Origin of the sequence: Chryseobacterium sp. HMWF035 (assembly GCF_003094695.1) — a bacterium.
Lineage (GTDB): Bacteria > Bacteroidota > Bacteroidia > Flavobacteriales > Weeksellaceae > Chryseobacterium > Chryseobacterium gambrini.
Window position 1 is genome coordinate 1 of record NZ_QEHP01000123.1, and the last position, 57671, is coordinate 57671.

Sequence of the window (57671 nt, forward strand, 5' to 3'; positions counted from 1 at the left end):
TTTTGATTATTTCATATTTTAACACCAAAGAGTGAATAATCAGGACATAATATACCTTTTAATCACTTCTTAATGAAGAAAAATATAGAATTTATTCTATAGAAAATCAGCTTTAAACAGCAGTAAAACAATGATTTTAATTTTTTCTGAATTTTTATAAAATTCGTCTTTTAATAAAAAACATCACAAAAAAATGAATAAAACACAATTTATCACACTGTGTTGAAGAAAAATGCGCGCAAATACTGATGGTTTCAGGCGCTTATAACGCTGTAAAATACAATAATTATAACATAATAGAAAATATAAATATTAATTATTTATGAACTTAATAACAACAATTATTTACTATTAAATTATAAATTCATTACAATAAAAATTTATGGGGACATTATATATAAATAGCTTTTTCTTTTTTAAACTCCTCATTTCTGACAATTAAATGATCATCATAGAAAGATCTTCAACATCGTATAAAGTAAAGTGCCAAACAGAATCTGAAACCAGTTTATTCTTAAAATAAAAGTTTATGAAAATTTTAACAATCAGAAAAAAAATTAGGAATAGTTCTTGTTTAATCATAATCACACAAACAAAATATCACATTATGAACAATTCAGAATACAACAAAGCAGAAAACGCAGTAGATAACACAAAAAACTCGTTAAAAGATGCGGCAGACAATGCAAAATGGAAGGTAGAAGAATTGGCAGACAGAGCCAAAGATTATATCAATGAAAAAAGAAACAGTGATGAAGAAGCAAAACAGGAAGACTGGCTGGACAGAGTAAAAAACAATTTTGCTGATGCATGGGATGATGTGAAAGATAAAGCCAATGATGCGTGGGAAAAAACGAAGGATGCTGCTGAAGATGTAAAAGCAGAATGGAACAAGAAAACGAATTAAAATTTCAGTCATATAAATATTTTCAAGAAAAACGGAGTCTTTTTACAGAAGGCTCCGTTTTTTATTATGTACTAAACACAAATATTGCTACATTTGTATAATAATAAACATTAAAAAATTATGTCATACGGTTTACTTAAAGGCAAAAAGGGAATTATTTTTGGAGCCCTTAATGAACAATCGATCGCATGGAAAGTTGCAGAAAGATGTCATGAAGAAGGTGCTGAATTTATTTTGTCTAATGCTCCTATTGCTTTGAGAATGGGAGAACTTAACGGTTTAGCAGAGAAAACAGGATCTGAAGTAATTGGTGCAGATGCTACTTCTATTGAGGATCTTGAAAAACTTTTTGATGCTGCTGTTGCCAAATTCGGTAAAATCGATTTCATCCTTCACTCTATCGGAATGTCCATCAACGTGAGAAAAGGAAAACATTATACAGAAATGAACTACGACTGGTTGGAAAAAGGCTGGGATATCTCTGCGGTTTCTTTCCACAAAGTAATGAGAGTGGCTTGGGAAAAAGACTGTATGAACGAATGGGGAAGTATTTTGGCGCTTACTTATATTGCGGCTCAGAGAACATTCCCGGATTATAATGATATGTCTGATAACAAAGCCTATCTTGAAAGTATCGCAAGAACATTCGGAAATTACTGGGGTGAAAGAAAAGTACGTGTAAACACAGTTTCTCAGTCTCCTACAATGACGACAGCGGGAAGCGGCGTGAAAGGTTTTGGAGGTTTCCTTGGATATGCAGAAGATATGTCTCCACTAGGAAATGCTACGGCTCTTGAATGTGCAGACTACTGTGTAACGTTATTCTCTGATCTTACGAAAAAAGTAACGATGCAGAATCTTTTCCATGACGGAGGTTTCAGCAGTTCGGGGGTTACTCAGAGAGTGATCAGTAAATATGATACTGAATAAAGATTGAACTTATTATAAATATAAACCAAAGTATTACTTACTTTGGTTTTTTTGTATTGTAAATTATAATGAAAAATATTGCACAAACATTTATTGTATTATCTATTATTCTTTTTAGCTGTACAAAAGAAAAGGAAATAAAAAAAGAACTTCCCGTTCAGAAAAAGGTAATTGATATTAAAATGCTAAAACATATCGAAGTCGGTCTCACTGAGAATTTTGAAAAGCTACCATTGTTGGATTTTACAGAAATAACTAAAGAGGAATACAAAAACCTGAAAAGCACAGCAAATACAATCACAAATTCTCCATTGCATGAAAAAGATGATAATTATGTTTTGGAAATAAATAATAGAATCTTGCAACTAAGGTCATTAGCCAATACATTAAAAGAAGGAGAAACACAGTATAAATATTTAGGATTTTATCCGTCTTTAAATATATATGCTTTTTCAGCAAATAGCATAGGTGATGGTTTAGGCTTTAGTGAACTTAATCTGATTAATGCAACGAATTCCTATGTATACAGCATTGTATCACCTGGCGATGATACAGTGGAAAATCCTGTTATTTCTCCTAATACAAAATATTTAGCATATTGTTACAATTATATTTATAATAAAAATAAAAGTTTTTTGGGTATTCTGAAAATTAACAATAATCAAACATTTATTGAATATCGGAGCTTTTCTTCAGATTATTTTGATATTAAAGAAATAGTATGGTTGGGTGACGATTATATTGGAATAAAAGTAACCGATGATGACTCAAAAACGTTCAAATATTATAAAGCAAATTTATCATTTACTAATAATAAAAGTTCCAATCTATCAAACATTGATGGGAATTATAATATCTATATTGAAACAGAAGCCACCTCTACAGGTATGGCCTCAATAAGTTATTCATTTACAATAAAAGACAAAGAAGCTATATTGAAAACAAATACGTATCATGAATCTATACGATGTAACGGAAAATATGTTATAAAAGAAAACAACAATATTTTAGAGTTATATTATAATGATACTGAAGAAGAGTGTAAGTCTGATTCTCCTGTTTTTTATATTAAGAAAGAAGGAGCAAAATATTATATAAAAGGAGTTGGAGGTGAAGCGACTTTCAACGAATGGATTTTATTAGAAAAAGAATAGGCTCATATCGGAATAAATTATTAGAATTTTGGAAAAACAAAATCGGCGGCATCTTCGATGCCGCCGATTCTAAATAATAAAATGTTAATATGAAGTCTATAAAATTACAGTCTGTATAGAATGTGCAGGAGCAGATAATTTTGCAGCCATTCCTTCAATCCAGAGATTCGTCTCGATGGTATTGTCTGTATCGTTCATGATTACGGTTACCAACTGTCCGTTTTCATTCATAAAAGTGGTTGAGGTTAAAGCAGCTCTGTTTGAAGAGGTTCCTATTCTTCTTGCATTGGGCTTTACAAATTTCGAAACGTGTCCTACATAATAATATTCATAGGTATAATGAAGCTCTCCGGTTTTGGTATCTGCAATGATCGGTGCAAAACAGAAATTTCCAACATGGTTTGGACCGCCTGTTTCATCCAGAAGAACATTCCAGTCTGTCCATAAAGCCGTTCCTTTATTGAAATCGTTGATCATATTCCTTCCGTATAATTCGCCTAAACTCACTTCATAAATTTTAGACATATCAAACTGCTCTTTGCAGCCTTCTGTGAAAGCTAAAAACTTATCCGGAAATGCTCTTTGGGTTTCCGTCAGATTATCGAAAAGCTGGGTTTTGTTGTTCCATGTTTCGTACCAGTGATAACCGATTCCTGAAGCATATTTAGAAGTTTCAGGGTCGCTGAGTGTGGTGGTTGCTCTCTGGTAAATCAAATCACGGTTATGATCCCAGATCATTACTTTTTTATCCTTGAAACCATTTTTCCAAAGAGTCGGACCTAAATTATTTTTAAGGAACTCCCCTTCTTCTTCCGCCGAATAAATACACGATTCCCAGCTTTGCGTTGCCATCGGTTCGTTCTGAACGGTAAGTCCCCAAACATTGATTCCTCTTTTTTCATATTCTTTAATGAACTTTACGTAATAATCTGCCCATGTTTGGTAAAAAGCGTTTTCCAGCCTTCCTCCTTTCAGCATATTTTTATTTGATTTCATCCATGCGGGCGGACTCCAAGGTGAGAAATAGAAGGTAAAATCTTTTCCAATTAATTTTTGTGCTTCTTTGATCATCGGAATTTTATACTTTTCATCATGTGCAACATTAAATGATTTTAAAGTATTGTCATTTTCCTGAACGTAGGTATAGGAATCACTCGAAAAATCACAGGAGTTCATATTGGTACGGACAACCGTGTATCCCAAACCGTTTTTTCCGTAGTAGGCTTCAATAATTTCTTTCTGCTTATCTTTCGGAAGTTTATAAAAAGTTTCTGCGGAAGCATCTGTAATAGCGCCTCCAATTCCTATTAATTTCTGATATTTAAAATCCGGATCTACAAAAATACAGGCATCCGTTTCTTTGGGCTGACCAAATTTTTCGAATTTTACCGTGCCTTTGTCAACCATCTTTTCGTTGGCTGCCGAGTTGGTAAGAAAAACTTTTGCCGTTTTTCCTGTATTTTTCTTCCAGTAATTTTGTGCATTTGCATTGAAAGCCAAACCGACAACCAAGCAACTTACAATTAATCTCTTCATTATTATCTTTCTTATTTTTTATATTAAACCACCCCGTCTCAATTTTCTTTGAAAATTTATCCATCCTTCCAAAGAAGGAAAATTTTAAATGATTCTATTTATTTTCGTAAACCCTTACATAATCGATCTCATATTTCTGAGGAAAAATGGTATCATCAATTCCTTCTTTTCCACCCCAGAAGCCGCCGACTGCAAGATTCAGAATGATGAAATACGGCTGATCAAAAGGCCATGCTTCATACGTTTTCTCTTTGTTTTCATAGGTGAAAAATTTCTGATCATCAATATAAACATCAATTTTTTCCGGAGTCCAGTCTGCTTTGTAAATATGAAACTTTTCACTTGCATCTTTTACAATCAAAGTATCTGTTTTCTGTGTTCCGATGATGTGGTTATACTTCTTTGTATGAACCGAAGCATGAATGTACCCCTGATTAAATCCGACGTGCTCCATGATATCCAGTTCTCCGTCATCGGGCCATTTTTTCATGTTTTCGCTCATCATCCAGATGGCAGGCCATGTTCCGCGACCTTTAGGAAGTTTGGCACGAACTTCAACAGTTCCGTACTGAAAGGAAAATTTACCCCTTGTCAGTAATCTTGCGGAAGTATATTTATTCTTTTCCCAGTTTTCTTTTCTGGCTTCAATGATAAGATTTCCGTTTTCAACTCTTGCATTTTCCGGACGGTTTTTTGTGTAAAACTGAGCTTCATTATTGCCATAACCGTCGCCGCCGACATCATAGTTCCATTTTGAAGAATCGGGTAAGCCTTTGTAATTAAACTCATCGCTCCAGATCAATTTCCTGCGGGAATCAGGTTTGTTAGAAGCACAATGTACTGTTGAAAAAACCAAAGTTCCTCCGATGATGAAATGGAAAATATGTTGAAGTTTTATTTTCAAAGTTTAATGTTTTAGGTTTATATTTTAACGCAAAGATTTATTTTATTAAACAAAATGCTAATGAGCAAAGATTGCGACCAGTCGCTAATAAAACATTATGATAAACGTTAGCTTCATCAAATCAACTTTGTTGATATTCTTTGCCTACTTAAAATCAATAATTCGTTTTCTTAATCTTTGCGTTAAAAAATTCTAGATTAAGATTTAATTATTATTTAATTTATTCTCAACACTTGTCATTCTGAGGAACGAGAAATCTATTTTTAAATGTTGGTCATTTAGATTCTTCACTCCGCTTTGCTTCATTCTGAATGACAACAATATGTTTAAAAGTTAATTTAATTATTTTCAAAGTCTGTCATGCTGGAAGCATCTCTGCAAAAATTATTTAGATTCTTTCAGAATGACAAATTTAACGCTCATTACACTCAGTTTATTTTCAAAGTTGTCATTCTGACGAAGGAAGAATCTCAAATACTGTTTGCAGAGATTCTTCACTCCGCTTCTGAACTGCGTTCGTAGACTTTCTGTCTATGTTCTGAATGACAGCAATATGTCTAAAAGTTAATTTAATTATTTTCAAAGTCTGTCATGCTGGAAGCATCTCTCTAAGTATTATTTAGATTCTTTCAGAATGACAAATGTTGTGTTTAATTAATATCCTTCTAAAAATTTTTCAGCTTTCTACCGCCAAAAGCGGGTTTTATCACGCTCTTAGTAAGTAAAAAATAATATTTATTTTGTCCAATTAATTCTTTTTGTCTGAACATTTTTAGAATCGGTTCCGACCATAATATCGAATTCTCCGCCTTCCCAGTCGTAATTCAACTGATCGTCATAGAACTTCAGATTTTCGGGAGTTAACGTAAAACTGATGGTTTTTGTTTCTCCTTTTTTAATGAATACTTTCTGGAAACCTTTCAGTTCCTTCACAGGTCTTACCACTTTTCCGAATAAATCTCTGATGTACAGTTGTACCACTTCTTCCCCATCGTAATTTCCGCTGTTGGTAACATTTACGCTGATGTTTAATGTCTGATTTCCTTTAAGATTATTTGAACTTAAATTCATATCAGAATATTTAAACTGAGTATAACTTAAACCGTAACCAAAAGGGAATTTCGGATCATTATCCAAATCGATATACGCTGAAACGTAGTTTCTGTCGGTATTGTTTTTTGCAGGTCTTCCTGTATTGTAATGATTGTAGTAAACAGGAATTTGTCCTTCAGTTCTCGGAAAAGTCATCGGAAGTTTTCCGCCCGGATTTACCGCTCCGAAAAGAACATCTGCAATAGAGTTTCCGGCTTCCGTTCCAAGCCACCAAGTATACATGATTGCCGGAATATTGTCTGCTGCCCAATCAAAGACAAGAGGTCTTCCCGCGTTGATCATCAAAACAATCGGCTTTCCTGTTTTGGCAATTTCTTTCAAAAGATCTTCCTGAACTCCGGAAAAATGGATGTTGCTTCTGCTTTTTGCTTCACCGCTCATCGCATGACCTTCTCCTAAAGTCATGATCACAACGTCTGCTTTTTTCGCTGTTTCCACTGCTTCCGCAAACATCGATCTGTCCTGATCATCTACATTTGCGCCTTTTGCATACAGTAAAGTGGAATTTTTATCCAATTGATTTTTAATTCCATCGAACTGCGTTACAATTCTCTGGTTGTCATCTTTAAAAGCCACCGACCAAAATCCGTGGTTGGCAGAAGTTTCTTTTCCGAAAGGACCAATTAAAGCAACCGTTTTTACAGATCTTGAAAGAGGTAAAATGCTTTTCTCATTTTTAAGCAAAACAATGCTTTTTGAGCCAAATTCTCTTCCGAATTTTCTGTTTTCCTGATTGTTGGTCTGTTCCTGCTGTCTTTTTTCACTGCTGAACCGGTAAGGATCGTCAAACAATCCCATCTCGAATTTTTTAACCAAAATTCTTTTTGCGGCATCATCAATCAGCTTCGGATCTACTTTTCCTTCTTTAACTAAATTGGGAAGTTCTGCCATATAAGCGCGGCTTTCCATATCCATATCGCTTCCTGCATTGATGGCTTTTTCCGCCGCTTCTTTATTGTCTTTTGCGTAACCGTGAGGAACCATTTCGCCAATACTTCCCCAGTCTGAAACCACAAAACCTTTATAATTCCATTTCCCTTTTAATAAATCTCTTAAAATATATTTGTTTGCCGTTGCCGGAATGCCGTTGATGTCATTAAAAGAGTTCATGAAAGTCGCCACTCCGGCTTCAGCCGCTGCTTTGAAAGGAGGAAGATAGGTTTCGTTCAATTGTCTTAAACTCATATCAACAGAGTTGTAATCTCTTCCGCCCACTGCTGCTCCGTACGCTGCAAAATGTTTTGCACAAGCCATAATTGCATCCAGATTTCCAAGACCTTTTCCCTGAAAACCACGAATTCTGGCAAGACCGATCTTGGTTCCCAAGTATGTATCTTCTCCAGAACCTTCCATTACTCTTCCCCATCTCGGATCTCTTGCAATGTCGACCATCGGTGCAAACGTCCAGTGAATTCCATAAGCCGAAGCTTCGGTTGCTGCAATTCTTTCGGACTTTTCGATTAATTTTAAATCCCAGCTTGCTGCCTGACCTAAATTCACAGGAAATGTTGTTCGGTATCCGTGAATGACATCCTGCCCGAATAATAAAGGAATTCTCAATCTGGATTTTAAAGCTAATTCCTGAAATTTTCTGGTTTCTTCGGCTCCTGCCACATTAAGCATTGAGCCTACTTTTCCCTGTTTTATTTCATTTAGAACACTTGCAGAATTGGAATTTTGCGGACCTGTTGCGTATTCAAATCCTGAATACTGAACGAGCTGTCCTACTTTTTCTTCTAACGTCATTTTCGACAAAAGTTCTGAAACTTTCTGATCAATTGTCTTTTGTGCGAATGTATTGATTCCAAATGCTGTAACTGCCAATAAGAAATAAACTCTCTTCATTTTAATCTAATTTTAATTATCTGTCCTTTTGTACTACTTCTTCTTAACCTGAAGTTCAGGATGAATTTATTTAACAAAGAACAAAAAGTTTTCAATCATTACAAATTTTAACAGATATATTTGTCTTAAAAAATATAAGTCGCTGTAGAAATTCCCGGCATACTTACCGAAGCTGTCTTCTGATTATATTTTATGTTGAATGCTTTATCTGTAGAGTTGCTGTTCTGAACAATTAATACTGTTTTTCCTGCCGGAGTTTTAAAAGCTACCGTGGAAAGGTTATCTGCCTGTGTAGAAGCAATTCTCTGGGAGTTTGCCGGAACAAATTTTGAAGCGTGAGCAATAATATAATAGGCAACATTTTTGTCGTAACCCGTACTTCCGTTTACGGTAATTGCCCCTTTGCATTGGGTACATCCTCCCGGTGTGTGAGGACCGAATGAAGCATCATTGGCTACATTCCACTCCAAAGCATTTCTGCTCCAGTTTCTCATGGATCCGATAATAACATTTTTCATGTGCCAATCCAAATCTCCTGAAAAAGCACCGGTAGAACTGGTCCACTGTTCAGTAAAATAAACATTTTTATTCGGGAATAGATTATGTACTGTTCCCAAAGCCGAAATATCTCCTGCATACAAATGGAAAGCCGATCCGTCTACGTAAGGATTTGCTGCTGTATCATTTAATACCGCCAAAGGATACGCCGGATTGTCGCAATTGTGATCATAAGCAATGATCTTGGTAGAAATATTTGCCGTCTGAAAAGCGGGACCTAAATTATTCTTGATAAAAGTTGCCTGATCTCCTGCCGACATATACATACTTGGGTTGTTTCCCGGATGTAAAGGTTCGTTTTGCGGGGTGATGGCATCAATTCTGATTCCCTGAGCCTGCATTGCCTGAATGTATTTTACGAAATACTGTGCATAAACCTCATAATATTCTGGTTTCAGACTTCCTCCCATCGTATTTCCGTTGTCTTTCATCCAAACGGGTGGCGACCATGGCGTTGCTAAAATTTTAATATTCGGATTAATCATCAGAATATCTTTCAGCATCTGGATCAAAGCCTGATCTTTGGTTAAGCTGAATTGAGCCAATGTAGGATCAGTCTGTCCTGTCGGCATATCGTCATACGAAAAAACTTCGCTGTTGAGATCCGAAGCCCCAATGCTGATTCTCAAATAACTTACTCCAATTCCGGAAGCACTGAACAGATCATTCAAAAGTTCCTGTTTTTTTGTCGCGCTCAGTTGATTGATTACCTGTACACTTCCTCCTGTAAGCGTATATCCGAATCCATCTATCGTCTGGAATATTTGCGAGCCGTCTACTTCAATGGTGGTTCCGGCTGCTGAACTTCCTGAAAAATAAGAGGTTCCCTGCTGTTGTAGTTTCACTGTCTGATCTCCTTTCGTTAACCACACCTGTACCGGATCTCCGGAAGTGTTTCCGCTTCCGTTTCCGTTGTTTCCTGAATTATCACCATTATTGGCTAAATCCGAAGAGGTACTGCTGCAGTTTAAAAAAGAAAGAAGCGCTACACCGCAAAGTGCAGCACTTCTAAGTACGAAACTATATGAATATTGTAATTTCATATCAATTTAATTGTGTGAAGATTATTGAGTTCTACGGAATTCAACTTTGTCGACACTAGGTCTTTTAATATCCAGGATTTTGTTTAAGAACAGTTCCCGTTAACTCAGTAAAAGGAATTGGCAGAATTTCGTTTTTACCTGCTGTAAATCCTTTAAATGCCAATTTGGAAGATGCTTCTCCCCATCTTACCAGATCAAAGAATCTGTGTCCTTCCCCAATAAGCTCTCTCCTTCTCTCATCTTTCACTGCCTGTAAAGTAACCGGAATTGAGGATAAACCCGCTCTTACTCTTACTGCATCAAGCAATAGTTGTGCTCTCGCTCCTGTTCCATTTAATGCTTCCGCTTCCATAAGATAGGTATCTGCCAATCTGATAAGAATATAATTCTGACGATAGTTCAGTTCTGCCGGTCCAGGCAATGTTGTTTTTTCATCCTGTGTAGGCATATACTTATTTAAGAAATATCCGGAATCCATGTATGCAGGAGAGTAATTTGCTTTCCCTTGTTGTTTCAACAATTTTACATTTAAAATAGAAGCGTCCATTCTTGGGTCTCCCTGCATAAAAGTGAAAAGATTTTCTGTTACGGTATTAAAAGCCCAACCTGCAACAACATCAGGAGCCGTAGGAGATAATCTGCTGTAACCTCGCGGAGCAGTCATCACACAGATTGAGTTTCCTTCATCTCTCCCCTGTCCCCAAAAGCCCCAGTCTGAACTCCCCTGATTGGTGTGCATTACTTCAAGAATAGATTCTGTGGTAAATTTATTATCTGTAACCCAAAGGTCAGCAAAATTAGAGACAAGTTTATAACCATAGGTATTTGACCCTCCCGGAGTTCCGTTTACATCAGCAAATTGTGCAGCAGCTTCCGTTTTCTTGTTTTCATATAAATAAACTTTCCCTAACAATGCTTTTGCGGCTCCCTGAGTAAGTCTGCCTCTTTCGGTTCCGCTTACTGTAGCAGGTAAATTAGGAATAGCAGCTAACAAATCTGATTCTATCTGTGTGTATACTTCGGATGGAGCAGCCTGTGGAATATTATAGTAATCATCTGAAGCTTTAATTTCTTTTAAAATTAGTGGAACATTTTTAAATGTTCTTACAAGATCAAAATAATATAATGCTCGTAATGCTTTTGCTTCTGCTGTAAATCTGCTTTTTACCGCATCACTCATATTAGCCTGAGGAATTTTTTCAATAAGTACATTAGCTCTGGAAATTCCCTGATAATAATCTCTCCAGTAACTTACAGGCATGATATTCGGATTGATCTGGAAGTTTGAGAACCCCTGAATTCCGGCACCATCTGTAGAGCTTCCACCTCCAGCGTAGAAATCATCGGAACCTGCATTGAAAAAAGTGACCATATTTTCAAATCCACCCGCATATTTTCTCAGTACATCGTAAGTGCCTATAAGGGCAAAGAAACACTCCTGCTCATTTCTGAAAAAGTTGTTTGTATCGAAAGCACCTTTGTATTCTACATCTTCAAGATTAGAATTGTTACAAGCCACATTTACCAAGCCTGTTCCTAAAAGTAATGATACTGCTACGGATATTTTATATATTTTGTTTTTCATTTTTAAAATTTTTAGAATGTAATATTAGCTCCAAAGATAAAAGTTCTGGCTTGTGGATAATAGGCTCTGTCTATTCCGAAACTATCTCCTGCTGCAATTTCAGGATCATATCCTGTATACTTCGTAAATGTAAACAAGTTTTCTCCGGTTACATAAAGTCTAAGTTTATTAACTCCGAAATTTTGCGTAGCAGATTGTGGCAATGTATATCCTAATTGTACAAGCTTAATTCTTACATAATCTCCTTTCTGCAAATAGTAATTTGACATCCAGGTGTAGTTATGGTTAGTATCATTAACAGTAACTCTAGGTGTAGTATTGGAAGTGCCTTCTCCTGTCCATCTGTCTAAAATAGCGGTCTGGTAATTAGCATTTAATAAATCCAATCTTCTAAGTCCCTGAAAAATTTTGTTTCCAGCCTGTCCCTGAGCAAAAACCATTAAATCCCAGTTTTTGTAGTTAAGGTTTACGGTCATCCCGAAAGTAAATTTAGGAACAGAATTACCAAGATTTACTTTATCTGCATCTGTAATAACACCGTCTCCGTTGGTATCTGCCCAAATAAAATCTCCGGGTTTTGCATTTGGAAGAATCATTTGTCCGTTTGCATTTACATAAGAATTAATTTGTGCCTGATTCTGGAAGATTCCCAGAGTATTATATCCGTAAAAAGATCCGTATGACTCTCCGACCTGAAGTCTGGAAACTGGTCCCATAGACTGGAATCCTGGACCATCGATATAATCTCTTCCGCGTTCAAGTCTTGTAACCGTATTTTTAAGATAAGCAAAATTCCCATTTACAGAAACTCCCCAATCTGACCAGTTTTTTTTGTATCCAAGCTCCACTTCTACCCCTTCATTTTCCATATCTCCAATATTAGCAGTAGGAGCGTTCGTTACTCCTACGTATCCGGGAATAAATATTTTTCTTAAGATATCTGAAGTTTTTTTCTTGTAGTAATCTACAGTTAAATTAAAATTATTTAAAAACTTAATATCCGCAGCGAAGTTCATCTGTGATGTTGTTTCCCATTTAAGATCAGGGTTTGCTAATGTATTTGGATAGTATCCAGGTAATATCACTTCCTCTCCGGTACTGTTATATCCTGTATAGTTTGCACCAGAAACATAGAAGCTGGCAAACTGGAAATCATCTATTCCGTCATTTCCTAAAATACCGTATCCTCCACGCAGTTTCAATGTATTAATGATCTTATTTTCCGGCCAGAAGTTTTCGTTATTCACATTCCATCCTAATGAGAATGCAGGGAACGTTCCCCAGTGCTGATTGGCTCCGAATTTAGATGAACCATCTCTTCTTACCGTTCCTGTCAATAAATATTTATTATCATAATCATAAACAACTCTTCCGAAGTAAGATACTTTATGTGTATTGATGTAATCCCACGCACTTACAGTTTGATTGGCTCTTCCCACATCAAAATTGAATGAAGCATCTTCCCAATTCGAAATGGGTAATTTACTGTGAGTAACACTTTGTCCCAATCCTATATTATATTCATAGTATCCGTTACCTGCCAATAAATTCAAATTATGCTTACCAAATCTTTTCTGATAGTTAAGCGTGTTTTCTAAACTCCATTCAAACTTTTCCTGAGTTGTTCTGCTGAGACTGTTTACACCCAGATTACTGTAATTTGCATTCAAATAATAAAGAGGTGTAAAATTCCAGCTTCCCCAATAAGCTTTTTTACCGTTGATAGAAGATTTAAAGGTTAAATCTTTTGTGATCTTTACTTCCGCAAAGATATTGGCAATGAAATCATCCGACCATCCATGATTTCCCAACTGGGTATATTTAAAAGCTAAAGGATTTGACATCTCATTCTGAACAAGACTTGAAATGCCGTAAGGAATACCATCTTGATTTCTTACCACAAAAGGTCTCGCTGCAGCAGGAACTGCTGACAAATCAGGATTTAAAATTGGAGTCGTTGGATCCAAGTTTACTGCAGAACTCAAAGGACCTCCAAATTCTCCATTTGAGTTGATTCCCTGAGATTTTGTATGGGTATAAGCAAACGTCTGTCCTAAAGTAAGCCAGTCTGTAACTTTATGAGTGGAGTTTAATCTAGCGGTTAATCTTTTATAATACGAAATATCACTCATTACGATACCGGTCTGATCATAATATCCGAATGAACCATAAAAAGTAGATTTTTCGTTTCCTCCACTAATACTTACTTCATGGTTGGATCTTTCACCTGTATTGAATATAACATCCTGCCAGTTTGTTCCCTCACCAAGAGATTGTGGATTTGCAAATTTCGGAGTCTGTCCTGCATTTACATACGCTTCATTAAGAATTGTTGCATACTGAGTTGCATTTAACAGATCCAGCTTTCTTGATGCATGACCGAAGCCATAAAACCCGTTATAGCTAAGATTTAATCTTCCTTTTTTACCTTTTTTTGTAGTTACTAAAATAACTCCTCTTGCAGCAGAAACTCCATAGATTGCAGATGAAGCTCCATCTTTCAGAACTTCGATATTTTCAATATCAGATTGGTTTAGCCAACCAATTCCATCTACCACAATTCCATCTACAACCCACAACGGATCATTACTTGCTCCAAAACTGGTAATTCCTCTTACACGAATTGTTGCACTGGATCCCGGTTGACCGGAGTTAGAAATTACGTTAACACCTGCTGCTCTACCCTGAAGAACCTGCTCCGGTTTTCCGGCAGGGATCGCTTCGATGTCACTTGCTTTGATACTTGAGATGGCTCCCGTCACATTACTCTTTTTCTGAGTACCATAACCAATCATGACTACTTCCTCAATTTTCTGTTCTTTTGGAAGGGTGTCGGTCTTTGTGTTTTGGGCATTAAAATTTGCAGTGAAATAAAGCACTGCAACCATGCCTAAACTTCTAGATATTCTTACATTCATATACAGTTAGTTTTTTAATTCTCAAATTGAGACAATAAAAATATATTTTTTTTTAATTATTTAACATTTTATTAATAACTATTTTAATATTTCCAGTATTTTTGGGCATTTGAAGGCATAAATTTTTCTTCGAAAACCATAAATATTTCCAAAAAACAGATAAAATTAATCCCCAAAATGACGACCAAGCACTCCAAAATTTCACTTCCGCTCAAGCTTACATTTCTAATTTTCTCCATGGTGCTAAACTGCATGGGCATTGTAATTCTTCAACTTTCGGAAGCCAAAATCACCTATGATAAGCTTGGTTTTTTAGAGTCTTTTAAAGATCTTCCCATTGCTTTTATTTCACTTTTTGCTGTTAATTTTATCAGCAAAACCGGAACAAAAAAATCCCTGATTCTGGCTTTAACAATTGTTGGGATATGCTCTCTTATTTTACCTTTCGTAGAAGTATTCTGGTTTTATAAAATATGGTTTGCCATCATCGGAGCGTGTTTCGCGATCGGAAAAATCTGCGTTTTCGGAATCATCAGAAACAATATTTCGGATGAAAAATCTTTAGCCAAAACCATGAATAGTGTAGAAGCCTCCTTCATGATTGGAATCTTCGTGGTTAATATCGGGTTTGGGTGGGTCATTTCCAGTCAGTTTTCAGAATTCTGGAAATTCGGATTTTTATCCATCTCTGTATTATCAGCAATTACCATTTTTTTATTTTCAAAACTTCCTGTTTCGGAGCCTGAAAAGATGAAGAATGAAAATATTTTTAAAGAAGTTGCCGGAATTGCCAATCCTTTAATTATTATATTTTTAGGGGTAGTCTTTTCGATTGTTTTTATAGAGCAAAGCTTCAATTCGTGGCTGCCGTCTTTTTACAAGAATCATTTAAAGGTAAATTCTTTTTTTGCGCTTCAGGCATCTTCGTTTTTAGCTCTGTTTTCTTATATTGGAAGAACAGTTACGGCTAATGTTATCCAAAGATTTTCTTTGCCGAAATATTATATTCTGTGCTTATCATCCATTATTATAGTGCTTTTAATCATTATCGGAATACAATTTTCAGGAATGGACGATTCTAAGATCCTGCTGTTTCTCTTCCCTGTTATCGGATTGTTTTTATCTCCGCTTTATCCGGTCATCAATTCTAAGATGATTGCCACAATCGATAAGTCGAAAGCCAATGTTTTCACCTCGCTGATCGTTATTTTTTCATCATTGGGAAGCTCTGTAAGTTCGATCATCATGTCAGTTTTATTCGGAAATCAGCTTCTGAATTACTATTCTGTGTATATTTTATCTGCTGTTATTCTGTTGTTTACAATTAGTTTAATTTATTTTAGATTTGCAGATAAAAAAATTTAGAAAATAATTTTATTTTTACTCCCATGAAAATCAAGAACGAAAAAAGCAAGGAAACACTTCAGGAACTTATTGATACAAAAGATTTTGTAGCACATGTATCTGTAGACTGCACGATATTTGGTTTTCATAACAATATCCTGAAGGTTTTACTCTTAAAATACCACGACCTCGATTTATGGTCTCTTCCCGGCGGTTTTGTCTTTAATGATGAAGATCTTCGCGAAGCGGCGGAACGTGTTTTATACGAAAGAACACATCTTCAGAATATTTTCCTGAAACAGTTTCATACTTTTGGAAGAATCGACAGGACAGAAAATAATGTTCACCAGATTTTGCTTAAAAACAAAGGCGTTGAAGTGCCTAAAGATCACTGGATCTTCCAGCGTTTCATTACGGTAGGATACTGCAGCCTGATTGATTTTTCGATGGCAAATACTTTTCCGGATGCTTTTAATGAAAGCTGCGAATGGTTTGAGGTGGATAAACTGCCCAAAATGGCATTTGACCACGACAGAATTATCGAAACCGGACTGGAATATCTCAGAATGAATATCAATACCGAAGTAGCGGCGAGTAATCTTCTTCCTGAAAAATTCACCATGAAAGATCTGCAATGTCTGTATGAAACAATTTTAGGCGAAAAATTCAGAAGGAACAATTTTCAGCGTAAAATTTTAAGTCTTAATATTTTAGACCGCCTCGAAAAACTGTACGACGGTTCTGCCAATAAAGCTCCGTATTTGTACAAGTTTAAAACCAGAATCTACAATCCGACAAACCAGTACCCTATTTCAAACGAAGCGGAAAATTAATTTTTGATGTTTTGTATTTAAAATTCAGTTTAAATATCTAAAAATCAACAGATAAAAGTCATTTAAAAAAAATTTCTCTGAAATAGTGAAAAGTCTTATTTTTAGGAAAATTAAAATATAATGTCATATTATTCCCTTACGAGCATTCCCGATTATTATGGGATCGATGCTTTACTTACTGAAGAACATAAACTTATCCGACAGTCTGTAAGAGACTGGGTGGAAAGTTTTGTAATGCCACAGATTGATCATGCTGCCCAAAACCACACCGACATCCCGAATTTAATGAAAGAATTGGGACAAATCGGGGCTTTAGGACCTTATATTCCGGTTGAATACGGCGGTTCCGGACTGGATCAGATTTCTTACGGTCTGATTATGCAGGAGCTTGAAAGAGGTGATTCTGCAGTACGTTCTGCTGCCTCTGTGCAAAGTTCTCTGGTGATGTTTCCTATTAATGAATTCGGTTCGGAAGAACAGAAAAGAAAATATTTACCCAAACTAGCTGCCGGAGAAATGATTGGTTCTTTCGGTTTAACAGAGCCAAATCATGGTTCCGATCCGGGTTCTATGGAAACACATTTTAAAGACATGGGAGATCATTATCTTCTGAATGGGGCTAAAATGTGGATCACCAACTCTCCTCTTTGCGATATTGCCGTAGTCTGGGCAAAAAATGAAGAAGGAAAAGTTCAGGGACTGATTGTTGAAAGAGGAATGGAAGGTTTTACAACACCCGAAACTCACAATAAATGGAGCTTAAGAGCTTCAAAAACTGGAGAACTGGTTTTTAATGATGTAAAAGTTCCGAAAGAAAATCTTCTTCCGGGAGTTATAGGACTAAAAGGACCTTTATCTTGTTTAAATTCAGCAAGATATGGCATTTCATGGGGGGTAATCGGAGCAGCGATTGATTGCTACTGTACTGCGGTTCAGTATTCTAAAGAAAGAAAACAGTTCGGAAAACCTATCGGATCTTACCAGTTGCAACAGAAAAAATTAGCTGAATTTTTAACGGAAATCACTAAAGCTCAATTGCTTTGCTTACAGTTAGGAAATCTTAAAAACGATCATAAAGCAACACCTGCGCAGATTTCCATGGCAAAAAGAAACAACGTGAAAATGGCGATTGATATTGCAAGAGAATCCCGTCAAATTCTTGGAGGTATGGGAATTATGGGTGAATTCCCGATGATGCGCCACGCCGCAAACCTAGAATCTGTAATTACTTATGAAGGAACGCACGACGTTCATTTATTGATTACAGGTCTTGATATTACAGGAATTAACGCCTTCTAAGAGAGCAAATTTTGTAATAAAATAATACAGAGTCTGACCAGTTTTTGGTCAGACTTTTTCTTTTAAAAAAAAATTGATATTCACTGAATAATTATTGATATGATAAAATTACCGCTGTTTTATTTTAAAATTCTAACTTAAACATCAATAAAAATTGACAATAATGAAAAAATCAATTACTCTTTTTCTGGGACTTACTGCTTCCTTTTATTTTGCACAACAAGCCGGAGACATTTTCAGTGTTGAACCAAAACTTGATCTTACTCCGCAAGCGGTGGCGGGTTTTATCTCAAACAATCTTGGCGAACAGAATTCTCCTGATTTTATAAATTATCTCAACAGTTTTAATGTAGGATTAAAGGCCTATAAAATAACATATTATACAAAAAACGAGAAAAATAATCTCGTAAAGGCAACCGGACTTCTGATGTATCCAAAAGCGAATTACAAGCTTTCTACGGTAGTTTCGGATCACGGAACCACCGACAGCCGGCAAAATGTACCTTCTAATCTTAAAGGAGTTCTGTATGCAGGATTTGTAGTGGAGCTTTCCTATGTTCTGAACGGTTATATTTTAATGGCTCCCGATTATGTAGGGATGGGAAGCGGAGACGGAGTTCATCCCTATGTACACTATCCTACCGAAGCTTCTGCGACCATTGATTTTGTAACGGCAGCCAACAAAGTTCTTGCCCAGCAAAATGTAAAACGCTACGACGAATATTTTTTAGCGGGTTATTCGCAGGGCGCTCATGCAGCAATGTCTACTTTAAAGAAATTGAGCATTTCGAATCCCAACAACCTGAACTTCAAATATGCTTATATGGGAGACGGACCTTATGATTTCTCAGGCGTTACTTTGCAGAAAGGCGTTCTGGAAAAACAGGTTTATCCGTTTACTTCTTTTATCGCCAATGTTGTTAATACCTGCAATAAAACAGGGTACCAAATGTATAACAGCAATATTTCGGAAGTAATCTCTTCAGAATATCTGGATCGCTACAATTATCATGTTGTTCAGGATAACGGAGGTCTTCTTTGGGGTCCTTTGGTTTGGAGAACACTTTTTACCAATAATTTCGTAAATGATGTTACGAATAATCAGAATAACAAATTGAGACAATGTCTGAAATCAAATGACGTATACGACTGGTATAATAAAACACCCATGACTTTAGGACATTCTACGGTTGATCTCGCCATTCATCCGGATAATACTTCTAAAACCATTGAGGTTCAGAGAGGTTACTATTCGTGGTGGGATCTGAATAAATACAAACTGGAGGCATTTTATTGGGGACCTTTAGGACATATCGGAGGAATTGTGCCTTTTGTTCTGGCATCCAATGCTAAATTTAATACTTTAAGAAGCGGCGGACTTTTCAATGAATGGGCGATGCTGACTTCAAAACAGTCTCAAAATAGTCAATCCGGAATCAGTTCTATTTATCAATCCCAGATAAAACCTGATCTTCAGAATATGGAACTTCTTGAAATAACAGATTTTAACAAGGAAAAGACTGAACGAAAAACGGTGAGCAACAACAATTTAGCTTCCTTACAAGATGGGGTGTATTTATTAAAAGTCTCTGAAAATAATTCGGAAAAACTCATTCCGTACATTAAAAACAGTCCGGAAACTGTAGAAGAAAAGGATATTGTAAAATCTGAGCTTAACAATATTCTGAATTTAAAAATCAATCAGGAAGAACTTTTAGCTGTCAATATTTTTGATGACAATAAAAATCTTATCAAATCCATTTCTCAGGAACAGTATATTAAAGACGGAGGAATAAATCTCAATACTATTTATTCTCAAAATCTTACTTTTGAAATTACTACCCGTTTCTATAATTTACAGTTTAAAAAACAGATCATCGAACTGAAAACGGAAGATCCTGTTTCAGTTATTGCTCAAAATAATCAGATTATTGTAAAAGCTAAAAACGGTATTAAAAATATTAGTATTTACAGCATTTCAGGAGATTTAATCCAGAATCAGGAAGTAAACAGCTCTCAATTCGAATCAACTAACATCAAAACAGGAATTTACGTGGTTCAGGTAATTCAGAACGACGGAAAAGCTTTCAATAAAAAAGTGAAATTATAGTAATTTTCTTCATACAATCCTTCATCGTAATGAGTGCATCCGTTTCGGATGCATTCTTTTTATGCAGAATAAGGTTTTATGTTTTCGATAAATGCAAGATCCGGATTCAGAATTTCTTCGATCAGGCTTTTAATGGATTTCATGGCATCATCAATATCCCCTTTGTCAAACTGAAGAGAAACAACGCCTTTTTTAGCTTCCGCAAAACTCCAGATTCCCGTCTCAATCGGAAGTCCCCAAAACTCAGGAAGATTTTGTACAACGTACTGATAAATGCACAACTGCAAAGCCTGTTTTCGGTCGCTGTTATGGAAATATTCGTCTACATTGGATTCGTCGATTTTTACGATAAGATTTTTGATCTTTGCCGTTTTATAATCGATAATTCTCAACGTTCCGTTAAGCCGGTCGATCCTGTCGATGAAGCCGAAAAAAGAAACTTTGTCTTTTTCATCAAGATAAAAATCTACATTTTCGAAACGTTTTTCGATCTCTAAAATTTCCAGTACGTTTCCGCTTTTTATCAGCTCAAGATCATGATTTAAAATATTTTCAATGACTTTTTTAGCAATGGCTTTATGAATGAAATTCATTCCTTTTTCATAAAATTCCGGCTGATGTTTCAGCTTTTCAATAGCCACTTCTATATATTGATCTATAGCTTTAACTGATTCTTTTAAATCGTTTTCTTTTAATATTTTACCTTTCAATACTTCATAAATTTCTTGAAGGGTATAATGCACCAGATTACCGTAATTTTTTACCGATAGTTCTTCTTCAATTTCATCACTTTCCGAGGTCTTTAAAATCTTGGAAAGGTAAAAATCAATCGGATTGTACAGATAACTTGTAAGGTGAGAAGCCGAAACTTTTTCCTTCCATTTTTCCAGCCGCTGAAGAACAATTTCGGTTTTTGAAATTTCGATCGGCTGCGTAATAATTGGCTCGGAAGAATTTTCAATAATCAGATGTTCGATATTGTGAGAACTTTCCATTTCGATCTGGGTGATGAAACGGCTTTTTTCTCCTGTATTCACTCCCGAACTTAGGGCATTAAACAATAAATGTACATTTTTGGAATCCTGAATCAATCTGTAAAAATGATAGGCATAAATACTGTCGTTTTCCAAAAAAGTATGAAGATCAAAAAATCTTCTGATATCAAAAGGAATATACGTATTCTGTGAATTTCCGAGTGGTAATTTCCCTTCGTTCACAGAAAGCATAATCACATTTTCGAAATTCAGGAGACGGGTTTCCAGAAGTCCCATAATCTGCAAACCTCTCAAAGGTTCCCCCTGAAAATCAATACTTTCAGAGTTAATATGCTGATTAATCAGAATTTCCAGCGTTTCCATTTTAATTTCAAACTGATAAGGAGACAACTGATTTTTGATAATTCTGAAAGCATTTTCGAAATGGGAAACGTTTTCGTACTGAATATCATCAATTTCCAGCCATTTGATCTGCTTACAGAATTCAATTAAAGAATCTAAATAAACACTTGTAGAATCTGCTTTTTTCAGTAAATTATAGTACGAAAGTTCATGTAACAATTCGTGAAAAAGCTTTTTGGAAATGTAAACGATATTGCGTTCTTCAATTTTCGCTTTAAAATTATTGATCACCATTTCATCTTCAGCAGATTTCGGCAATTCTTCCAGAATCGGGAAAATATCGCGGTAATAGTACGACGATTTGTTTTTCTCGAGTTGTTTCTGAAGATAAAAAAGCTGTTTTACGGCATTCGAAAAAGAAAGATTTTTAAGAGGAAACCCCATCGTTATATTCAGATTGGGAACGCCGTGCATCACATCCAGACTTGCAGGAAGCAGATTTTCATCCAGCAAAACCACTGCAGTGTCGGAATAGGTTTTATTTTCTATTTCTTTGAAGATTTCCGATAAAATTTTCGTCTGGGTGATATTTCCCGAAACTTCGTAAACTTTTATGTTCTTAGGCTGATTAAAGTCGTCTTCAATCCATTGAAAAAGACGGTGATCATCAAATTCTTTCCACGTTTTATGGTTTCTTAAAAACTTTCCGGCTTCCTGTCTTTCATCATCAAAATAATAATGATCTGCCTGAAAAAAGCACTGTCCTTTATCCCATTGCAGAAGACTTCTTACGAGCTTTTCTTCCGCCGGAGTAAAGGCATTAAAGCCGCAGAATACGAATTTTTCTTCGGTATTTTTGGCAAATTCATCAATCTTTGCTTTTGCCGTTTCGTTAATCATTCCGGAAGTTGCCCAGTTTCTTTCCTTCAGCTTTTTCTTGAGAACGGGAAGAAAGACATTCATGTTTTTCCAGAAATTAAGGAATTTTTTTCGCGGTCCTTCATCGTCTTCTCCCAAATCCTGCGCCCATTCTTTAATCCGCTCTTCATCAAACATATACTGTAAAACGGCTTCATCACTTTCGGAGAATTTCAGGATGTCGTCCCAGTCTTTCTGCAACGTGGGAAACCATTTCAGAAATTCTGCAAAATCGTCATTTGGAATCAGATTTAAGCTTTTATAGACATCAAAAGCGAAAAGCCAGAGTGCAATTCCCTGAATCTGCTGTTTGTCGGCAATTTTATCAATCAGTTCTTCAATTGTAAAAAAGTTCGGCAAAAATCCGGAGTAATTGTTTTCCTCAAGAATTCGTCTGATGAAAACAATAGGACGTTTTCCGGGCAGAACGATGTTAAATTCAGATAAATCGGAATTCTGGGTTAATAATTCACTGATGATTTTATTGAGGAATTTCAAGAGGTTTTATAGTTTTTATAATTTTCCAGTTGTTCAGCAATGATTCGGTTGTATTCTGTCTGCTTTTCCTCTACCATTCCGTTCCTTGTTTCGCCGTCATAAGTTTTCTGGAAATCCTGATATTCTTTGAGGATTGTATTGTAAATGGTTTTAAAATACCTGTCGAAATCGGCTCCGTTTTTAATCTTTTCCGCCACTTCTTTTCTCAGTTTGCGGGCAAAAACTTCGGCAACATCAAAATGTTTCTGCTCATGAAGCAGCACATAATCATTGATTCTTTTAACGTCTTTCCACGATTGGTTTTCGTTAAAAATTGTCTGAATGGTAATTTTTACAGGAGCTTTCGGGTTTGAAGATCTTACGTAGGAATACGTCCATCCACAGTTCGTATAAGCCACGACATTGTCTCCACGCTGGTTATTGACTTTGCTTTTAAAATTGCTCCAATTCAATTTTTTTCCCTCTTCCCACTTTATTTTCTGACCGAATAGAATATTGGAAATCAGAAAACAAGCCACAAAAACTCCTTTCATTTATTTTTATTGAACTACTATTGTTTTGGTGATCCAGTTGTTGCCACCATTCCAGAATTTAAAAGTATACGTACCAATCTGTTGCGGACTGAAATTGATCTGATTGGCAGAAGTGTATATTTTTTCCGTACACGGTCCGTTCGTAATGTATTTATAAGCCGTAACGGTTCTGGTTAAATTATCATTATGCACATAATCATATCCATAGAAACCCTGACAATGAGAAGGATAAGTAGAATAAGTCTTAATACTCTGAACTGAAAAGACATCCATCGTATCATTAACAATTCTCACACTGTCAATTTTAATTTTGTCAACAGATTCTATAGTATTATAGTCATCATCATTGTTACAAGATGTAAAAAATAATCCTAAAACTAATGCAGAAAACCCAAAATGGAGAAACTTTTTCATAGCTACAAAATTTAGATTATTATTAAAAATATCAGAATTTATTATTTAACAAAATGTGTTTAAACTTTTGATTATCCGTTATATTAATCATATTGCTTTTTAACGCAAAGAATCGCTAAGATTCTTTTATATACCAACTGCTTTTAAGTTCGCAAAGGTACTTCGATAAACTCAGCATAAACTATTCACTCAGCAAAGAACTCAAAGGTTTTTCAATGATAATAAATTACGGACATTCATTAAACGTTTTATTTAAAGTTAATAATTATAAATAAAAAAGATCACAATAGTTTTTAAAAATCTTTGATTTTTATTCTTTTGGGAGCTTTAAATATTTTAATGTCGCATTGTGCTGATCTTTTGCGGTTAATTCTCAAATTAGTTTAAACATTAAATACAAAATTAAGAATTAAAATTACCTTTAGAAAGATACACTACTTTTTTTGTATCGTAAAATTCTTCGTCAAAATAACTTTTCAGGCTGAAAATTTCACATTTCAGTCCGGCTAATTCTTCAGCAAGATCCCCTCCTTTCAGATACAGAACACCATTATGCTTTGTATTAAATTGTTCTTTCTCGAATTTACCTTTCAGCCATCTTAAAAATTCAGGCATCTGTGTTACAGCACGGCTTACTACAAAATGGAATTTTTCCTTTAATTTTTCCGCTCTTCCGTGGATTGCGGTTACGTTTTTTAATCCGGCTCCTTCTGCAACAGCATTTACCACCGTTATTTTCTTTCCGATAGAATCAATTAAAGTAAATTGAGTTTCGGGAAACAAAATTGCAAGAGGAATTCCGGGAAAACCACCGCCTGTTCCAATGTCCAAAACTTTTGTTCCGGGAGCAAATTCCATCACTTTTGCAATTCCCAAAGAATGTAAAATATGCTTTTCGTACAGAGATTCCATATCTTTTCTTGAGATCACATTGATTTTTTCATTCCATTCATGATATAAAACCTCCAGTTTATTGAACTGATCGATCTGTGTCTCTGTAAGATCCGGAAAGTATTTTAGTAGTAACGTTGTAGACATATAAATTATTATAAACGGCAAAAATAAGTTTTTTATCAGCTTTATTCAAATTATCAAAACTAAGATTTACCTTTCAGAAATTTCTTTACTCCTCTTTTTCGATATAATTGTTGGTTCTTTTCAGTAATTTTGAAATTTTCTCGTCCAGTTTTCCGGATTTCATATCATCAGTTCCGAGCTTTGCTATGTAACCGTCTTTCAATTGGATATCAACTTTCCCTATCTGTTTATTGATGCTTATACTTTCCACATCGTCGTTGCTGAAACTAAAACCTCCCATCACCTTTTTATACTCGGCAAAAGTCATCTGCTTTGTAGATTTTGGGACTAGCGAAAAAATTCCGTTGATTTTTTTAATCTGAATTAAATTAAAAACGTGATCATTTTCAGAATCTTTAAGGCTTACCACAAGTCCGGGAAGTCCTGAAAATCTGTACGGTCCGTCGTTAACCGGATAATCTTTGCTGAACCACGCTTCCCAGTTTCTTCCTTTAAAATTTGCCGTAGCTTTCTGGCAATCTATATTATTAATTTTTAAAAATTCTTTTTCAATTTTCCATTTCGGAACTTCATTATCTGGAATTAACAAATTGACAGTCTTAAACTTATCATAAAAATTAACTGCTTTTTTAGCATAATCTTTTTCAATAATATAGCTGAGATTCTGGTCATAGTTTTTAGACGAAAGCAAATCCTTATAACTTTTTGTAGCCGCATAAGCAGAATCTCTTTCGTATTTCACCGCGTTATAAAAATAGGATTTCTTACCGTCCGTATCCAGATTCATATAATCTGTTATAACGGAATCTTTTTTATTAAGATCCGGCTTCATCCTGTATTCGTACACAAAGCGGTAATTCTGAGCCGAAGCCAGTGAAACGATAAAAAGAAACAGAAATTTGTACATAATGGTGACTGGTGTTTTAATTTTATATTGAATAACTACAAATATAGTGATAAAACGCTAACGCAGACAAAAAAGCTTACTCCGGCTGTATTTTAATTTCTGAAGAAATACTTTTTATTATATTTGTTAAAATAGAAATAATTACATGGAGAAACTTTCAGATAGAGTACAAAGACTTGGTTACTCACAAACTTTTGTTATGTCGAATAAGGCTAGAGAAATGAAAGCCAGCGGAATAGATGTTATAAGCCTTACTTTAGGGGAACCCGATTTTGATGTTCCGGACAATATCAAACAGGCTGCTTTCGATGCCATTAACCAAAATTACAGTCACTACTCTCCTGTTCCCGGATTTTTAGAACTTCGTGAAGCGATTGCTCACAAATTAAAACGAGATAATAATTTAGAATATAAACCAACGCAGATCTGCGTTTCCAACGGTGCAAAACAGGCGATTTTAAATGTTCTGGCTGCTCTTCTTAACGATGGAGATGAAGTAATTCTTCCGAATCCTTACTGGGTAAGCTATGATGAAATGGTAAAAATGATGGGCGGAGTTTCTGTGATGCTTCCGACTTCATATGTAACGGATTTTAAAATCACTGCGGAACAGCTTGAAGAAGCCATTACAGATAAGACAAAGGCTGTCCTGTTCAGCTCACCGTGCAACCCTTCTGGCGGATATTACACGTATGATGAACTGAAATCTCTGGCAAAAGTGATTGCCAAATATCCTCATGTAACGGTAATTTCAGACGAAATATATGAATTCATCAACTACGAAACGAAAACAACGTCGATTGCTCAGTTTCCAGAAGTTTACGAACAGACTGCCGTTATTAACGGGATGTCTAAAGCGTTCGCGATGACAGGATGGAGAATCGGATATTCTGCGTGTCCGGAATGGCTGGCTAAAGCGTGTGAAAAAATTCAGGGACAAATGACGAGCGGAGCGAACACAATGGCTCAGAGAGCGTCTATCACAGCTTTACAAACCGATCCTTCGGAGTATAAATACATGATTGATGCTTTCAAAAAAAGAAGGGATCTGGTTTATGATTTAATTAAAGAAATCCCAGGTTTTAAAGTAGTTTTACCTAAAGCAGCGTTTTATTTCTTCCCGGATGTATCGCATTACATCGGAAAAACATTAGACGGAACAGAAATTAAAGATTCTGATGATTTCGCGATGTTCCTTCTCGAAAATGCTCATGTAGGCTGCGTTGGCGGAGTTTCTTTCGGAAGTCCTGAATGCATCAGATTTTCTTATGCGGCTTCGGAGGAAGATTTAAAAGAAGCCATGAGAAGAATTAAAGATTTACTTGATAAATTTAACTAAGAATAATTTAAGCATTTTTTTAAATAATAATCAAACATATTCCAACATCAATTAACATGAATTTTTTAAAGAGAATCACCATTGTAACCAGTATTGCAGCAGCAAGTTACTGCGGATACGCTTACGGACAGGATTTCCAGTGGAAAGAAGCACAGTCGAATGGCTACACCTATAAATATGTAACCAACGACCCTACCTCAGCAAGATATTACACACTGAAAAACGGCTTAACCGTTATTCTGAGCCCAACGAAGAAAGACCCAAGAATCCAGACTTTTATTGCAACGAAAGCAGGAAGCAAAACGGATCCGGCAGATCATACCGGTTTGGCGCATTATCTGGAACATATGCTTTTTAAAGGGACGGATCAATTCGGATCTAAAGACTGGGCAAAAGAAAAGCCGCTTCTTGACCAGATTGATGCTCTTTACGAAAAATATAATTCTACTACGGACGAAGCAAAGAGAAAGGAAATTTATAAAGAAATCGATAAAGTTTCGGGAGAAGCAGCGAAATATGCTATTGCAAACGAATACGACAAAATGATGTCGGGAATGGGCGCAGACGGAACCAACGCTTTTACTTCGTACGAACAGACAGTTTACACGGAAGACATTCCTGCGAATGTAACGGATAAATTTTTAGCATTACAGGCAGAACGTTTCAGACAGCCGATTTTAAGACTTTTCCATACAGAATTGGAAGCGGTTTACGAAGAAAAAAACAGAGGTCTGGATAATGACGGAAGAAAGGTTCTGGAATCTATGTTTGCCGCGATGTTCCCGAATAACAATTACGGAAAGCAAACGACCATCGGAACGATTGAACACCTGAAAAATCCTTCACTAAAAGCGATCAGAGAATACTATAACAATTATTACGTTCCGAATAATATGGGGATCATCATGTCGGGAGATTTTAATCCTGATGAAATGATTGCCAAGATCGACAAAGCATTTTCTTACATGAAAAACAAACCGGTTCCGGCATACAATCCGGGACAGGAAAGTCCGATTATGGCTCCGATTACCCGGGAAGTTTACGGACCGAATCCTGAAAATATCATGATCGGATTCCGTTTTCCGGGTGCTACGACAAAAGATGCAAGAATGCTGAATTTTATCGGAAGTATGCTTACGAATGGACAGGCGGGATTAATTGACCTTGATCTTGTTAAAAAGCAGAAATTACTGGGTGCTTATGCGTTTCCGTATGTTCTGAAAGATTATTCGGCACTTTTGTTACAGGGAAATCCTACGGAAGGACAGTCTTTGGATGATGTGAAGAATTTATTGCTTCAGGAAATCGACAAGCTAAGAAAGGGAGAATTTTCTGATGATCTGATCCAGTCGATCGTGAATAATGAGAAGAAAAATGTGATCCAGAAGTATGAAAAATATACCTCAAGAGCAGAATCTCTGATGGATGAATTCACTTCCGAAGTAGACCATAAAACCCAACTTCAGTATATTGAAGAAATTTCAAAGCTTACTAAAAAAGATATTATGGATTTCGCATCTAAATATCTTAAAGACAATAATTATGTAGCGGTTTACAAAAGAAAAGGAGAAGATAAAAACATCGTAAAAGTAGACAAACCTACGATTACTCCAGTTTCCGTAAACAGAGAAGACCAGTCGCCGTTCCTGAAAAAGATCGACGAAATGCCGGAAGCTCCGATTTCTCCGGTATGGCTGACTTTTGAAAAAGATATTGCCAAAAGCAAAGTAAAATCGGTGGATGTACTTTCTGTAAAAAATACAGACAATGATCTTTTCAGATTATACTATTATTTCGATGCCGGAAAATGGAATAATAAAATTCTTCCTTTAGCAGCAGAATATCTGCAATATTTAGGAACAAAAAATAAATCTTCGGAAGACATCAGTAAAGAATTTTACAAACTGGCTTCAAGTTTCAATGTAAGCGCAGGAAATGAAGAAACCTACGTTACACTGGAAGGTCTGAATGAAAATTTCGATAAAACTGCGGCTCTGTTCGAAGATTTAATTAAAAACTGTGTAGCAGATCAGAAAGCGTTAGATTCCTACAAAGTGAGGCTAAAAAAATCAAGAGCCAATGCGAAACAGAATAAAGGCTCTATCATGAGCGGATTGAGAAGCTACGCACAGTATGGTCCGCAAAACCCATTCAATAACGTATTGAGCGACGCAGAATTAGATGCACTCAAAGCAGAAGATCTGGTGAATATTCTGCATGATTTATTCAACTTTAAGCATAAAATTCTTCATTACGGTCCGAAATCAGCCAACGAAGTTGCTTCTTCTTTAACGCTGATCCACAAAGTTCCGGCTTCGCTGAAAGAGATGCCGAAGTCTAAAACATTTACCCAGATTCCTACGGATAAGAATAAAGTGTTGTTTGCCCATTACGATATGGTTCAGGCAGAAATTTTCTGGGTAAGAAACAGCGATCCTTATAATGTAAGCATTACTCCGACTGTAAATTTGTTCAATAATTATTTCGGTGGCGGAATGGGTTCTGTGGTTTTCCAGACGATCAGGGAGTCGAAAGCTTTGGCTTATTCTACCTATTCTTACTTCTCGCTTCCAGGCAAAAAAGAGGATAAAGATATGATTATGGCTTATGTAGGAACTCAGGCAGATAAATTCAATGAATCTACCACAGCGATGAATGAGCTTCTGACAACGCTTCCGAAATCTGATCAGTTATTTGAAACGGCAAAAAGCGGACTGAAGAAAACGATTGCCTCCGAAAGAATTACACAGGACGGAATTATCTTTACGTATCTGAGAGCCCAAAAGCTTGGAAATAATACAGATATCAGAAAAAACACTTACGAGCAGGCTCCAAAACTGACGTTTGCTAATATCAACAGTTTCCACGATAAGGAAATGAAAGGTAAAAGCTACACCTACTGTCTGGTTGCTTCGCAGGATAAAGTAAGTGAAGCCGATATGCAGAAACTCGGTGAAGTGAAGAAATTGAATTTGACTGAGATTTTTGGTTATTAATAATGAAAAAGCCCTGAAATTCAGGGCTTTTTTAATTCCAATTTTTATAGGGCATCAAGTACTTAAAATTATTTTACAATCCCTTTCAAAGTAAGTGGAAGTATTGTATCAAAATTTGAAATACTTTTGTTAGTAATAAGAAAAAACTGTTTTACAGTAACTCCATGATCTTTATATTTATTAGGATCATATTTAATTTTTATAGAGATTGTATCATTTTTAAAATAAAGTCCTTTTTTCACATTGCTTTGGGTACAATCACAACCTTCCCTTACTCCGTAAACTTTTAAACTGTCATGGTTTATATTTACATATTTAAAGTTGTAATTATATACTGGAGTTTTATTTCTTTCTAAAATTCCAAAATCATGTGTCAAGATTTCTTTTTGATTGTTAAAAACAATTTTTTCGGAAGTTTTATAAGTGAGTAAGCACAAAACTATAATTGCTAATAATGAAATAATGACATACAAATATTTTTTATTCATTGTTGCTTTTTCTTTTTTTTACGTAAACTTCCAAGCCTATCATAGCGTTTGTATAAAAGCCATTTTTTCTAGAAAAGTTTGGACCAAAACCCCATTTTGAATCATCATTATTATATCTTGTATATGTAAGCTTTTCTGTATAATTGGTAAAACGAATTGCTGGTCCTACTCGATAATCATGATTTTTGGTAGGAAGCCACTTTACAGCAACCAATACACCTTCTGTTAAAAAAGGAATATGATAATTCTCCACATTTATTCTAACTTCAGTTCTTTTTTTATTTTTAGGAGCATACAGTATTTGTTGTTTATTCAATTTTTCTAATGGTTTACCGGTCAATCCATCCATTTTATAAAAATTAATTTCTAAATCGGTTAGATTGTCCTGTGAATCAGTTTTATGTAAGAATAAAATTACATTACGGATTATTCCTTTTTTTTGAAGGTTATTATCAAACCTTACACCTATTTCAAAATTTACATTTGGGTTAACCGACTTCAGCCTAGAATTGATTTCTTTTTTTAAAGCAAAAGAATAATCTACTTTCTCATAATCAGTGTCATTAATAACTATAGCTTCTATGTCTGCGAATTTTTCAGACAGAGTATCTCTTTCTATTTTTTGCGCATTAAAACTTAACAATAGAAAAAAAAATAATGTTTGTATAATCTTTTTCATCTTTATAAAAAGAGGCTTTCTAAGGTAGAAAGCCTCATCATTAATTATTAATTAAATCCACTTCCACAACCGATCAAACTGGGTTCTTCCTCCCACTCGATTAGTCCCCATAAAATACTATGAGTAACAACTTGAAAATAGCAACCATTTGAAAACCAAATGTAACTACTTTGTTTAGCCTGTAGCTGTGTATTTGTCAAAGATGCACTTGCCATAAGTGTAAATGCTGACATAATCATTAGCTTTTTCATTTTAAAATAATTTTTTTCACCTACTTATTTTGTCTAAATCTTCAACAGAGAAGCTTTAAACTTTCCTTTCAGAGGCAGGTTTTCGGTTTATTTCCTACCTTCATATTGCGCAATATATTTTTTAAAAACTTCAATAAAAAAGCTTTTAATTTTATTTATATAATGGCTTTTCTGAAGAAGAAAGAAAGACCATTTGTGTTTATTTAGGGATTCAAATATAAAATCAATTTTCTTTAAAACGAAATTTATCTTTAAATTATTGTAAGCATTTGAAAACAATTTTTTTATGTTAAATAAATTCAAAAAGATTAAAAAATCAAGCCAATGAAAAAATAATTGAAGAACTGAAAGATAAACTCAATAATTCCAATTAAAAAAAATATAATAAAAAGACTTGAAAAACTCAGGTCTTTTTTCATTCATAATCAATTTTATGATTCAGTTCAATAGGATTATTGTTCTCTCTGATTTGTTTTTTAAGCTGTTTTGTCATCTTATTAAGATCGGTCGGGATAAGATTTCCTTTTTCATCTCCCGATTGTATTTTTATGTTTCTGGCTTTCAGTTCTGCAAAAGGATCTGCATAATAATCTGACTGAATTTTCTGAAAATCTACCCAACTTATAGCCGTTCCTTTCTTTGAAAAAAACAGATTATCTTTTTCAAGTTTTTTGATCTTTATCAGATTAAAACTATAGTTTTCCTGATCGTCCGAAATTTTCACAATAATTCCGGGAAGACCATTAAAAACATACGGACCTTCAGGAATGGGAATACTTTGCGTAAACCATGCGATCCAGCTTCTTCCACCGTACTCTACGGTTGCTTTCCGGCATTCAAAATCCTCTATTTTCTTTTTGTCGGATAATATCTTCCAGTTCAGATTTTCATCTATTTTTATGAAATATTTGTCATTAAAAAAGCTCATGAAAATAACCTTTTGGATATTGGCTGTTTCAAGATTTTTCACAACATAAATCTGAGAATTAAAAACCGGGCTTCTGCCTAAACCAAGTCCCGTTCTTTGTATCATGGAGTCGGAAACCCTTTCGCGCTCGCAACGAAAAGCAGATTCCTTTTCGAAAACATCCAAGTAATAAGTTTCGGTAGTAAAGTCGGGTTTATTGGGATTAGACTTAAATTTAAGATCATAAACAAAAGTCATTTTTTGAGACAGCATCATTGCTGAAAGTATGCATCCCAAAATAAGGAATACTTTTTTTATGAATAATTTTAAAATCATGGTATTTAAATTTACAGCTAAATTAAGATTTATTAAAATTTCATCTATTAGGAAATATGGCTAAATCATAAAAAACATCCTATTCAAAGGCTTTTTTATTTCTATCAGATCAAAAATAATTATAGATTTTATTTATCGAAATCAAATTGTTCGATAGACGAAATATTTCTATATTTGCACCTGAAAATTTAAAATAAAAAAACAGGAAAATTATGTCTTTAGTAGGAAAAAAATTCCCGAATGTAACAGTAGATGCAATGTCTGAAATGGGTGATGATCTTAGAATCAACATCTTCCAGGAAGCTACAGAAAACCAACAGAAAGTTCTTTTATTCTGGTACCCGAAAGATTTCACTTTTGTTTGCCCGACTGAGCTTCACGCTTTTCAGGAAGCTTTACCAGAATTTGAAAAAAGAAACACTAAAGTAATCGGTGCTTCTTGCGATACCAACGAAGTACACTTCGCATGGTTAAATGTTTCAAAAGACAACGGTGGTATTGAAGGCGTTACTTACCCGCTTTTAGCAGATACTCACAGACAGTTGGCTAACATTTTAGGAATTGTAGATCAGGATTTCGAATACAATGACGAAGGTGAAGAAGTTTTCACAGGTTCTAACGTTACGTACAGAGCAACTTACCTTATCGACGAGACCGGAAAAATTTTCCACGAGTCTGTAAACGATATGCCTCTTGGTAGAAACGTAAAAGAATATTTAAGATTAATTGACGCTTACACGCACGTACAGAAGCACGGTGAAGTTTGCCCTGCAAACTGGGAAGAAGGAAAAGAAGCAATGAAAGCAGACAGAACTTCTACGGCGGAGTATTTAGCGAAAAACTAAGATAATGTGCTAATTTGAAAATGAGATAATTTGAAAATTGATCACATTGATTATTTAAGAATTATCTCATTTTCTATTTTTCAGCATTTTCAAATTAATAAATTTCCAAATTTTCAAATTAAAATTATGTATACAGAATTAACAGAAGATACGCTTCAGAATATTGTAAGCGAAAATGAAAAGGTTGTAGTACAGTACGGTGCAACATGGTGCGGAAACTGCAGAATCATGAAGCCGAAATTCAAAAAACTGGCATCGGAGAACGAAAGCATTCCTTTCCTTTACGTAGATGCAGAAAAATTACCGGAAAGCAGAAAATTGGCAACAGTGGATAATCTTCCGACTTTTGCAATCTTCAGAAATGGTGAGTTGGTGAATCAGGTACAGTCTAATCAGGCAGAAAGTTTAATTAATTTATTCAACGAATTGTAATTATGAAGTTACCGATCATCAGACAGTTTTATCAGAACCAGACTCCTGAAAATCTTGAAAAAACATTAGAAGTTTTAGAAAGCTTCACGGAATTCAGAGGAACTACCGAAGAAGATATGAACGTTGCAGGAGAATTAATTACGAATATCTGCGGAGCTCTGGAAGTTCACGCCAACGTACAAAACGGAATGAGCGAGAAAGATGCTTTAAATTCTTTTGCTCAGAAGGTTTTAGGATCGATTGACAGATAATTTTTATTAAAACACGGATACTTTAAAATTGTGTCACTTGTGCTAAAATTAGTGCTATTTGTGTTTTAATTTAAACACGAATTTCACGAATCTGTTTTCACGAATAAGCACAAATATTTTTAAAAATTGTGCCGTTTGTGTTTAGATCAAACCAAAAATAAAATCCCGATGAAAAGACATCAGGATTTTTTGGGTTTATAAAATTTCTATTATTGAATTAGCTTCTTCTGCTCATTAAAATTCTCAAAATATACCAGAACAAAAGCATAATAGAAGCAAAAAGCTGTAAAGAAGCTCCAACATACTGATCTGTCGTGTAAGAATCTTTCAGTTTGCTTGTCTGGTACAAAATCGTTGCAGAAGCCAGAATTACCATTCCTACCGAAAACCAAAGTCCAAGGTTGAAGCCGAAAATCATTCCGCCAACGATTAATCCCAGAGAAATAAATCCTCCGATTACAATAATATTTCTAAGGAAAGAAAAATCTCTTTTTGAAGTAAACGCTACAAAAGAAATCCCTGCAAACATCGCGATGGTTAACATTGCTGCCTGATAAATGATCGATCCGCCAACATTCACTACTGCAATGTAGATCATCGGCATAAAAATTAACGCTTCAAGCAAAATATAAAATCCCAATCCCATATACTGGACTGATCTGCTTTGCGAAAGAGACCATTTATTCGCCAATACAGAAGCCAGCCAAAATACTCCGATAATTAATAACCAGGTAAATTTTCCCTGAAACATTAATCCGATAACTTCCGGCGGAACGGTTTTTAACAATACGGTTTCCACTCCAATAAAAGCAAGAATCGCCAAAGCAACGTGCAAATACGTCTTTTTATAAAATTCTGCTTTTTCCACTTCTTTGGCATGCGCCACTAAAACATCTGTCATCATAGTTTTTATTTTTTAATATGTTATTCTAATCTTTTCATAGGTTTTATTCCTATAATTTTTCCGCTATCCTCAAAAAGAACGGTGATCATTTCTTTGGGTGGGGAAACTTCTTCTTTATATTTAAACTGAACCATTGAATATTGGCTTCCGTCATTTACCAACTGAAATCCCGTCATAAAAACATCAATCTGTTTATCTAAATGAATATTTTCAGCTAAATTTTTAAGCATATCATCCGTTGTGGAACCGGCAATTTTTTCTGAGAGCAAATCTCTTGCTCCGGCAAAATCAGAAGTTTTAAGCTTTTCAAGAAATTTTAGAAATTCATTAGTATATAAACTTACCTTCTCTTTTCCTAACGCATTTCCATCATCTTCTTTTCGCTCATTTTTTACATACAATCTAATTTTATGTCCGGGAACTGTAGCCATCATTCCTTGTCTTTCATAATATTCCGAAAGATCAATATAGGCAAAGATATTTATACTGTCTTTAATCTTCCATTCATCACTTCGGTGGAGTCCTTCTCTGGAATTAAGGAGATTGAGATTATTCAAATTTCCTTTCTGATGGCTTTTGCCATATTTTTTCGAAACCTCGCTGATAAGCTCTTCATATTTCTTTATCATGGCTTTATTAAAGCTGATCGGTTTCTTCACATTTTCGCCTTTATCAAAATTGTAAACATCCCATTCATAAAGAATTTCCGCAATAACAGAATCTGTTTTATAGGCTTTATAAAATACCCGAAGATTTGGAATTTCCTTTTCTTTTCTTTCAAAAATAACAGGCTGAAGAACGGGCTCGAAAGAAATGTACTCTTCATCTGTCTTAACAAGTTTGCTTCCTAACTTATTTTCAAACTGAATAAAATCATTCAGTTTTTTCCCTTGAATATCAGTCTGAATTATATTTTGAGAATAACAAAACTGACTGATCAGAAGAATACCTAACATTTTAATTTTCATCGTGTTTTATCAAAAAATTTCTGAATTACTTCATCATCTTATACGGTTTAATTCCCATAATCTTTCCGTCTGTTTCAAAAACTGCCGTAATTACCACTTTCGGTTCAGCGGCTTTATCATCAGAATATTTATACTGAATCATTGGCAGGCTACTTCCGTCAATTAAGGGTTTATAACTGGCTTTGATAATCTGAAAAGTTTTGTCAGTCTTAATATCTGCGGCAAGCTTCTCGTAAACAACATCTGTTACCATCTTTTTAGCTTTTTCAGATAAAAGTTCATCCATAGCTTTTCGGTCAGAAATCTTCAGGGCAGCGATAAATTTCAGAAATTTTCCGTTGTAGAGTTCAATCTCCTCTTTGGTAAGACTTAAAGAGGGTTTTACATCGGTGGCCACATTTGTGTTCGTGTTCTTTTTTGTTTCCGGTTTCACATTTTTCGTCTTTTGTGAAAGAAAAAATGGCGCCGACAAAACGGAAAGAACTAAAAGTATTTTTTTCATTATGCTTAAACTGTTTCAATAAACAATAAACGGAATGCACTATTCTGTATTGCTTATCACTTATAAATTACCTGCTGTAATCCGGCATTACGCCTAAGATTTTACCGTCATTTTCAAAAACCACAGTAACCAGATCTCTTGGAGGAGAAAGCGTATCGTCTTTATATTTATACTGAATCGTTGGATATGTTTCGTTATCCAGCAGCTTCTGGTATCCGGATTTATACACTTCAAATGTACGTTCGAAACTGATTCCGCCTGATAATTTCTGAATAACATTGTCTGAAACAATACTTTTCACTTTATCTGAAATCAGATTATTGACAGCCTGTTTATCCGATTTTTTCAATGCATCCACAAATTTCAGAAAATACGGATGATAAAAGTCGATTTTATCTTTACTCAATTCCGAAGTGAGCTCTATTTTCTTGCTTTCAACAACTTTAATTCTGCTTTCCTGCGAAAAACCCGCCTGAAAAGCCAAAGCCGCAACAATCAGAAGTATTTTTTTCATAATAAAATGATTTGCTGACAGCAAGATACAAAGAATTATATTACGGATAAAAATTTCATCGTATCTACATTATCCGCATACGTATTCAACCCCGGATTTTGGGCTTCTCCTAATTTAATGGAATCCAAACCAAGCTCATCTTTCGCCACCACACACTGAATATTTTCTTCGTTTTCCGAAATAAAACTTTTCACTTCATCCAGAGAAGAATATCTGCTGAAATTGATGACAGAAAGCGGACTGAATAATTTCTCATCCTCCTTCAGCATCACAAAATTATTATCCCAGAATTTATCCTGATTTAAAAGATAAACCGCCCTGTTGTAATCATAATTATTGGCATATTTGTTATGATTGATGATCTCCTGAAAATCCAGAAAACTTTCAAATAATCTGTCGATAACAAAATCCTGAGGAATAAAAAGCCGGGTTACATTTCTGCATCCCAAACCGAAATAACGGAAAATATCTTCCGCCAGAAGTTTAAGCTCCTCTTCCGTTTCATCCCCTTTTAAAACAGCAATGGAAGTCCTGTTTTTTCTGATGATATTCAGGTGGTTCTTAAAGTAATACTCAAGATATCTTGCCGTATTGTTGCTTCCTGTTGCAATTACCGCATCAAAATTCTCCAGTCTTTCTACAAATTCAAACGATACATTTCCTTCCGAAAATTCATTCCACTTTTTTAATAAAAACGGAATCATGTATTTGTCTTTTGAAGAAAGTTTGATCACCGGAATATGATTGCTCAGCACCACAGAAATTACATCGTGAAAACCCACCAAAGGAATATTTCCTGCAAGAATAAGCCCTACTCTTTTCGTAGTTTTTGAAATCTGATATTCTTTCAGCCAGTCGGCAATATTTTCTTCCGTCAGAAGATCCGTCCACTGTTTCAAAGCAAACTTCTGGTTTTCAATGGTAAACCACGGATTTTCAATTTCAGATCGTTTTAACAACAATTCAAAGTCAGAATCGTTATCATTATAATCCTCCTGATTTTTGTTTAAAAAGTCTTTTATATATTGGCTTAGTCTTGTAAGTCCTAAAACTTGATTTTCGGTATTCATAATTGCTTTAAAATTGGGGAATATTTTGTAATTTTGTGCAAATTTAAAAAAAATTAGCGATGGCTATTAAAATAACTGATGAATGCATTAACTGCGGAGCCTGTGAACCGGAATGTCCAAACAATGCAATTTATGAAGGAGCAGTAGACTGGAAAGCTTCAGAAGGTACAGAACTAAAAGGTACCGTAACATTACCATCAGGTCTTACAGTGGATGCAGATGCGCCGCAGGAACCTGTAAGTGATGATGTTTATTTCATTGTAACAGATAAATGTACGGAATGTAAAGGATTCCACGAAGAGCCACAGTGTGCAGCCGTTTGTCCGGTAGACTGCTGTGTTCCGGATGAAGATCATGTAGAATCTGAAGAAGCACTGCTTAATAAAAAAGCATTCTTACACGGAGAATAAAAAACTGCCGTCTCATCAATCATGAGGCGGTTTTTTATATACAAAAACTCAGAACAATTCAATAAGAAACTATAAATGAAGCTGTAAGAAGAAATTTTTACAGGAAATCCCAAAAAATAATAATATGAGCAAAAAGCACAACTTTAGCGCAGGACCATGTATTTTACCACAGGAAGTTTTCGAAAAATCGGCACAGGCGGTTTTAGATTTCAACGGAATCGGACTTTCCCTGCTTGAAATTTCGCACAGAAGCAAAGATTTCGTAGCGGTAATGGATGAAGCACGCGCTATCGTAAAAAGACTGATGAATTTAGGAGAGGATTACGAAGTTTTATATTTAGGAGGCGGTGCAAGTCTGCAGTTTGCCATGGTTCCTTACAACCTTATGAAAGTAGGCGGAAAAGCAGCTTATCTGGATACCGGAACGTGGGCTGCAGGAGCTATTAAAGAAGCTAAAAAAGTAGGAACCGTAGACGTTGTAGGTTCTTCAAAAGAAGAAAATTATTCTTTCATTCCAAAAGATTACACCGTAGGTTCAGAATATGATTATTTCCACTGCACTTCCAATAACACCATCTACGGAACTCAGATGAAATCTTTCCCTGAAGTAGATACTTTAATGGTTTGCGACATGAGTTCAGATATTTTCTCAAGACAATTAGATTTTTCAAAATTCGATTTAATCTATGCCGGAGCTCAGAAAAATATGGGACCTGCAGGAGTAACTTTGGTGGTAATTAAAAAAGAAATTTTAGGAAAAACAGGAAGAGAAAATATGTTCTCTATTCTGGATTATGCTCAGCATATTTCTAAAGAATCCATGTACAACACACCGCCGGTTTTCCCAGTTTACGCTTCTCTATTAACGTTACAGCATCTGGAAAACAATGGTGGAATTGCCGCTGCGGAAGCCAGAAACGAAGCAAAAGCAAAACTGTTATACGATGAGATCGACAGCAATCCTTTATTTGAAACATTCTGCGTAAAAGAAGACCGTTCTTTAATGAATGTATCTTTCAAAATTACAGACGAAAGCAAAAAAGAAGAATTTGATGCGGCATGGAAAGCTGCGGGAATCAGCGGACTGAACGGACACAGAAGTCTGGGAGGCTACAGAGCAAGTTTGTACAATGCTTTACCGATTGAAAGCGTACAGGTTTTAGTAGATGTTATGAAATCCATAAAATAGTATAAATTATTAAATTTCAAACACTTAACAAATATTTAATGTTATTTTAAATTTTCTTAATTTGCGAGACTGTTTAAATTTTGAACCATTAAATATTTAAGTCAAAATAAAACCATGAAAGTTTTAGCCAACGACGGAATTTCGAAAGCAGGAGAACAGGCACTTAAAGATGCCGGAATTGAAGTTCTGGACAACAGAGTTGCACAGGATCACGTCATTAATTTCATCAACGAAAATAACGTGGATGTTCTTTTGGTAAGAAGCGCTACCAAAGTAAGACAGGATCTCATTGATGCCTGTCCTAGTCTTAAAATTATCGGAAGAGGCGGAATCGGGATGGATAATATCGACGTTGAATACGCTATTGATAAAGGAATCTACATCATCAATACGCCGACTGCATCCTCAAAATCGGTTGCAGAATTGGTGTTTGCACATTTCTTTTCTTTAGCAAGATTTCTCCATGAATCCAACAGGTTAATGCCTTTGGAGGGAGAAACCCACTTCAACGCCATGAAAAAATCCTTCTCGAAAGCATACGAACTTTCAGGAAAAACATTGGGTGTTATCGGCTTTGGAAGTATCGGGCAGGAAGTTGTAAAAATGGGAATCTCTCTGGGTATGAAAGTGAAAGTTCTTACCAGAAAGCCTAAAACCAAATTCCTTTCACTGGAATTTTTCGACGGACAGTCTGTTAATTTCGAAATTACTTCCACCAATGATATGGATGAATTCTTAAAAGATACAGACTTCATCAGTCTCAATACGCCGAAAACAAACGAATATATCATAGACACGCCACAATTTGAAAAAATGAAAGACGGAGTCTACATTGTAAATACTGCAAGAGGAGGTGTAATGAATGAAGTTTCCCTGATAGACTTCATCGAATCCGGAAAAGTTGCCGGAGCCGCACTGGATGTTTTTGAAAAGGAACCCACTCCGGAAGTGCTTCTGCTGATGAATCCTTCGCTTTCCCTTTCTCCGCACGTAGGCGGAAATACCGTGGATGCACAGGAAAAAATCGGACTTGAGCTTGCAGAACAGATTATTAAGATTAAAGAAACTATAAACTAAAATATGCCAATTTTTAAACCTTTTCGTGGAATAAGACCTCATAAAGACTATGAGAGCACCTTCCCTACTCATCCTCTGGACAATTTTACGCAGGAAGAGATCGCGGAAAAAGCTCAGGTGGAAGACACTTACATTAACATGATAAAGCCTTATGTTGTAAGTAAATCCAAAGATATCGACAGGAATTTAAGGAAGATCCGGTCGACTTTTGAAGAATTGATGGAAGAGAAAAAACTCGTTCAGGACAATTCTGCCTACTATCTTTATGAACAGATTTATCCCAACAAACAGGTTTTCAGAGGGCTTCTCGGTTTGGCGAGCATCGAAGATTTCTGGAACGGAAAAATCAAGAGACACGAAAGTACCATTCCCCAGAAAAAAGAAAAACTGGCTCATTATCTTGAAAAAGTGAATCTTCAGGCAGAACCTGTACTTCTTACCTATCCTGCAAATTCGAAAATCGAATTGCTGATGAATCATGAAGAGAAAAACGTTCCGATCTTTAATCATGTCGATACCAAAGGAATCCGTCATAAAATCTGGAGAATCGATAACCGTTTAAAACTGCAGCAGTTTAAGGAAGTGATCGATCAAATCGATTCTTTTTACATTGCAGACGGACACCACAGAATCGGTTCTACTGCGCTGAACGCCAAACATCAGAAAGAAAAAAACAAAAGACATAACGGAACGGAACATTACAATTTCGTGTACAGCTTTATCGTTTCCAACCAGTCGATAAAAATCCACGATTACAACAGAATCTTAACCGATCTTAACGGTCTTTCGAACGAAGAATTTTTAAAGGAACTGGAAAAATATTTCCTGATCCACGAAAAAGGAGAAACGGCATATTTCCCTTCGCAAAAATTCCACATTTCGATGTATATGGACGGTAAATTTTATTCGCTTCACGTAAAGCACGACCTTCGTTCTCAGGAAATGTCTCTGGATAATCTGGATCATCATCTTTTAGACAAATACATTTTTAAAGATATTTTAAAAATTGAAGATCCGGACAGCTCGGAGAAAATTTCTTACGTAAAAGGAACATCAAGCATTGAAGGAATCAACCAGCTTAAAGAAAAAGTAGACAACGGAGAAGGAAAAGCAGGATTCGGGATCTACCCTGTAAGTTTTAATGATATGATTAAAATTTCAGACCTGAAACTGAGCATGCCTCCGAAATGTACATTTATTGAACCTAAATTGGTTACCGCACTATTAATGTACGATATGAAACCTTAATCTTTACCTCTATTCAATATAATTCTTTCGATGAACGCTAAGATGGCAAAGAGGTAATTAAAATTTTGAAATATATTCCGTTCGCAAAGACAATTCGTTCAGCAAATGACACCTTTGCTGAGTTACACGCCCTTGCGAACGGACAATTAAAGTTTTACATAAAAAATCCTCGCGTTCATTGCGTTAAAAACAATTAACTGCCGGTTTCTTAATCCGAATTTAGATTATATTACTATTTTTTCCCTACTTTTATCTGCGGAAAAGAAAAGGTAAATAAAAAATGAAAAAAATATTCATTATCATTCCACTCTTTTTGGGTGGATTTTTATTTTCTCAAAAAAAACCTCTTAAAAAGCCGGTTAAGAAAACTGCTGTCGGCGAAAAATTCAATTACCACGATGAATTTAAAAAGATTTCCGACGAGATCATGACCAACGGAACGGCGTACGAAAATCTGGGACAGCTTACCAAAGGCATTGGGCCGCGTTTCAGCGCAACGCCGGGTTACATGAGAGCGGTAGACTGGGCAGAAAAAAAGCTTAAAGAAATAGGCATCGATATGATCTGGAAAATGGAAGCCAAAGCTCCGGTCTGGATCAGAGGAAAAGAATCTTTACAGATAAAAACCGCTAACGGAGACTGGAAAAACATCAGAATGCTTTCTTTCGGAAATTCTGAAGGAACGGGCGGAAAAGATCTTACAGGAGAAATTGTCTTAATCAATTCCGCTTCAGACCTTAATGCCATGTCTGTCGGACAGCTCAAAGATAAAATCGTTTTTGTGAATCTTCCGATGGATCCTAAGATCATCAATACCAGCGATTCTTATTTAATCACTGCAAAATCCAAACTTATTTCGGCTTCTGTCATTGCTAAAACCGGAGCGAAAGCATTAATTATAAGATCATTAACCACGGCTTCAGACGATACGCCACACGCAAAAATGGTGTATTACGAACCAGATGATAAAATAAGAATTCCCGCTTTATCCATTGGAGTAAAATCGGCTGATGAACTGGAAAAACTGTTAAAAAGCCAGAAAGTTACCGCTAAACTGAATATGACCGCCCAATCCAAAGGCGATACCACCAATCCGAATATCATTGCTGAAATTCAGGGTAAAAAAGATTCTAAGGTAATCGTTCTGGGAGCGCAGCTCGATTCCTGGGATTTCGGAGAAGGAGCAATTGATGACGGAACCGGAGTCGCACAGTGTATTGAAGTTTTAAGAACATTCAAAGCTTTAGGTCTTGAAAATAACCATACGATACGCGTTGTTTTCTACGCGAACAGCGAAAATGGCGGACAGGGACGAGAAATGTATGCAGCGTACGTGAAGAAGAAAGATGAAAAGCACATTTTTGCACTGGGAACCGATGCAGGAGGCTATTCTCCGAGAGGATTTTCTTTAGACATGTCTCCGCAGAGAAGAAAACAGATCTTCGAATGGAAAAACTATTTCCTTCCTTACGGCGTTTACGATTTTGACCAGACAGAAGCCATTCAGGATATTTCTCCTTTAAAGAAAATGGATATTCCTTTGGCTGAGCTTGTGGTAGATACGCAAAGATATTTCGATTATCATCATTCCGAACAGGATACCTTTGATAAAGTGAACAAAAGAGAGCTTCTTCTCGGTGCGGTAGCGATGACGCAAATGATTTTTATGATTGATAAAAACTGGTAAATGAAAAAGATATTAGGAACAACTTTAACACTTCTGGGCTTGGCGGTTTTTGGTCAGGCAAAAGAAGACTCCATACAATTTGCAAAAATTTCTACGGAAATACTAAATAAAGGAAAAGCATACATCGAGCTGAGAGAATTAACCAAAAATATCGGTCATCGTCTCAGCGGTTCAGCATCCTACGAAAAAGCCGTAATATGGGCAGAACAGAAGCTTCGTGATGCAGGAGCCGATAAAGTCTGGCTACAGGAAGTAACGGTTCCGGTGTGGGTTCGCGGAAAAGAATCTTTACACATCAAAACCTCCAACGGAAAATGGAAAAGCTTAAAAATGCTTTCTCTGGGAAATTCTGAAGGAACAGGAGGAAAAGATGTTTCAGGAGAAATTATCATGGTGAGATCCATGGAAGAATACGATAAACTTTCGCCGGAACAGGTAAAAGATAAGATTGTGTTCTTCAATTATCCTTTCAGCCAGACGTATATAGAAACGTTCAGAGGATATGGTGATGCTGCAAAATACAGATCTACCGCTGCTTCATTAACGGCTAAAAAAGGTGGGAAATTTGCGATTATCCGTTCTCTTTCCTCTGCCTTTGATGATGTTCCGCATACAGGCTCCATGCGTTATCAGGATGATAAAAAAATTCCTGCCGTTGCGGTCGGAAGCACGACGGCGGACGAACTGGCAGAACTTTTAAAATCACAGAAAATTACCGCTAAACTAAACTCCAACTGTGGAATGAAGGGCGAAAAACTCTCCCACTCCGTGATCGGAGAAATTACCGGAAATAAAGATAAAAGCGTAATCGTTGTCGGCGGACATCTGGATTCGTGGGACGTGGGTGAAGGCGCACATGACGACGGTTCCGGAATCGTGCAGAGTATTGAAGTTCTGAGGACTTTTAAAAATTTAGGCATCCAGAATAATCACACCATCCGTGTCGTTTGTTTTGCCAATGAAGAAAACGGCGTAAAAGGCGGCGTTATGTACGGTAAAACCGTGAAAGAAAACAACGAAAAGCATCTTTTTGCCATAGAAACAGATGCCGGAGGATTTACCCCGAGAGGAATTTCCCTTGAAATAGATAACGAAAAAAGAAAGCAGATCCAGAGTTGGGCAGACCTGTTTTTACCTTACGGAGTTTATGATTTTAAAAATACCTATTCCGGGACAGATCTTTATCCGCTTCATGATCTGGGAATTCCGACAGCGGAACTGGTTCCCGATTCTCAGCGGTATTTCGACATTCATCACACTGAGGAAGATACTTTTGAAAAAGTAAACCGAAGGGAACTTCTGCTCGGTGCGAGTACTCTGACGCAGATTATTTATATGATTGATAAGAACTGGTAAAATATCATACACAACCGCTCTTTTAAGGGCGGTTTTTTTGTTTAAAATTCTGATGAAGAGACTCTTCGACAGGCTCAGAGTGACACCGTGAATACTTATTACGATATTTAAACAATGAAAAATTGTTTCGTTATTTTCTTTGGTAAAATCATTAACACAAATCGTGTCATTCTGATTGAAATTTTGCGAAGCATGATGGAAAGAAGAATCTTTTTGAATGATCTCCCGCGGATTGTGCAGATTGCGCAGATTTTTTTCAATTTAAAATTGTTTGTACTTTCTAAAATTTATTCCCATCATTTTGTCATCCTGAAAGGATCTCAACGATCTATTGAAAATTTTGTTTAAATGCTCTCAACATCATTCAATTGTTCTGAACGTCATGTTTGAGTAGTTTTATATTTATTTGTTTCTCGCTGATTGAGCAGATTGAGCAGATTTTTTTTACTTAATCATCTGCTAAATTTGCAAAATCTGCGAGAGATAATGATCATTCATACAGCTTGTCATCCTGAAAGGATCTGACCAAATTATAACGATTGTTTAGCGATGAACAAAACCTAGAAAAAAGAGACTCTTCGGCAGGCTCAGAGTGACACCGCGAATACTTATTACGATATTTAAACAATGAAAAATTGTTTCGTTATTTTCTTTGGTAAAATCATTAACACAATCGTGTCATTCTGATTGAAATTTTGCGAAGCATGTTGGAAAGAAGAATCTTTTTGAAATGATCTACCACAGATTACAGATTGCGCAGATTTTTTTCAATTTAAAATTGTTTGTGCTTTCTCAAATGTATTCCCATCATTTTGTCATCCTGAAAGGATCTCAACGATCTATTGAAAATTTTGTTTAAATGCTCTCAACATGACAAGCACAGTGTAAATAAATCATCATTCCATTGTTTTGAAAGTCCTGTTTGAGCAGTTTTATATTTATTTGTTTCTCGCTGATTGAGCAGATTGTGCGGATTTTTTCTACTTAATCATCTGCTAAATTTGCACAATCTGCGAGAGATAATAATCATTCATACAGCTTATCATCCTGAAGGATCTAATCAAATTATAACGATTGATTTAAAGAACACCTCAACGATGAACAAATTCTACAAAAAGAGACTCTTCGACAGGCTCATAGTGACAGCGCAAATACTATATGCAATATTTAAAAACAATAAAAAATTGCTTTGTTATTTTCTTTGGTAAAATCATTAACACAATCGTGTTATGTTTGAGCAGTTTATACTTATTTTTTTCTCGCTGATTGAGCAGATTATGCAGATTTTTTTAACTTAATCATCTGCTAAATTTGCACAATCTGCGGGAGATAATAATCATTCATACAGCTTGTCATCCTGAAAGGATCTAACCAAATTATAACGATTGATTTAAAGAACAGTTTAGCGATGAACAAAACCTTCAGAAAAAGAGACTCTTCGACAGGCTCAGAGTGACACCGCGAATACTAAATGCAAGATTTTAAAACAATGAATAATTGTTAATCCTTTTTCATCCATTGAAACACTTTAAAAATAAATTTTATTCCGTATCTCAACTCTCAAAAAATTACCCTACTTTTAGCCTTTAAAATAATAAACATGAAGAAACTCATTTTTGCATTCTGCATGATCCTTTTATGCAGCAGCCAAACAGTAATGGCACAGTCTAAAACTAAAACAAAAGTACAGACAACGAATTCCAAAGAATCCATTTTAAAAGCAATGTATAAAGACATTTCTGAAAGCATGGTAAAAGAAGGAACTCCTAAAGAAAAGGCTGAAAAATTTGCAGACTGTCTTACCAAAGATCTTGGAGCAAAATTAACCACTGACGAGCTTAAAATGCTGGACAAGCTGAATGCGATGAAAGACAAAAAAGAAAAGGAAGAACTTGCGAAAAAAGCAGAAAAAATGGGGATCAGAAAGAAAATGGAAACCGTGGGTGTTAACTGTGGATCAATCCTGAAATAGTGACAATTCCCAACAATCTGTAAAATTCTTATTCACTAAAAAAACAGACGGTACATTCATTTGTACCGTCTGTTTTTTATATTTCACTAAGCTCATTTCTACACAAACTCATTCGTGTCAGCTTTATACTTTTTGTTGAACAATCCTGCCTGTTCCAGCTTTTTCAGATGTGCTTTCAGACCGTTGATTCTTGTCGGATAATGCGTATTTCCTATCGTACACAGATTCTGGAATGCTTTTTCGTGACTGTCGGTGTCCAGCGCATAACTGATCCTGTCATACGTTCCTCTTCCCTGATGAAGAATATCGCAGATCATAAAGCATACTTTTGCAGGATAACCATTCAGATTAAGCCTTTTGCTGTATTTTTTCATGTTTTCTTTGTACAGACTGATGGAATGTTCTACCTGTACCCTTCTGTGTTTCGGGTCGTTGGATGCCCAATGGATAAATCTTGCCGAGCAGATGAGTTCCTGCTGTTCCACTTCGTTGGTGGTAGGATTCAGATATTCCATCAGCTTTTGGGAACTGCTGTCGTTCTCAAGCTGTGAGGTCGCTCCTGTATCGTTTTTATAATAGATTCTGTCATCGATCAGGCGAAGTCTCGGGAAGTATTCCAAAGCATTCGGTAAAGTAAGCAGCTTTCTTAAGAACCTTACAAAATCTCCGTTCGGAACGTGCGCTGCAAACTGCATAAAACCGAACGTAAAGTAGGCTCTGTCATACGTATTCAGGCAGAGAAAAGAACCCTGACTTTCCACTTTCGCGGTAGCCTCGATAAAATATGCCCAAAAACCGAATTCCGTCACATAATCGGCGGCATTGTACACCAGATTATTAGAAACCGAAACATTGTAAAGTCCGAATCTTTCTTCATACTTCGTTTTGTATGCTACAAAAAACTCCGGTTCTGTAAGACCGGTCAGCTTTGCATAATATGCGGTTTTTCCTGTGGAAGTAACTGCTGAGCGGATTTTAAAATCGTAAGCCATCGTTATAAGTTTTAAATTTAGTGTACTGCTAAGGTAAGACTTCCCTTTTATTTACGGAATACTTATTTCGGGTAGTTTAATGTTTCGCAAAATTCAGAAATATTGCAGTTCGCGGTATCACTCTGAACCTGCCGAAGAGTCTCTATCATCATTTAGTATTTTTGAGATTCTTCCTTCGTCAGAATGACAAGGTAACGTTAAACTGCTGTTAATACATTTGAGAACGTATAAACAATTTTAAATTGAAAAAAATCTGCGCAATCTGCTTAATCTGCGGGAGATTAATTAAAAAAAAGATTCTTTGAACTCAGTTCGCATCCCTTCAGGCTGTGTCAGAATGACAATGTAGCGTTAAAGGCTTTACTAAAAACAATCATTCATTGTTTAAATAGCACAGTTAGTATTCGCGGTGTCACTCTGAGCCTGTCGAAGAGCTCGTTTCTGAATGTTTTATTTATTGATCTCTGTTCTTTTAAGTCATTGTTTAGATCCTTTCAGGATGACAAGCTGCATGATTGTTATCTCCCGCAGATTTTGCAAATTTAGCAGATGATTAAGTAGAAAAAATCCGCACAGTCTGCTCAATCTGCTAGAAACCAAACAATAAAATAACTTTCAGAACAATTGGAGGGTGATTTATTTACAGTATGTCATGCTGAAAGCATCTGAACAAAGTTTTCAATGTATCGTTGAAAGCCTTTCAGGATGACAATGTAGCGTTAAAGGTTTCACTAAAACAATCTTTCATTGTTTAAATAGTACAGTTAGTATTCGCGGTGTCACTCTAAGCCTGTCGAAGAGCGCGTTTCTGAATGTTTTATTTATTGATCTCTGTTCTTTTAAGTCATTATTTAGATCCTTTCAGGATGACAAGCTGTATGATTATTATCTCTCGCAGATTTTGCAAATTTAGCAGATGATTAAGTTAAAAAAATCTGCATAATCTGCTCAATCTGCGAGAAACCAAAAAATAAAATAACTTTCAGAACAATTGGAGGGTGATTTATTTACACTATGTCATGCTGAAAGCATCTGAACAAAGTTTTCAATGTATCGTTGAAAGCCTTTCAGGATGACAATGTAGCGTTAAAGGTTTCACTAAAACAATCTTTCATTGTTTAAATAGTACAGTTAGTATTCGCGGTGTCATTCTGAGCCTGCCGAAGAGCTCGTTTCTGAATGTTTTATTTATTGATCTCTGTTCTTTTAAGTCATTGTTTAGATCCTTTCAGGATGACAAGCTGCATGATTGTTATCTCTCGCAGATTTTGCAAATTTAGCAGATCATTAAGTCGAAAAAATCCGCACAATCTGCTAAATCTGCGAGCAACCAAAAAATAAAATAACTTTCAGAACAATTGGAGCGTGATTTATTTACAGTTTGTCATGCTGAAAGCATCTGAACAAAGTTTTTAATGTATCGTTGAAAGCCTTTCAGGATGACAAGCTGCATGATTATTATCTCCCACAGATTTTGCAAATTTAGCAGATCATTAAGTAGAAAAAATCCACACAATCTGCTTAATCTGCGGGAGATTAATTAAAAAAAAGATTCTTTGAACTCAGTTCGCATCCCTTCAGGCTGTTTCAGAATGACAATGTAGCGTTAGAGGCTTTACTAAAAAAAAATCCTTCATTGTTGAAGTATTGCGGCAAGTATTTGCGGTGTCACTCTGATTACTATGGCTAAAGCTGCTTCCGCAAGGTTCAAGCTGATTTCTTTCTGACGTGATGAAGATTTATTTTTTACCTCAGAAATTCTTTCTTCTGCAAAGTGAAATCCAGAATCTGATCTTCTCTTTTCACTTTTACGGTAATGGTTTTCTGATCTTTTTCAATGCGGTTGATAAAGTAATAACAAGCCTGTTCCTGATCGAGATGATCCAGCAACACATCATTGATGCTGATAATGGTATCCCCGATTTTCAGGGGAAAATTGTCCTGTTTCAGCACAAAGGAAACCAAAGGTTTGCGGTCTGTAAAACGGTAGGTAAACCCGAAAGATTCGAGTTTGGGCGTTTCTTTGCTGATGCGTTTGAGGTAGATGGTATTGTTTTTCCAGTCTAAAATAAAGGAGAAATCTTTCAGAAATTCATTTCCCAAAAAGTCGGAAGCGCCGGTTGCAATAAGCTCATCCCGGAAAACGCCATTTCCCAGTGTGAAAAGATCTGCACGGAAGATGGTTCCCGCAGTGGGTTTTGCGGCTCCGAAAGCGCCCGTTGCGCGTGTTCCGAATGTTTCGATCCTTCGTTTTGTGCGGGTGGAATCGAAACTCTTTTCGGCGATTTCAAATCTGCCCGAAAATCCCGTATCAAAAGTAAAATCGATGTCTTTATTGTAAATAGCAGTGCTTATGATCGGGGTTTTCTGTGGCTTGGGATGAAAAGGGATCACCGTAGGATAATCCTGTATGTTGAAAAGGGAAAGATCTTCGGTGGCTTCCAAAAGATTTTCGGTGTAATTGATTCTCCAGAAAAGTTTTGCCATCTGATTGGCTCCGATGATTCCGTCTGCTTTCAGACAGCCGAGTTCCGCAGGAGTAAGATCGATAACGATGGCTCCGATGTTTTTAAAAACAACCTGATCGACCGTCATTTCAGGAAGTACGGTAAAGATCTGTTCCTGCGTATTTTGGTTGGAATCTTTTACGGATTTTTTATATTTTTTGGTAAGGTTCAGTTCGTTGTAGATCGCGTGTGAAATCACGGTCGGCGCACCGGAATCGAACAGAAAATTATAGGTTTTTCCATTGATACTCACCTTTACAAACGGCATATTGTTGTCGAATCTCAGGTTGATTTTCTCCACAGGACGCTGAAGCTGTACTTCTCCTTTTTCAAAAAACTTTTTAGGCTGACCGAAAATAGTAATTGCCAAAAACAGAAAGAGCGTGTACAGGAGTTTTTTCATGGACTTATTTTACACGAAAATAAGGTTTTTTTTGGGGAAATAAAAAAACCGTCTTTTGGGGACGGTTTATAGGTAAGGACTTATAATTTTATTAATTACATCAACTGAATCCATATGAATAAAAGGAAAACATCTTGCAATAATTTTTGTAAGTTCTTTTTGTAAATACCCCTCATTTTTAGAGTTGCCCAAAGCAGTAAAAACTCCTTTTAATCTTATTTCGAGATCATGTCCTTGAAATTCTAAATACCAGATTGGTAATTCAAACTCAAAACCATTATAATATTTAACTGCTCTAGTTTCATTCATAGACTCTTTTGACAAAGAATATTTATTTAAATATTTTTCAAAAAACCATTGAATAGCTTTTTCACATAAGTCTTTGTCAGATCCTAAATTATATTGATTGTAAGTATTTTCTATTCCAAGTTCACGATGTATATTATGCGCTTCCATCGTCATTAGTAAGATCACAATGTAGATCGGATCATAAACATAATTCTCTAGGCTATAACGACTACCTTCTCCATGTACTTTGATAAAATCAGAATCAGTATTAGTTTTATCCCAATCGATTATTCCATAAAATGAATGATTTTCTGAACTTCTGATTGCATTAACAGCTTTAATAACCTGTGAACTACTACCTTTTCCATAATCATTAGAAATAAAATATAATCTAAAAGGATAATTAGCCTGTTGAAATAATATATTGAAAATTGTTTGGTAATAATACTGATCTGTAGGGCTTTCAACAAATACTTGCTTATGATTTTTATAATCAATACTTAATGTAGGAATAAAGCTAGTTAATAGTTTTAAAGCATCATCCTTTGCTATTTTTTTTAAAAATGTATTGTTGAAATTTGATATTTGAAATATATCATCTTCTTCAACAAGCGCAATAGTAGACGGACTATGTGTTGTCATTATCACTTTAATACCTAGTTTATTAACAAAAACATTTTTCAATATATTAATCAATAAATTAGACATTTCTGGATGAAGATGTGCATCGGGTTCATCCAATAAAATTAAATCAGTAAATGATAAATTTTGTCCATAATATTCTGTAGTAAAAAGTTTTAGAATTAATCCTAAGATTATTTTTTCGCCAGATGATAAATCTGTAAAAGGAATAGGTTCATTTGATGACTTTTTAAGAAGTCTAAAATTAATCGTTATATCTTCTCTAAAATCCTCTTTTTCAATCCCTTCAAAACAGAAATCCAGATTATGTTTTTCTAATATTTCATTAATGATTTTCCAAGGTGGAATAAATTTTTTCATAAAATCCAAATCAGAAATAGAATCATTTACAACTCCCTCTTCTTTTTTAAAAAACCAATTTAATCTATTAGTTTGTCTTCTTCTTGCATAATTGTAAAATATACTTTCAATTTTAGAATTAAATAGATCATTGTCATCAATAAAGCTATCATCTAATAATGCATTGAAAAAATCTTCTCTTTTCAATTTATATATATCCTTTCCTAATTTTTCTGCTAAAGTTATTATTGAGCTTACATTTTTTTCTGTCCGTTTGTTAAAATCAATTCTACTCAAAACATGTTTCTCAATATTTTTAGTTATAATTCCACTTCTATACATTGCAGTATATCCGACGACTTCTATCTTTGAGTAAAATTCTTTTATTAATGAGTGATATTCTTCAGAATCGCTTAGCAACTCTGTATTTTCTTGAGTACTTTCTATTAATTCTTTTGTAACTGCTTTAGCCTTGTCTTGTAAGTTATTTTTAATAATAAATCCTATCAATTTTGAATCATTACTATTAATATAACTCAAGTAAGACTGATAACGAATATCTACTATTGTTCTTAGCTGTTCCGGTGAAAAACTATTCAAATTAACTTTTAATATTCCTTCAAATTGAATTGTTTGTAAATTTGGTGAAATGACAATGATTTCGGATAATTTATTTTTATCCTGAATTGCGGGATTAAATAAATTTAATAACTGTGATTTTCCGCTACCATTTTTACCTATTATCACAGTAAATGAATTTAATTCATCACTTTCAAATGGCTGTAAAGATTTATATTTTTCTTTTAAAATTATTTTCATTCTTAAAGTTATAAAATTACACATATTAAACCTTACGGAAAACCGTATTTTCCCTGAATTTTCAACAAAAAAACCATCCGAAAGGATGGTTTTCAATAAGTAAAATCAAAAAATTTAAATTTTATCTAAAATCTTCTTCGGCAGCACTTTTACCAACTGAGGTTTGTATTCATTTTCGAGGATCACAAACTTCCAGTATTTTTTGTCTTTGGAAATGGCACAGGCTTTCATATTGGCGTTGATGAGGTAAGAATTTTCCTTCGCAGCATACCGTACATTGTTTTTGCCGTATTTCTGAATCAGCATCGCTTGGATTTTCTTCTTCATGTCTTCATTCAGGGAACCGACATTGCATTTCAGCTTGAGTAAATAATTGACGATGGAGAAATATTCTTTATCAATCTGTTCCGGCTTTGCAATATTCCCAAACTTAAAATCCTGAACTTCAATCTTCATAAACGGATTGTTGTAGGTAATGTTCAGAATCTGCGTCATCTGATCTTTTGGAATCACCGTGAAAAATTTCGGATAGATACAGTTCACCGACTGATCGATTTTCTTTGTTTTAATCGTATTCACAAAATACGACAACGATTGTTTAATGGCTGCATCTTCCGGATTTGCCTTCGTCTGAGCAAAAGACATCAACGACAGGAACATGAACAGAAACACGAATGATTTGGTTTTCATAATTTTAAATAGACAGTTGTTACGATTTTCAAAGAAGACGATTGCTTCTTCTTTCCTTAAATCTGTCGCAAAAGTCTGATGAATCGTTACAAACAAACGGTAACGAAAAAAGCCATCCTTTCGGACGGCTTTCAGAATATTGTAAGATTCAGATTATTTTACTTTTACAAGCTCAACATCGAAGATCAACCATGCGTTTGGCGGAATTACTCCTCCTGCTCCTCTTTCTCCGTAGCCCATTGCCGGCGGAATCAGTAAAGTAGCGGTTTCACCTTCTTTTAACAAAAGGATTCCTTCGTCCCAACCTTTAATTACTCTTCCCATCCCGATAGGAATTTCAATCGGCTCATTTCTTTTGAAAGAAGAATCGAATTCCGATCCGTCCACCAGTTTTCCTGCATAGTGTACAGAAACGTTATCACCCGCTTTCGGAGCTTTTCCTTCTGTTGTTTTCGTGATTTTATAGTATAGACCCGATTCTGTTTTCTGCATTCCTGCTTTCAGATCTTCAACCATTTTCTCCTGATTGGCTTTGAATTCAGCTTCTTTTTTAGCTTTTTCAGCCTCTTCTTTTGCTAAAAACGCTTTGTTGTTTTCTGCAATTTTAGCTTTTCCTTCTGTAAAGGTTTTTGCCGCATCGTAGTTTTTGTACTCGTCTCCTTTGCTGAAAACGGAAACTTTTTCCAAAACGATGTCAGTTTTAGGCTTATCCTGCGCTCCTTTTTCTACATTTGCAATCGCATCGATAACATCTTCTCCTTTTACCACTTTCCCGAAGATCGTATGTTTTCCGTCTAACCAAGGCGTAGCAACTTCTGTGATGAAGAACTGGGAACCATTCGTATTCGGTCCAGAATTCGCCATAGAAAGCACTCCTTTTCCGGTATGCTTAAGATCGTTTCTTTCGTCCTCGAATTTATATCCCGGATCTCCCATTCCTGTTCCCTGAGGATCTCCCCCCTGAATCATGAAATCTTTAATCACTCTGTGGAAAATCGTTCCGTCATAATAAGGAACGCCTTTTGCCTTCGCTTTGTTATCGATTTTTCCTTCTGCAAGACCAATAAAATTAGCCACAGTTACCGGTGCTTTTTTATCCTCGAATTTTACGATCAAATTACCTTTTGTCGTCTGAAGATTCGCATAAAGTCCGTCATTAAGACCTTCGTAAGTTTCTTTGTCTACGTTCATTTTTTTATAAATTGGTGTACAACTCATCAGCGAAACACTTGCCGCCGCCAGAATTATATTCTTGTTAAACAATTTCATGGATTATAATGCTTTTAATTTTATGATTAATGGGATGTCGTTATCTATTTTCTTCTCATCTCCGTACGTTCCATACGCCAGTGCAGACGGAACCAGAAGCGTAACTTCCTCACCGTCGTGTATAAAACGCAAAGCATCTTCTACCGCTTTCAGTTCATCAAAATGACCGAATTTGGCATCTCTTCTTGCGATCGGCTGATCGTAGATTTTCGTCTGATCGAAGTCGTACAGGTCGTAAGAATAAGAAATCAGCGTATTGTCCTGTCTTCTCTGCCTTTGGTCAAAACCTTCCGTATCCGTCCAGTAATTAAGCTGCGTAGGATAAAACTTTACCGGCTGATTGCCGATCCATTCCTGAATATGGTATCTTTCCTGCGCATTCAGGTTTTTCATCCTGTTTTTGGAAACATCCAGATCGTTCTTGCTGAGAACACCGCCAACGGGAGGATGAGTCTGCGCATTTTTGCTGCAGCTCAGTAAACCCAGTATCGATATGAAGAGTATTTTTTTCATAAACTTTTGCGAAAATACACATTTCGGGAATCAATTACAAAACTTCAGGAACTTATTGAATTAAAAATTATCACAATTTTACGGTCTTCCTGAGTGTAAAACCGTCGAAGGATTATTATGTAAATTTCCATTGCTTTTAAAAGGATTTTTATTTTTTTGGAGCTTTATCGCGCTTTCCGCACTCGCTATTTTTTTTGTTTACGGCGCGGCTTCGCCGCGCCGTAAACAAAAAAAATGAGCTCAGACAATTGCTCCAATCCCGGCTAGGATTGCAGACGTTCCTTACAACACCCTAAACAAGTACAGCTTGTTATTTTATTAAAATCTTTAACGAGTCATGTCATTCTGATTGAAATTTTGCGAAGCATTATGGAATGAAGAATCTTTTGAATTATCTCCCGCAGATTGTGCAGATTTTTTCTACTTAATCATCTGCTAAATTTGCAAAATCTGCGAGAGATAATAATCATGCAGCTTGTCATCCTGTAAGGATCTAAACAATGACTTAAAAGAACAGAGATCAATAAATAAAACATTCAGAAACGCGCTCTTCGACAGGCTCAGAGTGACACCGCGAATACTAAACGAAAGACAAAACAATGAATAATTGTTAACGATTCTTTTTATCTCCCAAAATCTTTAACAATCCCATGTCATTCTGATTGAAATTTTGCGAAGCATTATGGAATGAAGAATCTTTTGAATTATCTCCCGCAGATTGTGCGGATTACGCAGATTGTTTTTTCAATGTAAAATTGTTTATCCTTTTTTAAATGTTTTAACTGCATTTTTGTCATCCTGAAAGGATCTAAGCAAAGTATATAAATGAATTTTAAAAACAGCCATGAATAAAACATTTGCAATAAGAGACTCTTCGACAGGCTCAGAGTGACACCGCGAATACTAACTGTAATACTTTTACTTATTATATTTCCAAATGTAATCTTTGTGTAAAAAATAAACCATTAAGATTTAGATTTAAGAAATTAAGCTTCATTAAGAAAAATCAAATTGATTTTAATTTTAAACGCTTTATTTAAAGTTATAAAAATGATATTAAAACTTTTAAAATCTGAAATCTATCTTAACGTTAAAATTTAAAACAAAAAGCCGGAAAAAATTTCCGGCTTTTCAATATCTAACATTTAAAAAATTAAACTGTTTCCAATACGTGGTCTACTAAAACTCTCCATCCGAAAGGATCGTCTGAAAGGTTAGTCTGAAGATTAACAAGGTCGTTTTTCAAAGTAACGGCGAAACTTTCTTCGTCTGATAATCTTGGCAATTCAAGCTTTTCTCCTTTATAGCCTAAAGCCTGGAAAACGGTAGTAACCACTGCTGTTCCCACTCCCCAAACTTCTTTCAAAGTTCCGTTTTTCTGAGCTTCTACAACGTCCAGAACTTTAATAGGTTCTATTTTTACTTCAATTCCTCTTTTCTTCGCCAACTGAATAAAGCTGTCTCTGGTAACTCCGTCAAGGATTTTTTCGGAAGTCGGAGGTGTATAAATGGTATCGTTGATTCTTACGAAAACGTTCATCGTACCACTTTCTTCGAAATATTCGTGAGTAGCATCATCCGTCCAGATAATCTGCTCATAGCCTTCTTCAATTGCCAACTGAGTCGGGTAGAAAGAAGCCGCATAGTTTCCGGCAGCTTTCGCAGAACCTACTCCACCGCTTGCCGCTCTTGAATAGTGGTCTGAAATTTTTACAGAAACCGGTTCTGTATAATACATCTTTGCAGGAGTTGCAACGATCGCGAACATATATTTATTGGCAACTCTCGCCTTTAATGCTTCTTCTGTAGCGAAAATCAATGGTCTGATGTACAAAGACATACCTTCTCCGGAAGGAATCCATTCTCTGTCGATATCCACCAATGCTTTCAGTCCGTCCAAAAACATTTCTTCCGTTATTTCCGGCATGGCAAGACGTTTTGCCGACTTATTGATACGTTCAAAATTCTTTTCGGGCCTGAAAAGGAAAACCTGTCCGTCTTTGTCTTTATAGGCTTTCATGCCTTCAAAACAAGCCTGTCCGTAATTTACACCCATCATTGCCG

General features: G+C 35.6%; 46 protein-coding genes (1 of these 46 running past the window's edge). 20 read left to right on the plus strand and 26 right to left on the minus strand.

What is annotated here, in order from left to right; translation table 11 throughout:
- Positions 1-607 precede the first annotated feature (607 nt).
- The 3 genes from DD829_RS18390 to DD829_RS18400 all read left to right on the plus strand — a co-directional run bounded on the left by DD829_RS18390 (position 608) and on the right by DD829_RS18400 (position 2991).
- Positions 608-907: a hypothetical protein gene (locus tag DD829_RS18390; RefSeq protein ID WP_076390560.1), complete on the plus strand. Its 300-nt coding sequence runs from the start codon at positions 608-610 to the stop codon at positions 905-907.
- Between the two features lie 120 nt (positions 908-1027).
- Positions 1028-1837 (plus strand): enoyl-ACP reductase, encoded by an 810-nt coding sequence (locus DD829_RS18395; protein WP_047375319.1) that lies wholly within the window; start codon positions 1028-1030, stop codon positions 1835-1837.
- A 68-nt stretch (positions 1838-1905) separates the two neighbouring features.
- Positions 1906-2991, plus strand: coding sequence for a hypothetical protein (locus DD829_RS18400; RefSeq protein ID WP_116548018.1), 1086 nt, complete (start codon positions 1906-1908; stop codon positions 2989-2991).
- 96 nt (positions 2992-3087) lie between these two features.
- On the opposite strand, the gene DD829_RS18405 is transcribed toward DD829_RS18400, so the two are convergent.
- Positions 3088-4527: a glycoside hydrolase family 30 protein gene (locus DD829_RS18405; RefSeq protein ID WP_108410727.1), complete on the minus strand. Its 1440-nt coding sequence runs from the start codon at positions 4525-4527 to the stop codon at positions 3088-3090.
- Between the two features lie 94 nt (positions 4528-4621).
- Positions 4622-5431 (minus strand): family 16 glycosylhydrolase, encoded by an 810-nt coding sequence (locus DD829_RS18410; RefSeq protein WP_108411232.1) that lies wholly within the window; start codon positions 5429-5431, stop codon positions 4622-4624.
- A gap of 360 nt (positions 5432-5791) precedes the next feature.
- Between DD829_RS18410 and DD829_RS23810 the strand changes: the two genes are divergently transcribed.
- Positions 5792-5953 carry a hypothetical protein gene (locus DD829_RS23810; protein ID WP_165796722.1) on the plus strand — a complete coding sequence of 54 codons (162 nt, stop codon included), beginning with the start codon at positions 5792-5794 and terminating at the stop codon, positions 5951-5953.
- A 213-nt stretch (positions 5954-6166) separates the two neighbouring features.
- Here the strand turns inward: DD829_RS23810 and bglX are convergent, their stop codons facing one another.
- The 4 genes from bglX to DD829_RS18430 form a co-directional block, all read right to left on the minus strand.
- On the minus strand, positions 6167-8389 hold the full coding sequence (bglX, locus tag DD829_RS18415; RefSeq protein ID WP_116548019.1) for a beta-glucosidase BglX: 2223 nt from the start codon (positions 8387-8389) through the stop codon (positions 6167-6169).
- Between the two features lie 125 nt (positions 8390-8514).
- Positions 8515-9990 (minus strand): glycoside hydrolase family 30 protein, encoded by a 1476-nt coding sequence (locus tag DD829_RS18420; RefSeq protein ID WP_116548020.1) that lies wholly within the window; start codon positions 9988-9990, stop codon positions 8515-8517.
- Positions 9991-10054: 64 nt separating this feature from the next.
- Positions 10055-11575: a RagB/SusD family nutrient uptake outer membrane protein gene (locus tag DD829_RS18425; protein WP_116548021.1), complete on the minus strand. Its 1521-nt coding sequence runs from the start codon at positions 11573-11575 to the stop codon at positions 10055-10057.
- An 11-nt stretch (positions 11576-11586) separates the two neighbouring features.
- Positions 11587-14493: a SusC/RagA family TonB-linked outer membrane protein gene (locus tag DD829_RS18430; RefSeq protein ID WP_076390382.1), complete on the minus strand. Its 2907-nt coding sequence runs from the start codon at positions 14491-14493 to the stop codon at positions 11587-11589.
- A 177-nt stretch (positions 14494-14670) separates the two neighbouring features.
- Here DD829_RS18430 and DD829_RS18435 point away from each other — a divergent pair, with 177 nt between their 5' ends.
- The 4 genes from DD829_RS18435 (at position 14671) to DD829_RS18450 (ending at position 20079) form a co-directional block, all read left to right on the plus strand.
- A complete protein-coding gene (locus DD829_RS18435; RefSeq protein WP_228408242.1) occupies positions 14671-15858 on the plus strand; it encodes an MFS transporter in 1188 nt (395 codons plus the stop codon).
- Between the two features lie 23 nt (positions 15859-15881).
- Positions 15882-16670, plus strand: coding sequence for an NUDIX hydrolase (locus tag DD829_RS18440; RefSeq protein ID WP_076390384.1), 789 nt, complete (start codon positions 15882-15884; stop codon positions 16668-16670).
- Positions 16671-16790: 120 nt separating this feature from the next.
- A complete protein-coding gene (locus DD829_RS18445) occupies positions 16791-17969 on the plus strand; it encodes an acyl-CoA dehydrogenase family protein (RefSeq protein WP_108411341.1) in 1179 nt (392 codons plus the stop codon).
- Positions 17970-18132: 163 nt separating this feature from the next.
- Entirely contained in the window at positions 18133-20079 is a 1947-nt protein-coding gene (locus DD829_RS18450; RefSeq protein ID WP_116548023.1) for a T9SS type A sorting domain-containing protein, read from the plus strand.
- A 59-nt stretch (positions 20080-20138) separates the two neighbouring features.
- Here DD829_RS18450 and DD829_RS18455 read toward each other — a convergent pair whose 3' ends face one another.
- The 5 genes from DD829_RS18455 to DD829_RS18475 all read right to left on the minus strand — a co-directional run bounded on the left by DD829_RS18455 (position 20139) and on the right by DD829_RS18475 (position 25724).
- Positions 20139-22832 (minus strand): PD-(D/E)XK nuclease family protein, encoded by a 2694-nt coding sequence (locus DD829_RS18455; RefSeq protein WP_108410038.1) that lies wholly within the window; start codon positions 22830-22832, stop codon positions 20139-20141.
- Positions 22829-23365 (minus strand): DUF922 domain-containing protein, encoded by a 537-nt coding sequence (locus DD829_RS18460; RefSeq protein ID WP_108410037.1) that lies wholly within the window; start codon positions 23363-23365, stop codon positions 22829-22831. Before DD829_RS18460 ends, DD829_RS18455 begins: the two co-directional genes overlap by 4 nt.
- A gap of 6 nt (positions 23366-23371) precedes the next feature.
- On the minus strand, positions 23372-23779 hold the full coding sequence (locus DD829_RS18465; RefSeq protein WP_108410036.1) for a hypothetical protein: 408 nt from the start codon (positions 23777-23779) through the stop codon (positions 23372-23374).
- 402 nt (positions 23780-24181) lie between these two features.
- On the minus strand, positions 24182-24817 hold the full coding sequence (gene rsmG, locus DD829_RS18470) for a 16S rRNA (guanine(527)-N(7))-methyltransferase RsmG (protein ID WP_076390390.1): 636 nt from the start codon (positions 24815-24817) through the stop codon (positions 24182-24184).
- 85 nt (positions 24818-24902) lie between these two features.
- Positions 24903-25724: a GLPGLI family protein gene (locus DD829_RS18475; protein ID WP_116548024.1), complete on the minus strand. Its 822-nt coding sequence runs from the start codon at positions 25722-25724 to the stop codon at positions 24903-24905.
- A 145-nt stretch (positions 25725-25869) separates the two neighbouring features.
- Here DD829_RS18475 and DD829_RS18480 point away from each other — a divergent pair, with 145 nt between their 5' ends.
- Both DD829_RS18480 and DD829_RS18485 read left to right on the plus strand, forming a co-directional pair.
- Positions 25870-27063, plus strand: coding sequence for a pyridoxal phosphate-dependent aminotransferase (locus DD829_RS18480; RefSeq protein WP_076390392.1), 1194 nt, complete (start codon positions 25870-25872; stop codon positions 27061-27063).
- 56 nt (positions 27064-27119) lie between these two features.
- Positions 27120-30059: a M16 family metallopeptidase gene (locus DD829_RS18485; RefSeq protein ID WP_116548025.1), complete on the plus strand. Its 2940-nt coding sequence runs from the start codon at positions 27120-27122 to the stop codon at positions 30057-30059.
- A gap of 68 nt (positions 30060-30127) precedes the next feature.
- Here DD829_RS18485 and DD829_RS18490 read toward each other — a convergent pair whose 3' ends face one another.
- The 3 genes from DD829_RS18490 to DD829_RS18510 form a co-directional block, all read right to left on the minus strand.
- A complete protein-coding gene (locus DD829_RS18490) occupies positions 30128-30547 on the minus strand; it encodes a DUF1573 domain-containing protein (RefSeq protein WP_116548026.1) in 420 nt (139 codons plus the stop codon).
- Positions 30540-31226 (minus strand): hypothetical protein, encoded by a 687-nt coding sequence (locus DD829_RS18495; protein WP_116548027.1) that lies wholly within the window; start codon positions 31224-31226, stop codon positions 30540-30542. Before DD829_RS18495 ends, DD829_RS18490 begins: the two co-directional genes overlap by 8 nt.
- A gap of 666 nt (positions 31227-31892) precedes the next feature.
- A complete protein-coding gene (locus DD829_RS18510) occupies positions 31893-32720 on the minus strand; it encodes a GLPGLI family protein (protein ID WP_116548030.1) in 828 nt (275 codons plus the stop codon).
- Positions 32721-32932: 212 nt separating this feature from the next.
- Here DD829_RS18510 and DD829_RS18515 point away from each other — a divergent pair, with 212 nt between their 5' ends.
- The 3 genes from DD829_RS18515 (at position 32933) to DD829_RS18525 (ending at position 34248) form a co-directional block, all read left to right on the plus strand.
- Positions 32933-33565 carry a peroxiredoxin gene (locus DD829_RS18515; RefSeq protein ID WP_076390398.1) on the plus strand — a complete coding sequence of 211 codons (633 nt, stop codon included), beginning with the start codon at positions 32933-32935 and terminating at the stop codon, positions 33563-33565.
- A 126-nt stretch (positions 33566-33691) separates the two neighbouring features.
- Positions 33692-33997 carry a thioredoxin family protein gene (locus DD829_RS18520; RefSeq protein WP_108410035.1) on the plus strand — a complete coding sequence of 102 codons (306 nt, stop codon included), beginning with the start codon at positions 33692-33694 and terminating at the stop codon, positions 33995-33997.
- A gap of 2 nt (positions 33998-33999) precedes the next feature.
- Complete coding sequence (locus DD829_RS18525; RefSeq protein ID WP_087709871.1) at positions 34000-34248, plus strand: DUF6952 family protein; 249 nt, start codon at positions 34000-34002, stop codon at positions 34246-34248.
- A 217-nt stretch (positions 34249-34465) separates the two neighbouring features.
- Here the strand turns inward: DD829_RS18525 and DD829_RS18530 are convergent, their stop codons facing one another.
- The 5 genes from DD829_RS18530 to DD829_RS18550 all read right to left on the minus strand — a co-directional run bounded on the left by DD829_RS18530 (position 34466) and on the right by DD829_RS18550 (position 38206).
- Entirely contained in the window at positions 34466-35152 is a 687-nt protein-coding gene (locus tag DD829_RS18530; protein WP_108410034.1) for a Bax inhibitor-1 family protein, read from the minus strand.
- A gap of 20 nt (positions 35153-35172) precedes the next feature.
- Positions 35173-36120, minus strand: a complete 948-nt coding sequence (locus DD829_RS18535) for a hypothetical protein (RefSeq protein WP_108410033.1) — start codon at positions 36118-36120, stop codon at positions 35173-35175.
- Positions 36121-36145: 25 nt separating this feature from the next.
- Positions 36146-36622, minus strand: a complete 477-nt coding sequence (locus DD829_RS18540) for a peptidylprolyl isomerase (protein WP_108410032.1) — start codon at positions 36620-36622, stop codon at positions 36146-36148.
- 67 nt (positions 36623-36689) lie between these two features.
- A complete protein-coding gene (locus DD829_RS18545; protein WP_116548031.1) occupies positions 36690-37136 on the minus strand; it encodes a peptidylprolyl isomerase in 447 nt (148 codons plus the stop codon).
- A 35-nt stretch (positions 37137-37171) separates the two neighbouring features.
- The gene (locus DD829_RS18550; protein ID WP_108410776.1) at positions 37172-38206 is read right to left on the minus strand and encodes an acyl-CoA reductase; all 1035 of its coding nucleotides are present in this window, start codon (positions 38204-38206) and stop codon (positions 37172-37174) included.
- Between the two features lie 59 nt (positions 38207-38265).
- Here DD829_RS18550 and DD829_RS18555 point away from each other — a divergent pair, with 59 nt between their 5' ends.
- The 7 genes from DD829_RS18555 (at position 38266) to DD829_RS18585 (ending at position 47145) form a co-directional block, all read left to right on the plus strand.
- Positions 38266-38616, plus strand: coding sequence for a 4Fe-4S binding protein (locus DD829_RS18555; RefSeq protein WP_034682968.1), 351 nt, complete (start codon positions 38266-38268; stop codon positions 38614-38616).
- 124 nt (positions 38617-38740) lie between these two features.
- Positions 38741-39805, plus strand: a complete 1065-nt coding sequence (gene serC / locus DD829_RS18560) for a 3-phosphoserine/phosphohydroxythreonine transaminase (protein ID WP_108410775.1) — start codon at positions 38741-38743, stop codon at positions 39803-39805.
- Between the two features lie 114 nt (positions 39806-39919).
- Positions 39920-40882: a D-2-hydroxyacid dehydrogenase gene (locus DD829_RS18565; RefSeq protein ID WP_108410251.1), complete on the plus strand. Its 963-nt coding sequence runs from the start codon at positions 39920-39922 to the stop codon at positions 40880-40882.
- Positions 40883-40885: 3 nt separating this feature from the next.
- The gene (locus DD829_RS18570) at positions 40886-42130 is read left to right on the plus strand and encodes a DUF1015 domain-containing protein (protein ID WP_108410250.1); all 1245 of its coding nucleotides are present in this window, start codon (positions 40886-40888) and stop codon (positions 42128-42130) included.
- Positions 42131-42410: 280 nt separating this feature from the next.
- Positions 42411-43817, plus strand: coding sequence for a M20/M25/M40 family metallo-hydrolase (locus DD829_RS18575; protein ID WP_108410249.1), 1407 nt, complete (start codon positions 42411-42413; stop codon positions 43815-43817).
- Positions 43818-45173, plus strand: coding sequence for a M28 family peptidase (locus DD829_RS18580; protein WP_108410248.1), 1356 nt, complete (start codon positions 43818-43820; stop codon positions 45171-45173).
- A gap of 1600 nt (positions 45174-46773) precedes the next feature.
- Entirely contained in the window at positions 46774-47145 is a 372-nt protein-coding gene (locus DD829_RS18585) for a hypothetical protein (RefSeq protein ID WP_123906924.1), read from the plus strand.
- A gap of 98 nt (positions 47146-47243) precedes the next feature.
- Here the strand turns inward: DD829_RS18585 and DD829_RS18590 are convergent, their stop codons facing one another.
- The 7 genes from DD829_RS18590 to DD829_RS18620 all read right to left on the minus strand — a co-directional run.
- The gene (locus DD829_RS18590) at positions 47244-48137 is read right to left on the minus strand and encodes a hypothetical protein (RefSeq protein ID WP_108410246.1); all 894 of its coding nucleotides are present in this window, start codon (positions 48135-48137) and stop codon (positions 47244-47246) included.
- A 1746-nt stretch (positions 48138-49883) separates the two neighbouring features.
- On the minus strand, positions 49884-51047 hold the full coding sequence (locus tag DD829_RS18595; protein WP_108410610.1) for an aspartyl protease family protein: 1164 nt from the start codon (positions 51045-51047) through the stop codon (positions 49884-49886).
- A gap of 66 nt (positions 51048-51113) precedes the next feature.
- Positions 51114-53135: an ATP-dependent nuclease gene (locus tag DD829_RS18600; RefSeq protein ID WP_165814887.1), complete on the minus strand. Its 2022-nt coding sequence runs from the start codon at positions 53133-53135 to the stop codon at positions 51114-51116.
- Between the two features lie 114 nt (positions 53136-53249).
- Complete coding sequence (locus tag DD829_RS18605; RefSeq protein ID WP_108408760.1) at positions 53250-53825, minus strand: hypothetical protein; 576 nt, start codon at positions 53823-53825, stop codon at positions 53250-53252.
- Between the two features lie 153 nt (positions 53826-53978).
- The gene (locus tag DD829_RS18610) at positions 53979-55016 is read right to left on the minus strand and encodes a peptidylprolyl isomerase (protein WP_228408246.1); all 1038 of its coding nucleotides are present in this window, start codon (positions 55014-55016) and stop codon (positions 53979-53981) included.
- Positions 55017-55097: 81 nt separating this feature from the next.
- Entirely contained in the window at positions 55098-55607 is a 510-nt protein-coding gene (locus tag DD829_RS18615; RefSeq protein WP_108408761.1) for a hypothetical protein, read from the minus strand.
- 1153 nt (positions 55608-56760) lie between these two features.
- Positions 56761-57671: the 3' portion of a branched-chain amino acid aminotransferase gene (locus DD829_RS18620; RefSeq protein ID WP_108408762.1), read on the minus strand. It continues 160 nt past the right edge of the window; only the last 911 of its 1071 coding nucleotides appear in the window; its start codon lies off the right edge, out of view; it ends in the stop codon at positions 56761-56763.

What these genes read in the sequence shown, in the direction of transcription:
- DD829_RS18390 (WP_076390560.1), top strand. Translation starts at nt 608, where the DNA reads ATGAACAATTCAGAATACAACAAAGCAGAAAACGCAGTAGATAACACA.
- DD829_RS18395 (WP_047375319.1), top strand. Translation starts at nt 1,028, where the DNA reads ATGTCATACGGTTTACTTAAAGGCAAAAAGGGAATTATTTTTGGAGCC.
- DD829_RS18400 (WP_116548018.1), top strand. Translation starts at nt 1,906, where the DNA reads ATGAAAAATATTGCACAAACATTTATTGTATTATCTATTATTCTTTTT.
- DD829_RS18405 (WP_108410727.1), bottom strand. Translation starts at nt 4,527, where the DNA reads ATGAAGAGATTAATTGTAAGTTGCTTGGTTGTCGGTTTGGCTTTCAAT.
- DD829_RS23810 (WP_165796722.1), top strand. Translation starts at nt 5,792, where the DNA reads ATGCTGGAAGCATCTCTGCAAAAATTATTTAGATTCTTTCAGAATGAC.
- bglX (WP_116548019.1), bottom strand. Translation starts at nt 8,389, where the DNA reads ATGAAGAGAGTTTATTTCTTATTGGCAGTTACAGCATTTGGAATCAAT.
- DD829_RS18420 (WP_116548020.1), bottom strand. Translation starts at nt 9,990, where the DNA reads ATGAAATTACAATATTCATATAGTTTCGTACTTAGAAGTGCTGCACTT.
- DD829_RS18425 (WP_116548021.1), bottom strand. Translation starts at nt 11,575, where the DNA reads ATGAAAAACAAAATATATAAAATATCCGTAGCAGTATCATTACTTTTA.
- DD829_RS18430 (WP_076390382.1), bottom strand. Translation starts at nt 14,493, where the DNA reads ATGAATGTAAGAATATCTAGAAGTTTAGGCATGGTTGCAGTGCTTTAT.
- DD829_RS18435 (WP_228408242.1), top strand. Translation starts at nt 14,671, where the DNA reads ATGACGACCAAGCACTCCAAAATTTCACTTCCGCTCAAGCTTACATTT.
- DD829_RS18440 (WP_076390384.1), top strand. Translation starts at nt 15,882, where the DNA reads ATGAAAATCAAGAACGAAAAAAGCAAGGAAACACTTCAGGAACTTATT.
- DD829_RS18445 (WP_108411341.1), top strand. Translation starts at nt 16,791, where the DNA reads ATGTCATATTATTCCCTTACGAGCATTCCCGATTATTATGGGATCGAT.
- DD829_RS18450 (WP_116548023.1), top strand. Translation starts at nt 18,133, where the DNA reads ATGAAAAAATCAATTACTCTTTTTCTGGGACTTACTGCTTCCTTTTAT.
- DD829_RS18460 (WP_108410037.1), bottom strand. Translation starts at nt 23,365, where the DNA reads ATGAAAGGAGTTTTTGTGGCTTGTTTTCTGATTTCCAATATTCTATTC.
- DD829_RS18465 (WP_108410036.1), bottom strand. Translation starts at nt 23,779, where the DNA reads ATGAAAAAGTTTCTCCATTTTGGGTTTTCTGCATTAGTTTTAGGATTA.
- rsmG (WP_076390390.1), bottom strand. Translation starts at nt 24,817, where the DNA reads ATGTCTACAACGTTACTACTAAAATACTTTCCGGATCTTACAGAGACA.
- DD829_RS18475 (WP_116548024.1), bottom strand. Translation starts at nt 25,724, where the DNA reads ATGTACAAATTTCTGTTTCTTTTTATCGTTTCACTGGCTTCGGCTCAG.
- DD829_RS18480 (WP_076390392.1), top strand. Translation starts at nt 25,870, where the DNA reads ATGGAGAAACTTTCAGATAGAGTACAAAGACTTGGTTACTCACAAACT.
- DD829_RS18485 (WP_116548025.1), top strand. Translation starts at nt 27,120, where the DNA reads ATGAATTTTTTAAAGAGAATCACCATTGTAACCAGTATTGCAGCAGCA.
- DD829_RS18490 (WP_116548026.1), bottom strand. Translation starts at nt 30,547, where the DNA reads ATGAATAAAAAATATTTGTATGTCATTATTTCATTATTAGCAATTATA.
- DD829_RS18495 (WP_116548027.1), bottom strand. Translation starts at nt 31,226, where the DNA reads ATGAAAAAGATTATACAAACATTATTTTTTTTTCTATTGTTAAGTTTT.
- DD829_RS18510 (WP_116548030.1), bottom strand. Translation starts at nt 32,720, where the DNA reads ATGATTTTAAAATTATTCATAAAAAAAGTATTCCTTATTTTGGGATGC.
- DD829_RS18515 (WP_076390398.1), top strand. Translation starts at nt 32,933, where the DNA reads ATGTCTTTAGTAGGAAAAAAATTCCCGAATGTAACAGTAGATGCAATG.
- DD829_RS18520 (WP_108410035.1), top strand. Translation starts at nt 33,692, where the DNA reads ATGTATACAGAATTAACAGAAGATACGCTTCAGAATATTGTAAGCGAA.
- DD829_RS18525 (WP_087709871.1), top strand. Translation starts at nt 34,000, where the DNA reads ATGAAGTTACCGATCATCAGACAGTTTTATCAGAACCAGACTCCTGAA.
- DD829_RS18530 (WP_108410034.1), bottom strand. Translation starts at nt 35,152, where the DNA reads ATGATGACAGATGTTTTAGTGGCGCATGCCAAAGAAGTGGAAAAAGCA.
- DD829_RS18535 (WP_108410033.1), bottom strand. Translation starts at nt 36,120, where the DNA reads ATGAAAATTAAAATGTTAGGTATTCTTCTGATCAGTCAGTTTTGTTAT.
- DD829_RS18540 (WP_108410032.1), bottom strand. Translation starts at nt 36,622, where the DNA reads ATGAAAAAAATACTTTTAGTTCTTTCCGTTTTGTCGGCGCCATTTTTT.
- DD829_RS18545 (WP_116548031.1), bottom strand. Translation starts at nt 37,136, where the DNA reads ATGAAAAAAATACTTCTGATTGTTGCGGCTTTGGCTTTTCAGGCGGGT.
- DD829_RS18550 (WP_108410776.1), bottom strand. Translation starts at nt 38,206, where the DNA reads ATGAATACCGAAAATCAAGTTTTAGGACTTACAAGACTAAGCCAATAT.
- DD829_RS18555 (WP_034682968.1), top strand. Translation starts at nt 38,266, where the DNA reads ATGGCTATTAAAATAACTGATGAATGCATTAACTGCGGAGCCTGTGAA.
- serC (WP_108410775.1), top strand. Translation starts at nt 38,741, where the DNA reads ATGAGCAAAAAGCACAACTTTAGCGCAGGACCATGTATTTTACCACAG.
- DD829_RS18565 (WP_108410251.1), top strand. Translation starts at nt 39,920, where the DNA reads ATGAAAGTTTTAGCCAACGACGGAATTTCGAAAGCAGGAGAACAGGCA.
- DD829_RS18570 (WP_108410250.1), top strand. Translation starts at nt 40,886, where the DNA reads ATGCCAATTTTTAAACCTTTTCGTGGAATAAGACCTCATAAAGACTAT.
- DD829_RS18575 (WP_108410249.1), top strand. Translation starts at nt 42,411, where the DNA reads ATGAAAAAAATATTCATTATCATTCCACTCTTTTTGGGTGGATTTTTA.
- DD829_RS18580 (WP_108410248.1), top strand. Translation starts at nt 43,818, where the DNA reads ATGAAAAAGATATTAGGAACAACTTTAACACTTCTGGGCTTGGCGGTT.
- DD829_RS18585 (WP_123906924.1), top strand. Translation starts at nt 46,774, where the DNA reads ATGAAGAAACTCATTTTTGCATTCTGCATGATCCTTTTATGCAGCAGC.
- DD829_RS18590 (WP_108410246.1), bottom strand. Translation starts at nt 48,137, where the DNA reads ATGGCTTACGATTTTAAAATCCGCTCAGCAGTTACTTCCACAGGAAAA.
- DD829_RS18595 (WP_108410610.1), bottom strand. Translation starts at nt 51,047, where the DNA reads ATGAAAAAACTCCTGTACACGCTCTTTCTGTTTTTGGCAATTACTATT.
- DD829_RS18600 (WP_165814887.1), bottom strand. Translation starts at nt 53,135, where the DNA reads ATGAAAATAATTTTAAAAGAAAAATATAAATCTTTACAGCCATTTGAA.
- DD829_RS18605 (WP_108408760.1), bottom strand. Translation starts at nt 53,825, where the DNA reads ATGAAAACCAAATCATTCGTGTTTCTGTTCATGTTCCTGTCGTTGATG.
- DD829_RS18610 (WP_228408246.1), bottom strand. Translation starts at nt 55,016, where the DNA reads ATGAACGTAGACAAAGAAACTTACGAAGGTCTTAATGACGGACTTTAT.
- DD829_RS18615 (WP_108408761.1), bottom strand. Translation starts at nt 55,607, where the DNA reads ATGAAAAAAATACTCTTCATATCGATACTGGGTTTACTGAGCTGCAGC.